Genomic DNA, 57,671 nt, shown 5'->3' on the forward strand with positions numbered 1-57,671 from the left:
TTGTTAGCAAATGAAGTCTTAGAACTTTTAAGTCAAGAAATTTCAAAAAATGAGATGGAAAACTACATATCTCAAATTAAATTCAATGAAAAATTATCAAATAATGAAACTGCTATTTTTACAGCACCAAACGAACTTATGGCTAAATTTATACAAACTAGATATGCTTCTAAGATCGCTCATCTTTTTGAGATAAAAACAGGAAATAAACCAAATATAAGCATCACTACTCAAAAAAATAGACTATCTATCAAAACAAAAGACGTAGATGTAAAACAGATCAGAACTCAAAGTTCGCTTTTAAATCCAAGCTATACTTTTGAAAACTTCGTCGTAGGCGACTCAAATCAATTCGCATATATTAGTTCAAAACAAGTAGCAGCAAATCCAGGTCTTGTTTATAATCCACTTTTTATATACGGCTCAACCGGACTTGGTAAAACTCACCTTTTACAATCCATCGGAAATTACTGCTTAGAACACGGAAAAACAGTTATATGCGTAACTAGCGAACAATTTATGAGCGATTTTATGAGAAACGTTGAAAATAGAACTATGAATAAATTTAAAGAAAAATATCGTAGTTGTGATGTTTTGCTTATAGACGATATCCAGTTTTTTCATAAGTCAGAAAAAACACAAGAGGAGTTTTTTCATACTTTCAATGAAATTCACGCCAAAAAAGGTCAGATAGTTATGACTTCAGATAAACCGCCAAAAATGCTAAAAGGTTTTGAAGAAAGATTAAAAAGTCGTTTTGAATGGGGACTTATGGCTGATATCACGCCACCTGAGCTTGATACTAAAATACGCATTATAAAAGCAAAATGTGAGTTTGATGGTATAAATTTAAGCAGTGATATAACAGAATACATAGCTACAAATATGGGTGACAATATCCGCGAGATAGAAAGTGCTATCATAAACATAAATGCATTTGCAAATATTATGCGTCAAGAAATAACTCTTGAATTTGCTAAAAACGTTATTAAAGATCAGATAAAAGAGAAAAAAGAAAATATAAGCCTTGAAAATATCATAGATTGTGTAAGCAAAGAGATGAATATAAAACCAAGCGATATAAAAAGTAAAAGTCGTACAAAAGGCATAGTAGAAGCTAGAAGAATTTGTATATATTTAGCAAAATCTCTTACTCCAAACTCAATGCCTCAACTAGCATCGCATTTTGGATTAAAAGACCATAGCGCAGTTAGTCATAACATAAAAAAAATAAATGAGATAATCAATAACGATGAATATTTTAAAGCAAGAGTCGAAGAGCTAAAAAATAAGATAACTTCAAAGGAATAATGTGAAAATCTGTGAAAATATAAAAAAAGTTTTTCAACCATAAAATATCAAATTTAAAGGCGTTTGATGTTGGTTTTCACAAAATCAACATACTAACTAAATAAAAAAATATAATTTAAATTTAAAAGGCAAAAAAATGAAAGTTTTAATCAAAAAAAATGTCCTTGAATCAATAGTAACAAACACAAATCCTTACCTAGAAAAAAAAGACCTTAGTTCCATAACTTCGCATATTTTCATATCTGCAAAAGATGGAATTTTAAGTATAAAAGCAACAGATCACGAAATAGGTCTAGCTTATAAAGTAAAAAATGCTGTAATAAATGATGAAGGAAAAGCTACTGCAAATGGAAAAAAACTTCTTGATATAATCAAAAGTCTAAAAGACGGCGATATAATGCTAGAAACTATACAAAATCACCTTTATATAAAACAAAATAATTCAAAATATAGACTACCTATGCAAAAAGCAGAAGATTTTCCATCATTTCCAAATTTAGAAAATAAAAAGAAATTTGATATAAACGCAGGACTATTAAGTAAAAGCTTAAGAAAAATATCAAATTCAATCGAAGCAGTAAATTCAAAAATAGAACTAACCGGAGCTTTAATAGACGTAAAAAAAGAATATATAAATTTAGTCGGAACAGATACTAAAAGACTTAGTATCTACAAGCTAGAAACAAACTCTGATAATGAAAACTCAAATATAATAATACCAAAAAAAGCTATAACTGAAATTCAAAAACTATTTTTTGAAAATATAGAAATTTACTATGATGAAAATATACTTATAGCCGTTTCACAAAACTTTGAGTTCTTCACAAAACTAATAAATGGAAAATATCCTGACTATAATAGAGTTGTTCCTAATGAAACAAAACAAAATTTAATCCTAAATAGAGAAAAAATGATAGAAGGTATAAAAACTATATCTATGCTATCAGAATACATAAAAATAACTTTTAACGCTGAAAATATAAGCTTTGAAAGTATAAATGAAGACAATAGCGAAGCAAAAACTCTGATAGAATACAAAAATAATATATCTGAAGAGATAGTAATTGGTATGAAAAATAGATTTATGTTAGACTTTTTAACAAGTATAGAAGATAGCGAATTTTCTCTTGGATATAATGATTCAGGACTACCTTTTATATTAAGATCAGGTGATTTAAAAACTATTATAATGCCGGTAAATATATAAGGAATGAAATGGAAAATTTAGAAAATAAAGATTATGGTGCTGGAAATATTAAGGTTTTAAAAGGACTAGAAGCTGTAAGAAAACGCCCTGGAATGTATATAGGCGATACAAATATAAATGGTCTTCATCATATGATCTATGAAGTAGTAGATAACTCTATAGATGAAGCTATGGCAGGATATTGTGATACTATCGATATTGAACTTACAAATGAAGGCTCAGCTATAATTACAGATAATGGTAGGGGAATTCCAGTTGATATTCACCCTACAGAGAAAATTTCAGCTGCGACAGTCGTTTTAACTGTACTTCACGCTGGGGGTAAATTTGATAAAGATACATATAAGGTCTCAGGCGGACTTCACGGAGTTGGTGTATCAGTTGTAAATGCCCTATCTAAAAAATTAGTTTTAAATATAAAAAGAGATGGCAAACTTCATAGGCAAGAATTTGCTAAAGGCATACCACAAACCGATCTAGAAGTTATCAAAACTACTAATAAAACAGGAACTAGCGTTGAGTTTTGGCCTGATGATACTATCTTTGAAATAACTAAATTTGATAGAGAAATTTTAGCTAAAAGATTTAAAGAATTAGCCTATCTAAATCCAAAAATTACCATAAATTTTAAAGATCAAAGAGACGGCTTTAATGAAACTTACCACTTTGATGGCGGACTTGAGAGCTTTGTAACTGATATGAATAAAAGCAATCCAGTAAGCAAAGCTGTGAGCTTTAGTGGTGGCGAAGATGATGTTATAGTTGATTTTGCCCTACTTTATAATGAAACATATAGTGAAAATTTACTAAGCTTTGTAAATAATATAAAAACTCCTGATGGTGGAACTCACGAAGCAGGTTTTAGAGCTGGACTTACTAGAGCCATTACAAATTACATAGCAGCAAACGCCGCAGCTCGTGAAAAAGACACGAAAATAACTGGAGATGATATAAGAGAAGGTCTTATTGCAGTAGTTAGCGTAAAAGTTCCAGAACCTCAGTTTGAAGGACAAACTAAAGGAAAACTAGGTTCAAGTTATGTAAAACCTATCGTTCAAAAGATGACTTTTGAAGTACTTTGTAAATATTTTGAAGAAAATCCTATCGAAGCAAAAGCTATTATGAATAAAGCTCTTTTGGCAGCTCGTGGTAGAGAAGCAGCCAAAAAAGCAAGAGATTTAACACGAAAAAAAGATAATTTAAATAGTGTTGGAACACTTCCTGGTAAGTTAGCTGATTGTCAAAGCAAAGACCCAAGCGAGAGTGAAATTTACCTTGTTGAGGGTGATTCTGCTGGAGGTTCTGCAAAACAAGGTCGCGATAGAGCATTTCAAGCGATACTTCCACTTCGTGGTAAAATTTTAAATGTAGAAAAAAGTAGGCTTGATAAAATCCTAAAATCTGAAGAGATAAAAAATATGATAACCGCATTTGGTTGTGGTATAGGTGATGAGTTTGATGCTAGTAAATTAAGATATCATAAAATCATCATTATGACCGATGCTGATGTAGATGGAAGTCATATTCAGACTCTGCTTCTTACATTTTTCTTTAGATTTCTTACGCCAATTATTGAAAATGGATATGTTTATCTAGCTCAACCACCACTTTATAGATATAAAAAAGGTAAAAAAGAAATTTATCTAAAAGATGAAAAAGCTTTAAATGAATTCCTTATAGAAACAGGTATCGAAGGAGAGAGTTTTGAAGGTGTCGGAAATAAAGATTTGATCGATTATCTAAAGATAATAGCGGCTTATAGAAGCATACTTATTGAACTTAAAAAACGCTTTAATGTCCTAATTGCCATAAGATATATGATAGAAAATCCAGATATTATAGCAAAAGATTATAATGAACTTTTTGGAGTTATCAAGAAAAAGCTTGAAGATGAAGGATTTAATATCTTAAATTCATACGTTAATGAAGATGAGATAAGGGTTTATGTACAGACTGAAAACGGACTTGAAGAACTTATTATAAATGATAATCTTTTTGCAAATCCTCTTTATGAAGAAGCCGTTCATATCTTTACAAAAATGAAAGAGCGTGAGATAGATCTAAAAAGAGATCCAGTAGAATTGCTTGAAGAGATAGAAAAAAATGGTAAAAAAGGCGCTTATATACAACGCTATAAAGGTCTTGGAGAGATGAATCCAAGCCAACTTTGGGATACGACTATGAATCCAGAAAATAGACGTTTGTTAAAAATCGACGTAAAAGATATGGAAGCTGCAAGTGGAGTTTTTGAGCTATTTATGGGTGATGAAGTCGAACCTAGACGTGAATATATCCAAACACACGCAAAAGATGTAAAGCATCTGGACGTTTGATGCTTTATAGCCAAACAAAGGAGCGAAGCAATCGCTTTGCTCTTGCACTTCGTATAGCTATTCCATTTATCTTCGTACTATTTTTTTGGGGTTATACTTTTTTAAAGATTGATCTATTTGCTAAACAAGATCTTGTATTATTTTTAGCACTTACTTTAGCCTATGTTTATTACACTTTTTTTATGATATATCAAGGTTTTAACTCAAGCTTTATAGACCAAAATACTAAAACATTCACAAAAGAAAAGATAAAAGATATAATTCAAAAAAGTATAAAAAAACAAGAAAACAGAAATATCGTGATGATAGGCATAAAAAATTTAAATGAGATAAATCAAAGATATGGTTTTGAGAATTTAGATCAAATTTTAAGGCTTTTTGTCATTGAATTAGAGTATTTTTTAAAGAAAAAAAATCTATATAATATTCCTATAGGAAAGTATTTTGATGGTTATTTTTTGATGCTTTTAGATTCTAAAGAGAGCTCTCTTAGTCATATATTAAAAGAATTTGAGCTTTATATATCTAAAAAAGGCATAAACAATATAGAGATAAACATGGTTTTTAGTATGTTGCCAAATAGTTATGACCTAAATTTAAATAGTACGATTTCAGCACTTTTTTATAAGATATTAGATGATGAAAATAGCAAAAAAATCGATATAAATGATTATGAAAAGATGATTTATGATGCCATACAAAACAGAAATTTTATTTTAAAGTTTCAAACTATAAAAGATAATAAATTTGATAAAGATATGATATATCTTATACAAAAACTTAAATTTAATTCTCAAAATATACCAAAATACAAACTCACAAAAATTATAAATCAAATGGGTTATGAGATAAAATATGATCTTGAAATTATAAAATTATTGTTTGAAGATCTAAATTTCAATAAGATAAAGCATAAACTTTTTATAGAAATTTCGCCCGTTAGTATAAGAAATCACGAGTTTATGACTAAATTCTTTAAATTAGTAAGAGATAAAAATATAGATCCAAATAAGATTGTATTTGAGTTTTTTGAAGAGAGTTATTTTAAACAGATAAATAAATTTAAAGAGATATTAAACGAATACAAAAAACAGGGCTTTTGCTTTGCTTTATCTCATTTTGGTGGTCAAAATTCCAGCTTAGAATATCTAAAATATTTAGAAGTTGATTATATAATCTACGATATGGAATTTAGTAAAAATCTAAATGATTCTAAATTTGAAAAGATATTACAAAGCATAGAAATATTATCAAAAAATCTTGGTATAAAAACTATAATAAGATTTATCGATAAAGATGAAATTTACGATAAAGTAAAAAAGAGCGGTATAGATTTTTTACAAGGATTTTGTATAGATAAACCAAAAAATACTTTAGGAGAAATTCAGTGAAATATGGTGAAAAAATAATAAATGAATTTGATATAGAAAAAGATCTTGAAATTTGGCCAAACTCTAGTAAAAACGACTATGCTATACGCATAACTTTACCTGAGTTCGTGTGCTTTTGTCCGCGCTCGGGATATCCTGATTTTGCGACTATATACTTAACTTACGTGCCGCGTGACTTTGTAGTCGAACTAAAAGCGATAAAACTCTATATAAATAGCTTTTTAAACCGCCATATAAGCCACGAAGCAAGTATAAATGAGATCTATGATACTTTAGATAAAAAGTTAAATCCAAAGTATTTACGCGTTGTGGGTGACTTTAATCCGCGTGGAAACGTGCATACGGTTATAGAACTAGATTCAAATTTAGTTCGCAAAGAAAAATTTGACGTAAGTTCTATCACTTTAGAAACTACTCGCAAATTTTAAGGCTCAAAAATGATAAACGCTAAACTCATCGATCATATCTTTAAAGCTGCTTCGATTTCACGTTGGAATGACTATCCAAAAATGGTAAATTTAGTCGAGCTTGACAAACAAGCACATAAATTTATAATAGCTTATTTTATCGCAAAACTCGAGCCTGAGATTGATATGAACTATATCATAGAAGGCTGTGTTTTTGAGTTTTTAAGTCGTGTAGTAGTGACTGACATACGCCCTGATGTGTTTCATCAGATCCAAAAATCCAAAAATAAAGAAATACAAAGCTGGATTTTAACTAAACTTGAAAATATGGTTGAAGATATCGACGATGGTAATTTTTTTGAAAGGTTTAAAGCTTATCAAGACGATAAAACTCATCAAAAAGAGCGTCTTATCTTAAAAGCGGCTAGCTATATAGCGACAAAATGGGAGTTTAGTATAGTTTATCAAACTAGCAAGTTTTTAAGTGATATAGAAGAGTTAAAACAAAAAGTTGATGAGGAACTAGAAGATTACTATGAACTTATAGGAGTTCGTAAGATCGCTATGAATCAAAAACTAGCTCGTATTATAGATCTAAGCGGACGTCTTCGCTTCCAAAAGCGTTGGGCACAAACTCAGCGCATTCCTGAGACTGCGGTATTAGGACATATGCTAGTTGTGGCGATATTTGCTTATTTTTATAGCTTAAAAGTAGGGGCTTGTCCAAAACGACTTGAAAATAACTTTTATTGCGCTTTGTTTCACGACTTACCAGAAAGCCTTACGCGTGACATCATAAGTCCAGTAAAATATGGTATAAGCGGACTAAATGAGATAATAAGCGAATATGAGATGAGGCTTATAGATGAGCGAATTTTACCTTTTGTTCCTGAGAGTTTTAGAGACGAGTTTAGTTATATTTTAGGTGTTAGAAAAGAAGATGGTGTTTTTAAAAAAGATGAATTTGAAAATCGTATAAAAAAAACCATTCCAGTGCATTTTGAAGGCAGTATGAGTAGTGTAAATGATAATGAGTTTAATGCTATAGATGGTAAAGCTCTAAAATACTGCGACAATCTAGCCGCTTATGTAGAAGCGGGAATTTCCATAAGTTATGGTGTAAAAAGCAAGGATTTAGTCAGCGGATTTAGCAATATACAAGCTAAATTTGATAAAAATCCAAAGATAGAAAGCGTCGATTTTAGCAAAATTTGTGCTGAGATTATAGAGTATTTTGATATAAAACTTTAAAAACCCTTCCCCAGATGACTGCGGCACACACTAAGAAAAAGTGCTCTGCTATGTTCCCATCCTGAAGCGGTTCTTTTTAAAAGCATTGCACAGGTCTAAGGAAAGGCGAAAAGGATTATATCTAAATCATACTTAAATTAGGATTATTTTATGAACGTTAAATTTCATTTGCTATCGGTTTTTAGGGAACTTTTTATCCCGCATCATAGATCTTTAGAGTTTCGAGCGAAGATATTTGCTGCGATGATATGTGCCAAAAAAAATATATCTGATAGCGATTTTGAAGATATAAAAGATATCGCGAACGAAATTTATCCAAATGATGTGAAAAGGATAGGCGTCTTGACGCAAACTGTAAAAGAGTATGTAAATAAAGTAAAAGTTCTTAATTTTTTAAATTTAGACAACCTTTTACAAGACATAGATGATGAACTAAAAAACATAAAACGCTACGCTAAAAAGATAGATTTTGCTCATCTTAGACGTCTTATGTTAGATAGTAGCGAAGAAGACGCACTCATACAACAAAGAGTTTATGAATATTTTTTAGAAGAAGTTAAAAGATATAGTTGATAAAATTTAGCTTTTTCTTACCACTTATAGCTCTTAGAGTGGTGGAATTTAATGTTTTATGTAGATAAATTTACTACTAATCATATCTTATAAAATAGTATAAATTTAGTTTTTGTATATTTAAATAGACATTTTTAAATAGACATTTTGCAAAAATTATCTTATGCTAAAGCATATTTATATCTTGAAAAAAAGTGGGTTGAGCTTTTTTAAATTTTTAAAAGATTATTTACTCTATTTGTTATGTCAGTATTAATCCATACCAACATAACAAATTTATTTTTTCATATTTATCGCTTTTTGTATCATCTGATCACTTGTAGTGATAGACTTCGCACTTGCATCGTAAGCTTTTTGCATAATTATAAGATCAGTCAAAGACGTGCCTAGATCGACATTTGACATCTCAAGTGATCTATTTTGTATCTTTGCTCCATATATCACTTCGCCGTTTTTATCTGTAAAAAATATCGGTCTGCCTGAATTTGAAGTCGCAGAGTAAGCATTTTCGCCTACTTTGCTTAGTCCTTGGTCATTTTGAAAATGATAAAGTGCCACTTTAGCTACAGAACTCATCTTTCCATTGTCAAATACAGCTATTATTTCGCCGTTATCGTTCATACTATATTCTTTTAAAATTCCCTCAGCAAAGCCATCTTTTATAACATTTGTCATCACAGACTTATTTGCACTTGTTACTAAGCCATCATAACCAGAGTTTGGCGTACCTTCGGTATAAAAACTACCAAAATTTAGTTTTACACCGCCTATTTCGTTAATTGTACTTGAAACTAGAGCACCTTTGTTATTGTAAGTAAGTGCGCCTGTAGAAGTGCTTAAAACTTCGTTTTTAGGTGATTTCATCGTAGCAGTTACGTTCCAGATAGTTTGATCTGCATTTTGTGGAATTTGTTTTTCATACTCTAGTTTTATAATATTTTTTGTGCCATCTGCGTTATATACGTCTGTAGTTGAGCTAAATTTATTTGGGACTTCTTGTTTTACAATAGCTTCTGCAGCAATGGTCAGCTCTTCGTCCAAATTTAGCTTACTGACGTCATAGTTTTTTATCTCAAATTTGCCGTCTTTGTCGGCTGTAGCTCTTGCTGTAACTTGTTTTCCATCAATGTCTGTTATCTTTATAGTTACTTCTTGATTTTCATTTATGCTTAACACTTCTGGAGTATCTTTTAAATCGCCTTTTAAAGAGATAGTTTTTGCATCTTTATCTAGCATTTCTGTAGTAGAATTTGCAGTTATATTTAAATCCCCATCTAAATTTAAGTCTTTTACATCGATATTATTTAGGCTAAATTTACCATCCTTATCGGTTTTTGTATCTACTTCTAAAACCTTGCCGTTTTTATCTGTGATTTTTAAATTTACGGTTTGATTTTCGCCGATATCCATTTTGTGTTCAGCTACGTTTAAATCCCCATTTATGTTTAGTCTTTGAGCTGCTTTATCTAAAGTTTGATTTATCTGATCGTTGGTTAAATTTAACTCTTCTTTTGTTGTTGGATTTATATTTAAATTTAGTTTTACATTGTCTTTTATAAGACTAGAATCCAAATTTCCTTTTAGTTTAACTTCAGTTGTAGCAGTAGCTGGTATAAAAAGTATGTTTGGTAGATGTATTTTTGTCTGTGCATCGACTGCTCCAAGATTGATAGAGTTTCCAGTCTCAACCGTAAATGCTTCGCCGTTTGTTCCTGCTCCTAGTTTATCTTGTGCGTTTTGACTAAGACCTATAGGCGATAAATTTGCCATTGTACCTTGTAAGTATCTACCGCTAGAATCTACCATATCTCCATTTGAGTCTATTATGAAATCGCCGTTTCTAGTAAAATACAGCTCATTGCCCACGCTTACGCCAAAAAATCCATCTCCTTCGATAGCCATATCAAACACTTTATCAGTGCTAGTTATATTACCTTGAGAGAATTGCAAGGAAGTTGCCATACTAGTCGAGCCAAGTCCTATTTGAGAGGTTACTGGAGTAGAGCCTTGCGCAAGAGTCTGATAAAATATGCTTTTAAACTCAGGTGTGCTTGACTTAAAGCCGACATTATTTACGTTTGATATGTTATTTGCAACTACATCGATACCAAATCCTTGAGATTTTACCCCACTGATACCGTTGTAAAATCCTATCATCATGAGTTTGTATCCTCACTACTACTTTCACCACTATTTGATGCTGTAGTCTTTTTAACAGGTTCTGTAAATTCAGATATTTTGTCTATGGAAATATACTCGCCTGCTATTTTTACTTGAGCTACACCATCTACAAATTTAACTGCTTCAACAGGGTATGAGCCGATGATTGCTTCTTGTTTTTGGTCATTTTTATCTGTATAGCTTGCTTTTATTACATACTCTCCAGCTGATGTTTGCAAACCATTATCATCAGTGCCGTCCCAAGTAAAGCTATTTGTACCTTTGTTTAACTCATTAAATGGTATATTTTTTATCAAATCTCCTGTTGAATTGTAAATCCCGATATTACCAAATTTCGCATCACTTCCAAAGTTTATTTTAAAATCCACTCTACTAGTAGCCGTATCTTTTGATATAGCATTTGAGAGATTTGCTATTTTGCCAAGTGCGCTCATAGCAGTCATCGAAAGACTACCTTGCATCTGCTCGGTGAGTTGTTTCATAACTTTATTTGTATTTTCTTGCATTTCAAGAGTTGCTAACTGACTGGTTTGTTCAAGCATCTTTGCACTATCCATAGTTTCGGTTGGATCTTGATATTGAAGTTCTGTAAGAAGAAGCTTCATAAAGGCATCTTTATCAAGGGTTGAGTTTGGGTTTGTCCCTGTACCTGCTACGCCATTTTCTTTTTCAGCAGTTTTGTCTGCTGCCCATTTGTCTGTCGTAAATGTCGGAGTTGTAGTGTTATTTACTGAACTGATTGCCATTTTAAATCCTTTAATGCTTTGTTGATTTTATCTAAGCAAATTTTATTCCACTTAAATATAGCGTGGCAAGACAAGCTCTAGAACGACTTTTTCTTCATCGCTATTTTGCTCATCAAAGTTTTGGTCATAATTTTTAAATTTGCCACGATCGTTTTGATTTCCGCTCTGTCTTTGGTCGCTAAAATTCATAGAAAGTTCGGTAAAACCCATATTTACAAGGCTATTTTTAAATTCAGCTTGATTTTGTATAAAAAGCTGCATAGTTTGGTTGTTTGAGTTGAAATTTATATGAAGATTATTTCCACGATTTATCATAGTTACTTCGACTTCGCCGAGATTTCCTGGATTTAAAGTCATATGAAATCTTGTAACTGGTGGCTTGTATTCATTTATCTTTTCTTGTAAATCACTTGCAAATGTCTCAAAAGTCTGTTTTATCTGAATATTTTTGGCCTGCATTTTTGCATTTGCGATGATATCTTTAACAAGGCTATTTTGGTTGGAATTCGTATTTGACTCGCCTGAATTGCTCTCATTTGCGCTAGTTTCTAAGCTCGTGTCTTTTAGTAAGTCTTGCAAAGAGATGCTGTTTTTATTATCAAATTTACTATTTTGCGTCTCATTTACTTGCTCTTTTATAGCTTTTTTTGTTAAATTTGCAAGGTATTCATCTATGCTAGGATCAGTTTTATGTTTTGTAGTAGGCTCTTTTATATTTGTTGTATTTGTAGTTTGTGTTTTTATCTCATTTTTTATATCGTTATTAGATTCAGCCATTTTATTAGTTAGCTTGTTATCTTTATCTATAGTGGTAGATACAGCTTTTGAAAGTGTTTTATCGCCATCTATTTTTGCTAAGGATACATCGCTTTGTTTGTTTGTTTGTTTTAAATTTAAAGATTTTTCATCTTTTAAAATAGTTTCTTTAGGGGTAACGCTTTGAAGCAGTTTATTTAAATTTATAGTTTCATCTTTTTTTGTAGTTTGTTCTAAAACGTTTTGTACTTTTTTCTTTGTTACCTGGTCTAAAATAACTTCTTGAAAGTCAAAAAAACCGCTTTGTGCAAGTCCTTTAAACTGCTCTTTTAGTGTTGCTACGTCTTCTTTTGTGATTTTTATATTGCTAAGATTAAGATCAAATTTTTTACTTAAATTTATAAGGTCTTGTAAATTTTTTGCACCTTTTATCTCATTTACGTTTTTTTCTGTTGATAAAAGTTTGGCTAGGTTATTTGAAAGTGTTGGAAAACTACTCAACTTTTCGCCACCATTCAAAGACTCTAAAAGCCCTAAAAGCTGGATAAAATCGGCATTTTCTAAAAGAGTTTTGGTGTCGCTTACATCTAGCTTTGTGCTATTTGTATTAGATGTTTTTTGACTTGAGATTATCTTTTTTGTATCTTTTTCGCTGATATTTTTATTTACGCTATCTAAAACAAATGATAGAAAATCTCCACCTTCGTCGCTTCCTCCACTTAGAGTATCTGTTTTTTTAACTTGCGCTGTAGGCTGAGATACGTTATTTAATAATGAATTTAGACTTTCCATAAAGTATCCTAAAAATATTTTTGAGATATATATGCAAAAATTATTCCAAAATCTATATTTTTAAATTTTTTTAAGTTTAAGCCTATTTAGGCTTAAAAATACGATTAATTATGGAAAAACAGATCTAGGCGTGGAGATGATTTGAGATATTACAAAGTATGATAAGCTAGATACAAAGTATATATGGAGACGTTAAATTTACAAGGTAATAAAAATATAATTTAGTTTTTAATTATTCAAGATGCTTTTTTGCATCTTGATCTAAAATCTCATCTATCATTAAAGACATCGCTTTTGGTATCACGCTACCGTGAGTTTCATTTTCAAACATTTTAAATTTGACCCAGCAACCACTTTGTAAGCCTATCCGATCGGCTAAATTCTTTGCATTTATAGTATGAATTTTGCCTCTTTGTCTTTCTAAACTGCCAATTGTGATGTAAATTTCAGGGCAACTTTTTAAAGTGATATTTTGCGGTAAAAAAGAACCATCGCCCCACCATAAAGACGGCGAAGCAATGAAATAATAATGAAACGTATCGCTTGACTTAAGCAAAGCATTTAATGCAAATAACGCTCCAAAAGAATGGCCAAAAATAGCGCGTTTTGGAGAACTTACGTTATAGCTTTTTTCTATAGAAGGTATGATGCTAGTTTTTACAAATTCCAAAAATATGTCTGCATTTCCGCCTTTACTAAACTCTTCTTTGGTTACTTTTGGCGTGTAGTCCTTAGTCCTTTTTAAAGTATCAAAAGCCAAATCGCTATCATATCCTATAGCAACGATCAATAAATTTGAAGCTTTATCTATAAAACTATCTGCATATAAATTTAAAAGAGTAGGAAAAAACGCATTGCCATCAAGAGTATATATGACTGTTAATTCGCTTGTTTGGCGCTTAGTTTTTGCGGTAAAAACCTTATATCTTGTACTGTTATTTTCAAAATAAAACGGACTATGTATTTCAAAAATCTCATACGCTTTACTGCTGATCTTTGGTATTTCATTTGATGGTTTTGCAAGTAAATTTATACACAAAAAAGCGCCAAGCAACAATATAAAAGTTTTCATGCAAGTAACCTTGATAAAAAAGGGTAATTTATAAAGATAAAACTAGAATAAATGGTGGCTCTAACAGGACTTGAACCTGTGACCCCCACCATGTCAAGGTGATGCTCTACCAACTGAGCTATAGAACCAAAGGGGGATATTATACAATCTTATCACTTAAATTTGGGTAAAAACCCAAATTTAAATCAAATTCGCCTTTACTATCATAGCATATATGATTATAAACATAATTATAGTAGGCACTTCATTATACATTCTAAAGAATTTGCCACTTTTTTTACAGCGATTTTCTTTAAATTGTTTTAGATAATATCCTAAACTAAAATGATAAGCTATCAAAATAACAACGCAAAGTAGTTTGATATGAAAATATCCAGCTTTCATAAGCTCAGGCTTAGCAAACACAAGTATAGCAAGTCCGCTAAGAAGCGTAACTCCCATAGCTATCCAGCCTATACCATTATAAAGTTTGCTTTCTTGGATTTTTACCACATCGACAAATCCATGATTTTGTATGTGTTCTGCGTGATAAACATAAAGTCTTGGCTGATAAAAAAGCATAGCCATCCACGATATAAAAGCTACGTAATGCAACCATTTAATCCATAAATAAGCTTCATAGCTCATTTTGTAACTCCTCAATAAAATTTTTCGTTAGTATAACATACAAAAATTTAAATTTCTCTAGACTAGCCTAAAATAGACGCTTTTCGCCTTTCAAACTCATCTTTGCTTATCGCGCCACTTTGGTATAAATCATATAATTTCTCTATATTTTTAAGATTTTGAGTCTGGCTAAGGGATTTTTCAAGATTGTTTATATCATTTACTTCATAAACCATTTTAGAAGTTAAAAATATATCTACTAGCCACCAAATTCCCCAAATAGCAAGAAAAAGATAACCTACTAAAAATATAGCTGTGAAACTTCCGACCCAAAAAAGTAAAAGCTGTAAAATTCCGCTCAAAAATTTACCACAATAAATTCTATGAGCACCAAAACCGCCTAAGAAAAACCAAAGCGCATACGCTATATAGATATTTCTAGTCACTATTTTTTCCTATATAAAAAACTTTGTATCAAAATGATAACTATAGCTAGATCGATCATCATATCTGCGAAGTTAAATACGGCAAAATTAAACCATTTATGCCAAAATATATAATCCACAACTCCGCCATGAACGAAACGATCAAGTATATTTGAGCAGCCACCGCCAAGCAAAAGCCCAAACGCGGCACTATGAGATCTCAAAAGCTCTTTTTGACCAAAAAGATAGCCTAAAAGAACGGCGATAAGAGCTAGTTGGATATATTTTAAATTTTCACCCAAAAACGAAAACATAGAAAAAGCAACGCCTTTATTATAGACCAAAATCAGATCTATAAATTCGCTTTTATATCTAAACCCGTTTAAAAATATCCATTTTATGATCTGATCAACAGCAAAAACAGCAGCAAAATACGATAGAAATTTAAAAACCACTCTACTCATTTAATGCTTTTGTAAAGAATTTTTCAACTTCGGACATTTTTTTAGCTACCAACGCCTCATCACGTCCTTCAAGCAAAAGCCTTATAACGTTTTCTGTACCAGAATATCTAAATAGTGTTCTTATTCCTATTTTTTTGAGTTCATCTTCGAGTTCTTTAAGACCTTTGATGCTATCAAGAGGTTTTTTATCTGCTACTTTTAAATTTAAAAGCTTTTGTGGATATGGTTTTATAACATCAAATATCTCACTTGCTTTTTTGCTTTTTGCAAGCAAACAAGCACTAACTTGAAGCGCTGAAACAAGCCCGTCGCCAGTCTTTGAAAAATCACTAAATATAATATGACCGCTCTGTTCGCCGCCAAAATTTATACCATTTTCTTTCATCATCTCAAGAACAAATTTATCGCCCACGTTTGAGCGAAGTAGTTTGATTTTATGTTTTACTAGATAGTCATCAAGCGCAGCATTACTCATCACAGTAGTTACTATCTCTTTTTTATCAAGCATCTTATTTTCATCAAGATAAGTTGCTAAAATACCAAGTAGAGCGTCGCCATCAACGACCCTGCCATTTTCATCTACGACTACTAGTCTATCAGCATCGCCATCAAAAGCAAAACCGATATCTGCTCTTAAATGTTTAACCTCTTTAGCCAAATTCTCAGGATGTAAAGCACCGCAATTTAAATTTATATTTCCGCCGTTTGGCTCATCATTTAGCACGATTATCTCAGCACCTAGCTCGCTAAATACCGTAGGAGCGACTTTATAAACAGCGCCGTTTGCCACGTCCAAAACAACTCGCAAACCTTTTAAGGTAAGCTTAGCTGGAAATGAGTTTTTGATATGAACTATGTATCTGCCGATCACATCATCGATCCTTTTTGACTGACCGATCTCAAGTCCTGTTTTTTGGTTTGCATTTATCATTTCATCATTATAAAATATATCTTCTATCGCTTTTTCAGCCTCAACATTTAGTTTGTTTCCAAAACTATCAAAAAATTTGATGCCATTATCATCAAACGGATTGTGACTCGCACTTATCATTATGCCAGCATCGCATCTCATATCTTCGGTTAAAAACGCTATTGCAGGAGTTGGCATAGGTCCTATTTGTATCACATTATATCCTACAGCAGTTAGTCCAGCGACGATAGAAGTTTCTATCATATAGCCACTTTTTCTAGTATCTTTTCCGACTAATATCTTATTTGTAATTGAGTTTTTACGAAAATAAATTCCAGCAGCCATAGCTAGACGCATCGCAGTCATCGCATTTAGCTTTTCTCCGGCTCTGCCTCTAACTCCATCAGTTCCAAAAAGCTTCATAATTTTGCCTTCTTTTGATTTTTAATGTTAAAATTTAAAACGCATTTTAGCAAAAAGATTTTAAATTTGATACATATAAACATTTAAAATTTAAAAGAAAAGATTTGATGATTAAATTTGACTTAAATTCAGATTTATTTAATTATCTTTAGGGTATAATCACCGACTAAAATTATGAAAAAGGTAAGTTATGGCAAACCACAAATCTGCTGAAAAAAGAGCAAGACAAACTATAAAAAGAACTGAGAGAAATAGATTTTACCGCACAAGACTTAAAAATTTAACCAAAGCGGTAAGAGTTGCAGTAGCAAAGGGCGACAAAGACGCTGCTCTACTTCTTTTAAAAGATGTAAATAAAAACTTCCACAGCTTTGTAAGCAAAGGATTTCTTAAAAAAGAAACCGCTTCTAGAAAAGTTAGTCGCTTAGCAAAGTTAGTAAATACATTAGCTGCATAATTTAAATTTAAATGTTAGCTGACAAACTACGTCCCTTTTTAGATCGCTACGATGAGCTAGATACTCTGCTTAGCGATCCATCAGTCATAAATGATATATCTCGTATGACTAAACTCTCAAAAGAGCAAAGAAACTTAGAACCTATAAAAGACGCCACCGATAGATACTTAAATATCTTAAACTCTATAGAAGAAAATAAAACTCTACTTGAAGATCTAGAACTAGGCGAACTTGCTAAAGATGAATTAAAAGCGCTAGAAACAGAGCTTCCAAAGCTAGAAGAAGAGATAAAGCTTTTGCTTCTTCCAAAAGATCCAAATGATGAGAAAAATATCTTTTTAGAACTACGCGCTGGTACCGGCGGCGATGAGGCGGCTTTGTTTGTAGGAGACTTAGCTACTGCTTATATGAGATATACTGAGGAGCGTGGCTACAAATACGAAATAGTAAGTTCAAGCGAGGGAAGTGCGGGTGGATATAAGGAGCTTATCTTACTTATAAAAGGTGAAGGTGCTTATTCAAGACTTAAGTATGAAGGCGGAACACACAGAGTTCAAAGAGTGCCTGAAACTGAAAGTCAAGGTAGAGTGCATACTTCAGCTATCACAGTGGCGATTATGCCTGAAATTGAAGATAGCGAGATAGATATAAACCCAAACGATCTTAAAATAGACGTTATGAGAAGCTCAGGTCATGGCGGACAGTCAGTAAATACCACAGATAGCGCAGTGCGTGTAACTCACATACCAACAGGCTTAGTCGTCGTAAATCAAGATGGTAAAAGCCAACACAAAAACAAAGACGCTGCTATAAAAGTCCTAAAAGCTAGGCTTTATGATATGCAAGAAAATGAACGTAGAGAAAAAGAGAGCAAAGAGCGAAAAGATCAAGTAGGAACAGGCGATAGAAGTGGTCGTATCCGCACATACAACTACCCGCAAAACCGCATCAGTGATCACCGCATCAATCTCACTCTTTATAGGCTAGATGCTATAATGGCAGCAGGACTTTTTGATGAGATCATAGATCCACTCATCGCCCACTACCAAGCAGAAGCCATAGCAAACGCCGGACTATAGCCGGTAGCAAATAGCTTATTTTATCTATTTGAATTTTGACTTGCGACTTTTAAATAATCATAAATATAACTTTTATATGATTTTGTGAGATTTTTATCTTTGCAAGTCTCAACCGCTCCACAAAGCTTTCTCATCGCGTAGATCGCTTCAAAATATTTGTTTGGCTTGATTTGCATAAGCTCTAAAAGCACAGAAGTATTTAGTCCAAGCTCACTTAACTCAGTAGTCGCGAGTTTTTGTATCTCCTCACTACCTTTTGTATAAAAACCGGTTATAAAAAATGGATTTTTATGCGGTAAAAGCAAGTCGTTTTCTTTTAGCCCCAAGATCCCATGATGATCCCCAAAATATGCAAAGACATAAGGTTTATTCGTATTTTTCATAAATTTATCAAAGTCCAAAGTCGCATCACTAAGATCTATCTGTCTTTTATAATAATCACTAAGAGCCAAAGCCTGATCTTTAGGATAAAACTTATCAAGCCCATACTCTACCTTACTCGCTCTGTCATAAGGCACATGTTCATCAATAGTAGTGGCATAGAGATAAATAGCGGCTCTTTATCTCTATGCTTGTCGTAAATTTCCTTTACATACTCACCTAGCTTTTTAGAAAATATCTTCTCTTATATGAGTCTCCATTTTTAAATTCTTTACCGCACTCAAGATCGTATGGGTGAAAATATTTATCAACTCCTAGATCCTTATATGCGTTATAAACGTTAAAATATTTTGGCATCAATGGATTTAGCGAAATGACGTAGTATCCATGCTCTTTTAACATTTTAGGTAGTGAATGACTCAAATGCTCTGTTACATTGTAAAATACGGTAGATGAATTTACCCCAAAATCATTTACGCTAAGCCCTGTTAAAATCTCAAATTCGCTCTTAAAAGTCCCCCCCCCCCAAAGGTATGAACTCTAGCTAGTGATTTAAATTTAAAATCATCTCCTTTAAACATATCTACTTGCTTTAGATCGCCTTTATAGTACGCAGTGGATTCTTGCAAAAAAAGAACTAAATTTGGCTTTAAATTTGATACTTTATAAGGATGCTCATTTTATCTTCAAAATATGGATAAGAATCATCAAAATACGGCGCTTGATAGCTCATATTTACTAAAGACATCGCGAGATTCATATTTATCTCTTTGGCTTCTGGAAATGTTTTTAGCCAATTTTCCATAATAAATTTTTGGCGTATTAAAATATAGTTACTAAAGATCAAAGTCCAAAAATAGAGATAATTCTAAATTTAATACTTACTCTTTTTGTGTCACGATATGCAAATATACCAAAAAGTAGCACCAAAATATATAGCAAAATTATAAATATAAGCTCTTTATACTCAGGTATTCAGTTTTCAGTGTCGAAAAATAGTAAAAAATCAGACAAAAACATAGGTTTTTTATAGTAATGATAAGTTAAATTTGATATATAATAAACGCATACAAGCAAGGTACTAGCAAAATTTACGCTCCTTAGCCATTGCCCGCTTAGTGCAAATATCGCTAAAAATAGTATTCCAAACTGCAAAGCAGTAAAAATAATCGCCACTGGAGTGACTTTAAACCTAGCGATCAAAACCATTGCAAATACAAAAAACGCGAAAGTCAAAACATACGAAACATACTTCATCAATCCCACCCCCCCCTTTTTTTTTAATTTTTATTTAAGAAGCAATAACAAAATATATTCATAAATAGCTAAGATTATACTAAATTTAGGATTTAAAGTTTCTAAAATAGCTTAATTTTTTCTAAATATTGCAATAAATGCTATAATATCCATCTTTTAAAACTAAAAAAGGATAAATATGACTAAAGAAGCCGTGTTTGTATATGTCCAAAAAAAGTATGGTACGACACCTGATTATCCTTGGGAAAGATACCCAAAATACGCTGTTTTAAGGCATTTGAAAAATAAAAAATGGTATGGAGTTTTTCTTTGCATACCAAGAAACAAGCTAGGATTAAACGGAGATGATATGGTCGATATTTTAAATTTAAAGTGTGAAAAAGATATGGCTATTTTGTTAAAAGATGACAAAACTATATTTCAAGCGTACCATATGAACAAAAAGAACTGGATATCGATCTTACTTGAAGAAGCGAACGAAGAGATGGTCTTAGATCTCATCGCTCAGAGTTATGAGCTAACTCTTTAACTATTTTATTAAGTTTGAGATATTTTTAAATTTAGTATGCTCGGCACTTTTTATCATCTCAAAGGCTATCATTTCAGCAGATTTTATCTTTGCTTCTTTTAAATTTAAAAAAGCAAGTTCTTTATTTCTTTCGTTTCTACTACCCACGCACTCATCAATGAGCGTTACGCCAAAGCCATTTTGAATGAGATCTAAAGCCGTTTGATATACGCAGATATGAGCTTCAACGCCGATTAAAATCACGCTTTTAAACCCTGAAATTTCATCTTTTATAGCGTTAAAGGCTGAAAATTCTAATTTCTCAAATATCTTAGAGTTTATCAAATTTGCTATATTGCTATCAGTCTCGCCAAGACCTTTTTTATACTGCTCAGTAGCGATTATTTTTAGCCCTAATTCATTTGCTATTTTTAGAAATTTCACGCTATTAGCCACCAAATTTTTATCACTCATCACGCTTAAAAGCTTAGTTTGCATATCGATAACTACAACCACACTATCCATAATCTCTCCTTATAAATCTATATCGATCCCCACAGGGCAGTGATCACTACCCTCGATGCTACCTAGTATAAAAGCATCTTTTAGCCTATCTTTTAAATTTGAGCTGATGAAAAAATAATCAATCCGCCAACCCACATTTTTAGCCCTTGCGTTAAATCTATAGCTCCACCACGAGTATGCGTCCTCTTTATCGCCATTTATAAACCTAAAACTATCTATAAATCCAGCTTCTAAAACCCTATCTATCCACTCCCTTTCACACGGCAAAAATCCGCTTGTTTTGGCATTAGCTTTTGGATTTTTTAGATCGATTTCTTTATGAGCCGTATTTACATCACCACAAAATATCACCCCTTTACCCTCACTAACCAAACTCTTGATATAAGCTAGAAATTTATCATAAAAATCCATCTTATACGCTAGTCTATCATCACCTTGCTGACCATTTGGGAAATATATATTAAAAAGATGGATATTATCAAATCTATGCTCCAAAACTCTGCCCTCATCATCATCAAAAAACTGCGATTTTAGATTTTGTGTTTTTAAATTTGATAAACTCATCACACCCGAATATCCCGCTCTTTTGGCTGAATTTACAGATATATTTTCAAATCCTAGATTATAAATTTCAGCTGGGATTTTATCCTCGCTTGCCTTAATCTCTTGTAAAGCCAAAAAATCTGGTCTATACTCACCAAGCCACGAAAATCCATCTTTATTTACAACAGCCCTAAGTCCATTGACATTCCACGAAATCAATCTCAAATTTAATCCTTTTTTAGCCCCATTATAATTCAAAATTTAAAATATTTTTTAATTATTAACCATATCTTTACCATTGTATTACTATTTTGATTTATAATCCGCAATTTTATATCAAAGGAAATTATAGTGAGCTCAAATAAATTTATCCTATGTTTTGCCCTATTTATCACAGCGTTAAATTATAAATTTTTTGCTTTTGCGTTCTCAAGCGTGGATTTTAGCAATAATGCAGTCCTTTTGCTCACCTTGCCGGTGCTATTTTTCTCTCTTATAGTTTTTATTTTTAGTCTGCTATTTTTGCCCTATATCACAAAGGCTTTAGCGATATTTTTAACCATCGTTGGCGTTGTTGGGGCGTATTTTATGAATGCCTACTCAGTCATCATAGATAGCGAAATGATAAGAAACGCAGTCCAAACAGACATAAAAGAGGTTCAAGATCTATTAAATTTAAATATGATATTTTGGATAATCTTAGCTGCTGTAGCTATATTTTTTATAATTAAAGTAAAAATAACCAAAACAAATATGCTAAAAGCCTTAAAATATAGAAGTTTGCTTTGTATTACTTCGCTCATACTTTTTGGCGTGATTTTTGCTAGTTTAAGCAAAGACTATATTCCATTTTTTAGAAATCACAATCAAATAAGATTTTACACAACCCCATTTTATCCTTTATACTCGGCAAATAAATATATAAAATCTCTAGCGCCAAAGGCTGAATTTAAAGCTATAGGGCTTGATGCAAAACAGACAAAAGAGCAAAAAAAGCTATTTGTCTTTGTAGCTGGAGAGACTGCTAGGGCTGCAAACTACTCATTAAATGGTTATGAAACGCATGAGACAAATCCATACTCAAGGGAAAATGGGCTTTTGAGCTTTTCTAAATTTAGCTCTTGTGGAACATCAACTGCCATAAGTTTGCCTTGTATGTTTTCAAATTTAAATAGAGATAATTTCTCCACTGATATCGCCAAAAATAGCGGAAATTTACTAGATGTCTTAGAGACTGCTGGGATAAAAGTAAGCTGGATAGGAAATAACTCTGGATATTGCAAAGGTGTCTGCGCTCGTTTAAAAGATACAAAAGATTTTGGTGGCGATAGCTATGATGGCGTTATGCTTGAAGAGATACAAAACAGGATTCAAAATGCCAAAGAGAGTAGCTTTATAGTAATCCATCTCCAAGGTAGCCACGGACCAACATACTTTAAAAGATACCCAAAAGAATTTGCTAAATTCAGCCCGACTTGCGACACGGCTACGCTTAAAAACTGCACTTATGAAGAGATAGTAAATACCTATAATAATACAATTTTATACACAGATTATATAGTAAATCAAATAGTAGATATGCTAGAAAAGAGCGATATGCAAACCGGATTATTCTATGTTAGCGACCATGGCGAAAGCCTTGGAGAAAACGGAATTTACCTTCATGGCGCCCCATATTTCTTAGCACCAGATTTCCAAACCAAAGTCCCAGCACTGCTATGGCTAGAAGATAAAAATCAGTTAGCAAATTTAAAAAATTTAAAAGACAATAGCTTTTCGCATGATAATATTTTTCACACTATGCTAGGATTTTTTGGTATCCAAACAAGCGTCTATGATAAAAACTTAGATATATTGCAAAAAGGATAACAAAGGTGAGAAATCAGCCAAAATATAACTTTTTTAAAAATACCTCATACGCCTTAGAAGGGCTAAAAGATATCTATGAAAATGAAAAGAGCTTTAAGATAGAGCTAGCCATCATCTTACCGCTTTTAGTGGTGCAGGTATTTTTAAATTTAAGCCTAGAAGAGCATTTGATATTAGTCATTTCTTTATTTGGTATAATCATAACCGAGTGCATAAACTCAGGTATCGAAAGATGCGTGGATCTAGCTTGTAAAGAGCAGAATCTACTTGCGAAAAAAGCCAAAGACGCAGGCGCTGCAGCAGTGTTTTTGAGTATAACAGTAGCTAGTTTAGTATGGATAATTGTTATCTTAAAACTGATATTTTAAATGGAATTTTCAAAAAGCTTATCGGCGACAAAAAAGTTCAGATTTTGGAATTTTTAGCCGATAACTGCGATGAAGATGGATTTTTTAAATTTAATATCAATGAAATTTGCGAGCTTCTAAATACGAGCAAACCAACTGTGATAGCTACTTTTAAGTTGTTAGAAGATAAAAAGATCCTATACAAGATAAAAAACGGACTTTATAAGCTCAATCTAAAAGATGAGTTATCAAGATCTTAAAGCCTATCAAAATAAGTATAACTCCACCAAGAATCAAGGCTTTGCTCTCTAGCTTATCGCCTAGTATTTTGCCTATGTAGCTACCTAACACACAAAGCAAAAAGCAAACCACGCCGATAACTAAAACACTAAAAGCTATATCAGTATCAGTAAAGCTAAATGTCACACCTACAGCTAACGCATCTATACTAGTCGCAAATGCGCCTAAGATAAGCATTCTTAGAGTTAAATTTAAGGTGCATTCTTCAGATACGTTTCTACTTTCTTTTATCATTTTTATACCTAAAAATAGCAGTATTACAAAGGCTATATAATGATCTATCGCAGATATAAACTTAACAAAGCTAAGCCCTAAAAAATAGCCTATAGCAGGCATTAGAGCCCCAGCTAATCCAAATATAAAAGACATTTTTATAATAGAGCTAAATTTGATATTAAAACACTTAGCGCCGTTTGCCATACTGATCGCTACGCTATCCATCGCTAAAGCTATAGCCAAAAAGAGAAGTTCCATAAAATTCCTTAAAAAAGCAGTAATTATATCTTAAAAAACTTTATGCTAATATTATGCTTTTTTAATAAACGACTAAAATGAAACTTCTCTAAATTTAGATATTTTAGCCGTAAAAAGGTGAGTTTAAGTGAGAAAAAATGTCATAGCCGAGCTACTTTTGGTATTTGTAGCATTGTCGTGGGGAAGTACGTTTTTACCAGTTGCCGAAGCGATAAAAAGCGTAAATGTATTTAGTTTTTTATTTTGGCGATTTTTACTAGCAACCATCCTTATGTTCATACTCACCATAAAATTAGCTAAATTTGATAAAAAATCTATGCTTTATGGCTCACTTCTTGGTTTTTTCTTATTTTGTGGTTTTGCATTTCAAACATACGCTTTAAAATTCGCATACACCTCAACAGTGGCTTTCATCACCGGATTAAACGTCGTTTTAGTGCCGTTTTTAATGCTGATATTTTTCAAAGAGCGGGTAAATAAATTTGCATTTGGAGGCGCTATCATAGCCGTATTTGGACTTTATTTTCTAAGCGGGAGTGGTGGAATTTCACCTGAAATAGGCGAGATATTAGCTATTATATGTGCTTTTGCTTACGCTCTTCACATCGCATTTACAGGAGTTTTGACACCAAAGTGCAATATCTTCGCACTTGTTTGCTTTCAGTTTTTAGCAGTAAGCGTTCTTAGTTTTTTTGGCGCAGTATTTTTTGAGAGCGGTGCTTATGAGTTTAGCATAATAGGTGGTTTAGAAGCAAATTTAAGTGAAAATTTTATAGTAGCAGTCTTGGTTTGCGCACTATTTGCTACCGTATTTGCGTTTTTTATTCAAAGCTGGGCACAAATTTATACAACTCCTACAAAAACAGCTCTCATTTTTACGCTTGAACCAGTTAGCGCAGGTATTATAGGCTACTTTTTTGCAAATGAAATTTTAAGCACCTTACAGCTTATCGGTACTATAATGATACTTTTTGGAGTTCTATTTAGTGAGATAGGATCAAATTTGATCAGTCTAAAAGATAGCTTTTTAAAGCTATCTAAATAGCTTTTTAAACCTTGAAAATAACAAAGTAGCAAAAAATGTCGCAGTCGCTACTAAGATAATGCTAGCCCCACCGCTTAGGTTGAAACTAAAGCTTAACCAAAGTCCTAATATAGTAAATAAAGCAGAAAGAATAGATGCTAAAATCATCATCACGTATAAATTTGGACTAAATTTCTCAGCTATATAAGGCGGTATAGTAAGAAGTGCTATTACTAGTATAAGCCCCACAACTCTTATAGTAGCCACAACACAAAGCGCCATTAAAGTTATCATCAAATAGTATAAAAACGTCACTTTAACGCCCCTAAGCTTTGCAAACTCACTATCAAAACTCATAGCGCAAATTTGTGGATAAAGAGTAACGATAAAGAGTAAAAATAAAACATCTAAAATACCCATAAACCACAGATCGCTATTTGGTACAGCTAGTATAGAGCCAAAAAGATAGCTCATCAAATCCACATTATATCCAGGCGAAAGATCGGTAAAAACGATACCGATCGCCATACCAAAAGCCCATAAAGCGCCTATGATGCTATCGGTGCGATCTCTATTTTTAAGGCTTATAAATGCAATAAGCATTCCGAGCATCAAAGCAAAAATAGTCGCACCAAACAAAGGCGCAAACCCTAGAAAAAAAGCTATACCAATACCGCCATAAGCCCCATGAGCAATGCCTCCTGCTATAAAAGTCATTTTGTTTATGACAGTAAGTGAGCCGATGATTCCACAAGCAATGCTAACTAAAACTCCAGCCATAAGTGCATTTTGCATAAAAGAAAAGCTCAAAGCATCAAGCATTTCTCTCTCCTTTTTTACAACCACACTCGCCAAGCAGTAGCTCAACATCGCAAAAATGGCTATGTTCGCTAGTTAGATGATTTATGAAATTTGGTCTATTTTTAGTGTTGATATTATGAAGAAATAGCTCTTTATTTACGTAAGCGGCCTTGTTTGCAAAGTTTATCGCCATATTTATATCGTGACTTATCATAATAATCCCTATACCATTTTTATTAAGATTTTTTAAGGTATTGTAGATATCTACTTGTCCGCGTGAGTCTATACTAGCTGTTGGTTCATCAAGCATTACCACACTTGCATTAGCACAAAGTGCTCTTGCTATATAAACTCTTTGTCTTTGACCGCCGCTTAGATCTTTTATATCTCTTTTATAAAAATCTTGCATTGAGACTTTTTTTAGTGCATCAAGGGCTAACTCTTTATCTCTTTTAGAGTAAAAACAAAAGCTACTACTTTTACAGCGTCCCATCAAAACAACCTCTAAAACACTCATCGGAAATAATCTATTAACCGGTATATTTTGCGGAACATAACTGGTAAATTTAGAAATTTCACTTTGCGAAATTCCGCTAAATTTAATAGTCCCAATTTCAGGCTTTAAAAGTCCAACCATAAGCTTTAAAAGTGTGCTTTTTCCACCGCCATTAGGCCCTATAATACTCAAAAAGTCCTTTGAGTCATAAGATAAATTAATATCTTTTAAAACATAGCAATCATCATATCTAAAACTAAGATTATCAATCTCTATCTTCATAACACAGATCCTTAACGCACTCAAAAATGCCACGCCAAAACTATAACACTAAAAATCTTCATCTAAAAAGATTGCCTAAATGCTTCAGCAGTTTTTTTCATACTAAAAAGCCAATCTTTAGGAAGTTGATCTATCTCTACGACCTTAGCACGGACTTCATTTGCGATTAAATTTGCTGATTTTTTCGAAAACTGCGGCGCTACAAATATCACTTTTACGCCCTCTTCTTTAGCCTCATTTATGAGATTAGCAAGATCTGCTGGTTTTGGCTCTTTTCCTTCTATCTCTATAGCTATCTGCTCTAAACCATAACGCTTTGCAAAATACCCCCAAGACGGATGATATACAATAAATTTCTTATTTTTTAAATTTGAAAACTCACTTCTTATCGTAGCATCTAGTTCATCTAAAATTTGCAAGAATTTAGCTAAATTTTTACTATAGATCTCGGCGTTTTGCGGATACTGAGCTTTTAGGGCATTAAATATATTTTGCGCCATAGTTTTTACCAAAATAGGATCTAGCCAGATATGAGGATCGCCCTTGCTATCTTCATGATCAGATTCGCTAGATTCGTGATTGTGAGAGTGCTCCATCTTTTCAAGCTTGATACCATAAGCCGTATCTATGATCTTTAAATTCGCAAAACTTTTTGTAAATTTAGGTATCCAAACTCTTTCATACTCCACTCCTACTGCAAAAAATAGATCGCTTTTCTCGATCATTTTCATCTGATTTGGACGTGGCTCATAAGTGTGAGGATCAGCGCCACTAGGAGTCATAACGCCAACTTCTAAAGTATCTCCTGCTATCTGTTCTACAAAATATTTAACAGGAAGAATACTTGCAGTAACTATCCCTTTAGCATAAAAGGGCATAAAACTAAGACATAAAATAGTTATGATCTTTTTCATAATTCACCTTTAAATTTTAAGTATCAGTGCGGAATTATATCAAGTGCAACTTAGTTGCAACTTAATATTTTGACAGAAAAACCGAGTTTTAATTTTTCAAATTTAATTAAATTTATGTTATCATTGCTAAAAATTTGGATAAAAGATTATGGATGGAACCTCTTTTTTAAAAGAACAAGGCATAGCAAGCACTCCACTTAGGATCAGCATTATCGAGATATTGCAAAATGCCTCTAAGCCTATCAGTTATGACGAATTTTTAGTAAAAATAAAAGCAAATAAAACGACTATTTATAGAAATTTAGATCTGCTTTTAAGTAAAAATTTGATTATAAAAAGCGAGATAGAACACAAAAGTTTTTATGAACTCTCTGGTCACGCAAAAGCTTATTTCGTATGCGAAACTTGTCATAAGATGGAAGAGATAGAAGTGCCGATCTTGCCTGGGAAAAATATCAAAAGTGCTGTGATAAAAGGCGTTTGTGAAAACTGCAAATAAAAACAAACTAGAAGTGTTTTGATTTTAAAGCTTTTTTATATATAATATTAAATCATTTTTAAAGGCAGATACTTTGCAAAATATTTGGGATAAAAAGTCTAAAACATATCCGAAGTTTAATAACACAAAAAGCGCATTTCAGATAGAATTTTTTGATATAGCTTTTCTTACAATGTCTCCGGCTTTAAAAAATGAAACTGATATGAATGTGTTGGTATTTTGATGAAGTATATTTTAGCTTTGCTTTTATCTTTTGGTTTTTTACTTGCGGACGCAAAAAGCACTCTGTTTTCGCCACTTTTAAAGCCTTTAGACTATGATAGACAAAAAGCATTGCTAGGAAAAGAACTTTTTAATGATAAAAGAATAGGCGTAGATAAAAAGATCTCTTGTAGGTCGTGCCATAATACATATAAAACAGCAAATATAAAAATGGATAAAAATGGCTTAAATCCACCTCTTATATTAAATTCATACCTAAATTACATACACTCATTTGATGGCAAAATCACCGATTTAAAACATAGAATCGATCTATGCTTCACATCTGAAGAAGAGCTAAAGACAGAGGTTATAATAAAACAGATAAAAAGAAATCCGGCATATATTTTAAAATTTGATGAGCTATACAAAGACGGCGTAACATATGAAAATGCTATTGATGCGATAATAGAGTTCTTAAAAGCAACCGTTACGCCTAATAGTAAATTTGATAAATTTATCGCAGGTGATGAAAACGCTTTATCGCAAGACGAAAAAGACGGATTTGACCTATTTATGAGAACTGGATGCGTAAATTGTCATAATGGAGTAAATCTAGGCGGAAACATCGTTAGCCTTCTTGGCTATGAGGGCAAACCTCTTAAGGTTCCATCTTTAAGAAACGTCTCATTACGCTCTGTTTATCTACATAATGGCACTTTAAATGATCTTTTATCGACTATAGAATTTATGAACGAACGTATGAATTTAAAAAACCTTACTCAAAAAGATTATGAATTATTATATAAATTTTTACTCGCCTTAACAGGAGAATTTCCGGAGATTTTGTATGAATAAAAAAAACATTCCAAGCGGGCTAATTTTGTTTTTGATAATACTTTTATCAACATTTTGTATGTATAGTATGTATTTAAGTGTCAATACATTTCAAAAAAGCAATTACTGGAAAACACAAATATTTAAGATAGGTGAGATAAATAAAGAGATAGATATCTGGCTAGGAAGACAGATATCTATAGTAAGCTATGATCAGATAAATGAGCAAACTGCTGAGATATTACGTATTATAAGCGATATGGAGATGTCTGAAAACTTTGATAAATTTACATTCGAAGTAAAAAACGAGCAGATATTTCAAGCCTTTAAAAAAGCATTTCAAAAAAAACAGGCCATAGTGCAAAGATATCAAGTATTAAAAACAAATAGCGACAATGCCTTTCTTTATCTAAACAACAACCTTGCTTATACTTCAAATTTATATATAAGCAACAAGGTATATTCAGAGGTCATACAAGGTAAAATCGGCTTAAACAACCATATATCTACTACCAAACAAAAGATTAAAGCCGTATTAGGAAATATAACAGATCAAAAAAGCCTTGATTATTTATTTTTCAAAAAAGCAGAAATAGTGGTAGATAATATATATGAATTTGATAAACTAGATAAAGAAAATAAAGAGCTACTTATAAATCAAAAACTTAACGAACTAAGGGTTTGTATAAATGAGTATTTTAAAAACAATATAAAAAGCATTTTAGCACCATTTATACTGCTATTTTTATTGGCTATTGCTTTATCCATTAGAGCAATCTATCTAAGCACAAAAAACAATAAAAACAAAGCTATGTTATCTTATATGGAAAATTTAATTCAAAACTCTATGAACTCTATCATAACTATAGATAAAGTCGGCAAGATATTATCCGTAAATAAAGCCTTTGAATCCACAAGCGGATATAGCAAAAAAGAGATAATAGGAAAACCGATCTATATCTTAAAAACAAATATGAATGGCGACAACATCTACGATAATCTGCTAAGAGATATAAACAATAATCAAATTTGGTCGCACGATGATTTTATAAGCAAAACAAAAAATGGCGTTATTATATATGAAAAGGTCATAGCCTTGCCTATATTTAATGAATACTACGAAATAAGTGGCGCCGCCATTCTTAAAAAAGATATCACAAAAGAAAGGCTAGTTGCAAGAGAGCTAAATTTCAAAACACAAGAGATCAGAAATAGCCTACTTATAGATAAACTCACAGGGCTTAAAAACAACATGGCCATTATGGAAAAAATCGATAGAAAGAAATTTGGTAAGATTATCTATATAAACCTAAATAACTTTACAAATATTAGATTTTTCTATAAAAACTCAATAATAGAACTCATACTCATAGCAGTAGCTCAAACATTAAAACTTTGTATAGATACATATAGGATAAAAGGCGCAGCATATAGGCTAGGGGGTGATGAGTTTTGCGTATGGTATGAAGGGGAAAATTTAGAGCAAGATATAAAACATATCGTGCAATACTTCAGTGCTAAAAATATAGAGATAGTCGCAGACCATGAAAAGGAGATCTTGCCAAGCATAAACATAACTATAGGCGTAAGTTTAGCTCAAGATACGAAAAATACAAATAGACTGACCCAAGCCATACTAGCTCAACGCGAAGCTAAAGCAAACGACTCTCAAGTCGCGTATTATAAAGACAATAACTCTATAGAGCAACGCTATCATACAAACCAGCTAGTCTCTAGAATGATACAATACGCGCTAAACCAAAACAAAGTTATAGTAGAGTGTCAAGGGATATTTGATATACAAAATTTCTCTACTCCAAAAATCGCATCTTATGAAATCTTGATCAGGATATTAGACGAAGAAAATAAAATTCACTATCCAGGAGAGTTTTTAGAAGTCGCCAAACATACTTCGCTTTATATAGCACTGACAAAAGAGGTCATAAACAAAACTTTCGAACTATTAGACACATTTACAGATAAAAGATTTTCGATAAATTTATCAAGTATAGATATGGTAAATGAGGGCGTTAAAAAGCTCTTTATTGAGAAGTTAAAAGCTTGTTCAAATCCAAACCACTTAACAGTAGAAATTCTAGAAAGTGAAGGAATAGATGACTACGATCAAGTAAATCCATTTATCAAAACTATCAAAGATCACGGATGTAAGTTAGCTATCGATGACTTTGGAAGTGGATATTCAAACTATTATCGTATGTTAGAGCTAAACATTGACTACTTAAAGATAGATGGTTCTATCATCAAAAAACTTCCAACTGACGAAAATGCAAGAAGCGTAGTGCAAACTATCGTTGATTTTGCTTATCGTCAAGGATATGATATTGTGGCCGAATTTGTCTCTACAGAGGAAATTTTAACTCAGGTTAAAAGTTATAATATAAAATACGCTCAAGGCTTTTTACTAGGTAAGCCTACCCCCCCCCATATATTAAATAAGGAATAAGACTTTGCATAATATAATAAACGGCGCGGTTAAATTTATGGAAGAGGACTTTTTAGAACATAAAGAACTATTTGAGAGTTTAGGAAACAAACAGTCTCCACACACTCTTTTTGTAGGTTGTTCAGATTCTAGAGTTGTGCCAAATTTGATAACAAACACACTGCCTGGCGAACTTTTTGTTGTAAGAAATATAGGAAATATAGTACCACATTACCGGATCAGCGAAGAGTTTTTAGCAACAACTTCAGCTATAGAATACGCTATAAACATCTTAAAAATCAAAAATATAATCATCTGCGGACATAGTAATTGTGGCGGTTGCGCATCTTTATACGAAGATGAAAAAAAGCTAAATTTAACTCCTGCGGTAAAAAGATGGCTAGATCTGATATCTGATATCAAAGATGAGGTTTTAAAATATAAAAATTTAGATAATGCAAAAAGAGCGTGGATAACAGAACGATTAAATGTTATAAATTCAATTGAAAATTTAAAAACATTTCCTTTTGTAAAGGATCTAATAAAGAGTGGAGATTTAAAGGTTTATGGTTGGCACTATGTTATAGAAACAGGCGAACTATATGATTATTGCGATGATTCAAAAAGCTTTAGACTGCTTGAAAAGAGAATAGACTATGATAAAATTTATAACGAAATTTTTACTGATTTTTAGTATATCTGTTTTTGCAAACGAGATCAAAGACGAGCAAAGCTTACCGCAAGTAGTAACGCAGATAATAAACATCAATCATCAAATTTTGCTCATCAAAGATCAAAATAGAGATAAAAATCAAACCGCAACTTCTGATCTATCGCCTATAAATGCAAAAAAATACAAGCTACTTGAGAGCATAGCAGTGTTTATCACAAACTACACAGCGCAAGATAACGATCAGTTCAAAAAAGACAAAGTCGCTATAGACAAAAAAGTAAAATTATATGAAAATAACACAAACTCTGAGCGTTATATCACGGCTAAAATCGACTCACTAAGCCTTGAGTTAGATGAGTTTTTCTATCAGACTATTTTAAATTTAAGCACCGCATTTAGTAACAACGCCAAGCAAGATGCTATAAACTCTATCTTACAAGAAGGCATAATAAGCATCCAAACAGGCAGTTATCTTAATATTAAAAATTTCAAAGACGCACTTAGCGACGCATCTAAAAACACGTTCGAACAAGAGCTTATAAATTTAGATATCAAAAAAACAAGCTACGATGAAATTTTAGCCTATTTAAAAGACCACTCAGATTTGCTTGCTAGCAACTTTTTATTTTCTAGCTTAAATTTAAATGATGTGATAAGCTATATAAACAGACAAATTCCTATCGATACAAAGGTTTTTAATCCGGGTAAATTTACACTGATAGTTTTGATTTTTCTATTTTTCTTTTCTATAAGAGTAAAACTCTCAAAGATAGTTTTTGTGTTGCTTACAGCTTTTTTATCAAAGGACAAAAAAGCACATAGAGATATACAAGAGCAGTTTATACTAGTCATCAAAAAGCCTATGGGGATATTTCTAAGTGCGTATGCTATAGACGTTTGTTTGAGTATATTTTACTATCCAAGCCCGGTGCCTATAAGATTTGCGAACTTTTTTGTTATAGCCTATATCATACTTGTCTCATGGCTACTTATAGGCATACTTGATGGCTATGGAATGATGATCTTAAGCAAAATAGCACAAAAAAGCGGTAAAAAAGAAGTTATAAATTTAATCATCAAGATCTTGTATTTTATAGTTATCGTCATCACGATACTACTCATTTTAAGTAGGCTTGGCTTTGATATCAGCACGATCATCGCATCTTTAGGAATTGGCGGTCTTGCAGTAGCACTTGCTACAAAAGACATCATAGCAAATTTCTTTGCTTCGATCTTGCTACTTTTTGATAACTCTTTTTCTCAAGGCGACTGGATAGTTTGTGCAGGAGTTGAGGGAACAGTTGTTGAAATAGGGCTTAGGAAAACGACTATAAGGACATTTGATAACTCTTTAGTCTTTATACCAAACTCAAAAATAATGAGTGAAAACGTCAAAAACTGGAACAGAAGAAAAGTAGGACGTCAGATAAAAATGAGCATAGGGCTTACATACTCTACTACACCAGACCAACTAAAAGAGTGTATAACCGAGATAAAAACTATGCTTCAAAATCATCCTGGTATCGCAAAAAGTGGCGAAGATAGCGCACTAAATTCAAGCGATTTTAGGCTAAAATATAGACAAAATATGGTTTCTGTAGATGATCTAGCAGGATATAAAAGCAACCTTTTTGTGGTTCTTGACGAGTTTGGCGACAACTCTATAAATATACTTATATACTGCTTTAGCAAAACAGTCGTTTGGGGCGAATTCTTAGAAACAAAACAAGATGTTATGCTAAAAATAATGGATATTTTAAGCAAATATGAAACAGAGTTTGCATTCCCATCTCAAAGCATATATATTGAAAAATTACCGAAAATTGAGTATGATATAGCAAATTCAAAGGAGACAAAAGATGCGTGATGAATTTGATGAAATGAACGATGAAGAGTTAGAAGATTTTGATGAGCAAGATGACGCTCCAAAAAACTATAACTATTTATATGATGAAAACGACTACTTATACGACGATGACGGCGACGAAGAGAGCTATGAGTATTAGCTTACTATAATAGGCGGACGTCGCCTATTTAAAACAGACCAAAATAAGATTTTTTAAAATATAAATTTAAAATATTTCCAAAACGCTTATATAAATACAGCTCATTAGCATCAAACGAGCTCTATCTTAGCGATAAAAGCTTCATCTAAAAAAGCACAACAAATTTAGCAATAAGTAGCTCTTTTGCTAGCTCAAATTTAATCTAATAATCACAGCTACAAATTCTATAAAGTATGGCTCATCATAGTATAGATGGTAGCAAAGGAACTGATTTTAATAAAGCAGAGATTTACAAATTTATTTAATAGACTAGATAGTTTTTAGACGCCACCAAAAAGGATAAAATCACAACAATAAAAGCTAAAGAATTTAGCTTTTATATCAGATTAGCAGTATATTTTTTTTAAATTTTCTAGCTTAGAGCTTACATTTAAAAGCAACATATCAGCTATCACCAACCTAGCCATAGCAGTTGCTACCACGCTTCCGCGAATTCCTATACAAGGGTCATGGCGTCCTCTTAAAGCGCATATCACCTCATCGCCACTAACATTTAAAGTCGCCTGATCCATAAAAATGCTCGGCGTCGGCTTAAAATAGCTTTTTATGATGATATCCTCGCCATTTGAAATTCCGCCCAAAATTCCTCCGGCGTGATTTGACTTAAAGCCATTTTTATCCATAAGATCATTATTTGAAGAGCCGTTTGCTTTTGACGCTTCTATACCATCGCCGATCTCTACTGCTTTTACGCCATTTATCCCCATAAATGCACCTGCAAGAGCAGCATCTAGCTTATCATATAATACTTCTCCAAGCCCTACTGGAACGCCACTTATCACACTTAAAATAGTCGCACCTACGCTATCTCCGCTATTTTTAGCATTAAGTATGATCTCTTTCCAAGCCTCATCTTTGTTTTTGTCTAAGCAAAATATTTTGCTTGTTTTAGCAAATTCAAAATCAATCTCTTTAGCATTATCCAAGCCCACGCCAAATACACCGCTTTTTACGCTTATACCAAATTCATTTAACATCATTGAAGCCATCGCGCCAGCAGCTACTCGCGCCGCAGTCTCTCTAGCGCTACTTCTACCGCCACCTCTATGGTCGCGAATACCAAATTTATGGTAATACGTAAAGTCTGCGTGACCTGGGCGAAAAAGCTCTTTTATATTATCATAGTCTTTTGAGTGCTGATTTGAGTTTTTTATCATAAAACCTATAGGATGACCTGTACTAAAGCCACCAAATACACCGCTTAAAATCTCTACTTTATCATCTTCTTTTCTATTTGTTGCGTATTTTCCACCCGGTTTTCTCTTATCTAGTTCGCTTTGAAGATACTCTTCATCGATTCTTACTCCAGCAGGCATTCCATCTAGTATCCCGCCGATAGCTACTCCATGACTCTCTCCAAACGTACTTAGCCTAAGCCTTTTTCCAAAAGTATTCATTGCTCAATTCCTTGTAAAACTTTAAGAGCAGCACTTTGCTCGGCCTCTTTTTTACTTGAACCAAAACTTCTTGCAAGTTCTTTACCATCTAGATACACAGCCATTTCAAAGACTTTTTTATGATCAGGCCCACTTGAGCTTACTAGCTCGTATTTTGGAGTAACCCCAAATCTAGCTTGAGTAATCTCTTGAAGTGCGGTTTTATAGTCTTTACCCAAACTCTTTAGATCGATATTTTTATACTCTTTTTCTAGAAGTTTTGTAAATATCTCTTTTACTTTTTCAAGCCCACTCTCAAGGTATATCGCCCCCATAAGAGCTTCTAGAGCATCGCTAAGTAGGCTTGGTTTGTTTCTGCCGTTATTGTTTTCTTCAGCTGTTGAGAGATACAAAAACTCGCCTAAGTTTATGTTGCTACTTAGCTTTGCAAAGCTTTTTTCATTTACTAAAGCGGCTCTAAGCTTACTTAAATTCCCCTCATCAGTATGATTAAATTTAAAAAATAGATACTCTCCTACTATGAGATCCAAAACAGCATCACCCAAAAACTCAAGGCGTTCATTATTACAACTAGTTTTCATACTTTTGTGAGTTAGAGCTTCTTTTAAAAGCTCTTTATTTTTAAATTTATAACCTACTAAATTTTCTAGCCTTTTTAGCTTATCCATTTTGTACCTTTATCGCTTCGTTTCTTGCTAGAGTGTCGCACTCTTCGTTTTGCGGATGACCATTGTGAGCTTTTACCCAGTGAGCACTTACTTTATGGCGTTCTAAAAGTTCTAAAAGCTCCTTCCAAATAGCACTATTTTTTACGTTTTTAAACCCCTTTTTTACCCAACTAGGAAGCCATAAATTTATACCATTTGCCACATACGAACTATCTGTATAAAGCAAAACTTCGCAAGGCTCTTTAAGCGCTTTTAGACCTTCTATGACTGCTATGAGCTCCATTTGATTGTTTGTTGTATTTGCTTTGCCGCCACTTGCTGATTTTTTAGCTTCCCCATACTCAAGTATATATGCCCAGCCTCCACTTCCAGGATTTCCAAGGCAACTTCCATCGCTAAAAAGGCATACTGTTTTCAATCTCATCCTTTGAAATTTGAGTAAGGATCTTGCAACTTCCTAGTCTCACACAATTTGGGCAACGATAAAAAAAGATAGGATAGCTAGTCTTACACTGCGAACAAAAATAACTAAAACTAAGAGTTGCATTTATCCCGTTATCTTTTGCCGCTTTAAAAAGAGATAAATTAAAATCTTCGATTTCTATCTCGTCTTTTATTAAATTTAAGCTCTTAAAAAACTGCCTAAACTCACTATCTTGTAAATTTACCGGTTCTTTTAGCCTAAACATTAGATCTTTGCAGATATCAAGTTTTGGAAAAACACTAAGCGAACTAAGCGGTTCGCCGTTTTTTATGAACTGCTCTAAAGCCATACGTTTAAGCGGTTCAAAATCATCGCTAAGCTCTAAAAATCCCTTTATCTTTGCATCGAATTTCATAGGCTCGTCTCTTAATATAAGTGCTTTTGTATAGGCTATTTCAGCTTTGTCTATCACCCCTTGTTCGTCTAACGCATCAAGCGCTTCAAGGCAGTTTTTATACATTCTAAGTTTTTCATAACAAACGCTTAAATACCTAAGAGCCTCATCGTTTCTAGCTCTTAGTTTTATCGCCTCTAAAAACATATCGCTTGCTCGTTTTAAAAAACCGGCTTTTATATAAATTTTACCCAGACTAGTTAGCAAAAACTCACGCTCTTTTTTGTCTTTTGATTTTTCAAGCGCGACTAAATATACGCTTATGGCTTTGTCAAAATCTCCACTTTTAGCAAATGTAAGAGCCAAAACGCTAAGTGAGTTTATATCGATATCAAGATCTAAAAGCATATTTTTGTGCTTTTGGCTAAGACCGCTAGAGTTTTCAAATTTTTTGACAAATTTTTCTATACTGCGATTTTCATCTTTTACGCCCCAAATTCCCAAAGCATAACTTGATATAGCGACTAAAAGAACTGCAGCAAAAAGAACAATTAGCCCAAAAATAGGATCACGATATTCTATAAAAAAGAAATCCAAATGCTAAACCTAATAATCAAATTTAAAGACCATTATAGCAAATTCAAGGTATAATCTCGCTTATGATAAAATCAAGTAGTATAGAATATCATCTTTTTTTAAAAATATATTAAGAAATAAATAAAATAAAAAAACACTGATTGCAAATTTGATCAAATCAATTAAATTTAAATCAATAAGGAGATTTTTATGTTCCTAAACAAAAATATCATTTTATTGCTTTTAGGGCAAGGTTTTAGTGGCGCTGTTGTCTCTTTGCTAACTTTTAGTAGTGGATTAGCTGGAAAGTGGCTACTTGATGGTATTTTGTATGCTAAGGATTGTTTGCATTTTTATAATAGCAGTTTTGCCTCTCTTCCTATCTCTGCTACGCTTTGCGGGGCATTTATAGCTGTATTTTTTTCATCAAATTTAATGCAAAAATTTGGTAGAAAAAAGGTCTTTTTATATGCTTCTTTGATTGGTTGTTTGGGCGCTGGTTTTGCTATGTTTTCACTAGTGTCTGGGCTATTTTATCTATTTTGTTTTGCGACTTTTTTGCTCGGATTTTTTACCGCACTCAATCAATTTTATAGATTTTTAGCTAATGAAGCTCTAAATTTAGCTACGCAAAATGACAAAAACAGAGCTACAGCCTTTGTCGTAGCAGGCGGGATAATGGGTGGTATTTTAGGACCAAATTTAGCAAACATCGGCACTTTGATATTTGATACACCTTTTGTTGGCTCATTTTTATTTGCGCTTTTGCTTTGTGCTATAAATTTTGCTATTACTCTGCCATTAACGCTTACTTCACCAAATACTAAAAAACCATCTCAAAAAGTCCCTTTACTAACTTGCTTAAAAGAGCCAAATTTTATTCTTGCTACGCTAGCTTGCGCTTTTGGATTTGCATTTATGACGCTCATTATGAACGCAGCACCGCTTGCGATGAGTGAATATAAATTTAGCTATGACGAAGCTAAAAGTGTGCTTGTGTGGCACTTCATAGCTATGTATGCACCAAGCTTATTTTTAGCGTTTTTTATGAAAAATTTAAGTCCGTTTAGGCTTATTTTACTTGGGATTTTGTTCTATTTGATTGCTGTTTTGGTAGCACTTTTTAGCGTGAGTTTTTGGGGATTTTGGGTGAGTTTAGTGCTTGTTGGTATCGGCTGGGCGTTTAGTTTTAATGGCGGAACATTTATGCTAAATGCCATAAACTCAGAGTATAAACTACGCTTACAAGGTCTAAATGCTATTAGCATTTTTGGAGCAAATTTACTAGCAAGTTCTAGCGTAGGATTTGTGCTAGCAAATGGTGGTTGGGAAGTGCTAAATTTGATTTCTTTTGGATTTATAGTGATATTTTTATCTATTATTTTCGGACTTAAAAAGATATGAGTTATAAATATGAGTTAAATTAAAGTAAATAGTTGGTATAATCCCCTTTATGATAGAACCAAGTAGTATAGAAAATTTAAAAGCCATAATAGATATAAGCGATGTCATAAGTAGCTACATACCGCTGAAAAAATCAGGTGGAAACTTTGTGTGCGTATGTCCATTTCACAACGATAAAAACCCATCAATGAGCATAAGCCCTAGCAAAGGAATATTTCACTGTTTTGCTTGTAAAGCAGGTGGTGATGCTATCAAATTTATAATGGACTATGAGAAACTTAGCTATATAGAAGCGGTTGAAAAACTTGCAAATATGTATAACTTTACCCTGACTTATACGAAAGCACAAAACAGCCATAAAATAGATAAAAAAGTACTTGAAAATCTAAATTTACACTATAAAAGCCTACTTTACAAAAATCAGGAGGCATTAAACTATCTATATAATCGCGGTATAAATGACGCTATGATAGAGATCTGGGAGCTAGGCTGGGCTAGTGAGAATCAAAACACGCTAAATTTACTTCAAAATGAAAATATAGACAAGGAAACAGCCTTGCAAACAGGTGCGATAAAACAAAACGAACACGGAATTTATGCAAGTTTTATTAACCGCATAACTTTTCCTATCTACAATCATCTTGGAAATTTAGTCGGATTTGGCGGTCGCACGATATCGGGTAACCCTGCAAAATATGTAAATTCGCCCCAAAGCCAGATCTTTGACAAATCCAGACTTCTATACGGATATGATAAGGCTAAAAATGAAATTTATAAAAAAGGCGAGATGATTATCTGCGAAGGCTATATGGACTGCATAATGCTACATAAAGCAGGGATAAATAACGCCGTAGCCGTCTTAGGAGTAGCCTTAACAGACAAGCATATACCGCTACTAAAAAGAGGCGATATAAAGGTTGTTCTTAGCTTTGATAGTGATGATGCAGGCAGAAGCGCAGCATTTAAAAGTGCTAGACTACTTGCACTAAATGAGATAGATGGACGCGTAGTTCTCATAAGCGGCGAAAAAGATCCAGCCGATATGATAGTAAGTGGCAAAGCTAATGAGCTAAAAACTATGCTTAGTGGTGGAGTTGAGCTTGGAGAGTTTTACATAAGAGAGCTGATATCAAGCAAAAAACCACAAACCCCATTAGAAATCAGCCATACACTTGAAGCAGTGCAAGAATTCACAAAAAATTTAAAAGAAGTTGTAGCAAACTCATACATACCGCTAGTTGCGACTATGCTTAGCTTAGATCCTTCTAGCTTTAGCTTAAGCGCCAAAGGATACCGCAAAACTACACCAAATTTAGCAAATTCTTTAAAGTCACAACCTAAAAAAGATCTACTTGAACTTGAAATTTTAAAAAATATGCTGATAAATCCACAAATCTTACAAATAGTAAAAAACGAATGCGACGAAAGTATGTTTATGACGCACAAAGAGACTTATAAGGCTGTAGTTGGCTCACAAAATCCAAATAATCCTTATATCAGAGAGCTAAATTTACAAGGCGATTTAGAGGTATATAAAGACTTTGAGCCTTTAAAACAAGCTATAAAAATTCTAAAAACAAATTTCTGCGATAAAGCTATAAAAACAATCGCAAATTCAAATTCACAAGACAAATTTGAACAGATAAAAAAACTTCAAAATATAAAAAAACAACTCAAAGGAATGTAATGGAGAAAAAATGTCTAGCTCTATTTAGCGGAGGTCTTGATAGTATGCTTGCAATAAAGCTTATGAGCCTTCAAGGCATAGAAGTTCATGCGTTAAATATCGATATTGGATTTGGTGGTGATCCAAATAAAATAGAAACTATGACCAAAAGAGCTGCCATGGCAGGAGCGAGCTTTGAGAGCGTAAATGTCAGGAGTCGCTACTTACAAGAAGTACTTTTTAATCCAAAATTTGGCTATGGAAAACAATTTAATCCTTGCATTGATTGCCATGGGTTTATGTTTAGGACAGCGATCTCTATGTTAAAAGATTACGGTGCAAGCTTTGTCATCAGTGGCGAAGTCATCGGTCAGCGTCCTATGAGCCAAAGAAACGATGCTATGGTTCATGTCAAAAATCTAGCCTTAGACACCGAAGATATCGTGCTTCGCCCACTTTGTGCTAAACTACTAAAACCAACAAAAGTTGAGCGCGAAGGCTTAGTAGATAGAGAAAAACTCTTAGCTTTAAATGGTAGAGGCAGAAATCCTCAACTCTCTCTTGCAAAAGAATTTGGTTTTGAAGACTACGAAACGCCTGGTGGAGGATGTTTATACACTATGGAAAGCTTCGCAAATCGCATAAGAGATTTTATAAAATTTGATAAAGATATGAGTGAAAACGACTTGCAAAGTCTGCGTTATGGTCGTCATTTGCGTCTGCTAGAAGGTGCAAAAATGATAATCGGACGCGATGAAAATGATAATGCTCATCTAGAAGCTTTAAATTTAGATAAGATGTATAGCATCAACTTTGATGATGTAGTAGGTGCTCATTCATTCATATCAAAAGATGCTTCAAAGAGAGATTTAGAGTTTGGTGCAAGACTTGCTATAACATACTGCAAAAGCGATCCATCACAAATTTACACCGCAAAAATAGGCGATTTGACCATAGACGTAAAACCTTTTGAAGACAAAAAGGTCGCTAGTGACTTCTTTATAAAATAATGTTTAAAAAAGTCTATATCGAGATAAGTGATATCTGCTCGTGTAAATGTAGCTTTTGTCCATCGCCAAACCAGCCAAAAAAAGGTGCGATGAGCTTAGAGCTTTTTGAGTATGTTTTAAAGCAGATCTCGCCATTTACAAAATGCGTTTGTCTGCATATTTTGGGCGATCCTTTGGAAGTAGTAAATTTAAAAGAGTATATAAATTTAGTAGCCAAATTTGATCTAAAGATCGATCTAGTAACGACTGGTAAAATGCTTTATAGACATAGTTTTGATATGCTTTTAGAGTCTCCAATACACCAAATTTCATTTTCTTTGAGTGCATTTTTGGATAAAAACAGCAAATTTAGAGATGATTATGTCTTAAATTTACTCGCATTTTGCAATGCAAGTTTAACAAAAAAAAGCGATACATTTATAAATTTACGCATCCAAAGCGACTTTTTACTTAAAAACGATATAAATTTACAAAAGCTCATAAATGCGTTTGAAGAGCATTTTAATATAAATTTAAATAGCGAGTTAAAACGTATAAAAGAGGACTTTGCAAAAGGTCTTTATCCTAAAAATACAAAAATTCGTCTTGCTAGAAAAATACTACTAAATTTAAAAGCATCATTTGAATGGAAAAGCTCAAACTCAAAAACCATTCAAAAAACCTGTTACGCACTAAAAGATCAGCTAGGAATTCTCAGTGACGCTTCTGTCGTGCCTTGTTGCATCGACTACGCAGCAAAGATAAATCTTGGCAATCTAAAAACCGCGGATCTAAGCCAAATTCTAAACTCAAAGCGTGCTATAAATATCAAAAATTCATTCGCAAAAGGTATTGCGATAGAAAAAACTTGTCAAAAATGTGGATATATAACAGGCGTTAGTTAAACGAAATTTGCTAAAATTTAAAAAAAATATTTAAAGGAAGAACTATGGAAAAGAACAACTTTATAGCAATCAGTCTTGTTATTTCAGCTATAATTCTAGCTTTTGGATTTAGCTCAATAATCAAAGACGAAAGAAGCGTAGTAGTCAAAGGACTAGCTCAAAAAGAGGTAAAAGCGGATCTTGCCTTGTGGCAAATGAGCTTTTCTTTAGGGGATAATGACCTTGCAAATCTTAAAAAAACTATAGAAGAAAAGACAAAGATAGCATCAAATTTCTTAAAAAAACAAGGTCTTGAGAGCAAAGATTTTAGCGTACAAGCTCCAACTATCACAGATAATTCTGTAAATCCGTATATGGACACGCAAAAGATCCGCTACACATACATAGCTAAAGTAAATTTGCTTATCAGAACAGACAAGATAGAACAAGCCAAAAAAGCTCAAAGCAACTCTTTAGAACTAGCAAGTGATGGTATAGCCGTGTCAAATGACTTTGACAATAAAATCACTTTTGAATTTACCAAGCTAAATGATATAAAACCAGAAATGATAGCCTTAGCCACTAAAAACGCCAGACTAGCCGCGCAGCAGTTTGCTAATGACTCAGGAAGTAAAGTTGGCGAGATCAAAAAAGCCACTCAAGGACTATTTAGCGTAGAAAACGCAGCCATAGGCTTAGAAGACATCAAAAGCATAAGAGTCGTTACTCAAGTAGAATACCAGCTAAGATAAATATTTTAGAAGCAAAATATAAATTTACTTCTAAAACATTTTGTTGTTTATTCAAATTTAAAATTAAATTTGAATAAATTTAGCATAAAGGATAAACTATCCATCACTATTAAATGCTAGATAGTTTAGTTAAACTTAGATCAAAACTACATAAAATACTTGCGAACCATGCACACCTAAAACTAGCTGAAGCTCAATATCGCTAGTCCTGCTAGGTCCTGAGATAAAAATAGTATTTGTCGGCAAACGCCCATCTTCGTTTTTGATCTTATTTAGCTGATCGCTTAATGAATACACAATGTCATCTTTGCTTAAAATCGCCACGCAAACTCTAGGTGTAAGGCTCAAAAGCCTTGGGTTATCACTTGAGCTTACGCAAGTTACGCCGTGAGATGAGACACCACCCCTAGCTTTAATGATACTGATATCATACTCAAAAATACGCTCTTTAAAGCTCTCTATCTCACTCTCAAAAGCAAATTTTTGCTCTATTTTTAAGTCGTTTGCTAGGTCTTTTAAAGAGACTGGATAGATGAGATTTTTAGCATTTTCATTTTTGATGATTTCGTTTATATCTTTGCTAAGATTTTCTTGGTTACTATTTATGATTATGGTTTTATTTGCTTCTGCTCTTTGTATAAACTCTCGCACCAAATCATCATCTATGTTTTTTATAAAGATACTTGGGTCTGGTGTGGCTTGATTATCTACGCTTCTTTTAAAGCCATTTTTTAATGCGTTTAAAATACTTTCTTTACTCATATATCACGCCTTTAAATTTGCTTATTTGTGAGTTTAAATCATTTTTTAAATTTGGCAATTCTTTATATTTTTGCCATGATTTTAAAATAGGTAAAAATTTGATTTTATGGATCATTTTATCTGCTTTTGAAGCGATACTTAGCATACCACGCCATTTTGATGGGCTTGTCGCAACCTTGCTATAGCCTAAAAACACTAGGCTTTGCATAAGTTTTCGTTTAGTTTTGGTTTTTAGCTTGCTAGTTTGTGGGTTATTTTTATCTCGGCGAAGTTTTCGTATGAGATCAGCTAGAGGGATTTCTACAGGGCAGACCTCAGAACAACGCCCACAAAGTGAGCAAAGCTCAGTGATATCAGAGTATTTATCCATGCCAAAAAGTTGTGGGCTAATTACCTCGCCAATTGGCCCTGGATAAACAGCGCGGTAGCTATGGCCACCGATTTTGTCATAAACAGGGCAAAAATTCATACAAGCCCCGCATCTTATGCAACGAAGTGCCTCACTAAACTCATCATGGGCTAGCATATCGCTTCTGCCATTATCTAAGAGTATGATATGGCACTCCTTTGGGCCATCAAGCTCACCTTGTTTTCTTGGGCCAGCAATGATATTATTGTAGTTTGAGATGAATTGACCAGTGGCACTTGGAGAGAGCAATGTATCAACTGTGGCGGCATCTTCTATAGTTTGAACTATTTTTTCTATTCCACATATTGCGATATGAATATCAGGCATAGTTGTGCTCATTCTGCCATTTCCCTCATTTTCAATGAGCCATATCGCCCCTTCATTTGCGATGGCAAAATTCACACCACTTAAACCCATTTTTAGCTTTTTAAATTCATCTCGCATTTTTGTCCTTGCGATTGCGTTTAATTTCTCAGGCTCACTCTCTTTTTTCACGCCCCATTTACTAGCAAATATCTCGCCTACTTCATAACGATTTTTATGAATCGCTGGAACAACTATATGAACTGGTGGCTCATCTAAAAGCTGTATAATCACCTCGCCTAAATCTGTCTCAAGCGGATTTAGCCCTCGTTCTTTTAGGTAGTGATTAAGATGGATTTCTTCACTTGCCATTGATTTACCTTTTAAAATGGTATCAATGTCATTTTCTTTCATGAGATTATAAACGCATTCGCATGCCTCTTTTGCATCTTTAGCAAAATGCAATATAAAGCCATTATTTTCGGCATTTTTGATGAATTCACTAGTAAGAGAGCTAAGGTTATTTAGGGCTTTTTGCTTTGCATTTTTGCCTTGTTCTCTTAGGGTTTGCCAGTTTGTGAAGTTACTAGCTATCAAATTTTTGCGATTTTTTTGCAAGGTATGCATGGCACTATCTAGATTTTGTCTCATTTGTTTATCGGCAATTTTTGTGACTATAATCTCAGAATGCTCACTCATCAAATACTCCTTTCATCTATGTTTTTTCCATCTAGTCTAGCTAGTAAAAAATCATATAAATGAACGCATTTTATATCTTTGGCATTTTTTTTCATCGTGCCATTGATATTTAAAAGACAGCCGCCATCGGCACTGATTAGGTATTTTACGCCTGTTTTTTCGATGTCTGCTATTTTTGCTAGTGCCATTTCATTTGAGATTTCAGGCTCTTTTACACTAAAAGTCCCACCAAACCCACAACACTCTTCTTCTCTTTCAAGCTCTATAAGCTCTACATTTGCTAATTTTCTAATCAAATTTTTATTAGATTCTATGCTTTTTGCCACCCTTAATGCATGACAATTTGAGTGCCAAGAAACCTTTATAGGCTCACCCTTATCAACTACTTGTAGATGTTTATCTAAAAACTGAGATATCTCCATACACCTAGATGCAAATTTGATAGCTTTTTGTTCATATAAATTGCCCTTAAAAAGCTCTACATAGTCATGCATCATCATACCAGCACAAGACCCAGATGCTATTAAAATAGGCTCATCGCCATCGCCAAATAGCTCCATATTATAAAGTGCGATTTTTTTAGTTTCTTCAAAATATCCGGTGTTATATGATGGCTGCCCACAACAGGTCTGGTCTTTTTTGTAAATCACCTCAGCACCGCATTTTTGCAAAAGTTCTATGGCACTTAAGACCATTTGATTCATGCTAACTTGCCCTAAGCAAGTGCTGTATAAATAAACTTTCATTTTTTCCTTTTTAAATTTGATAAATTTTTAAATAGTAGGAATTTTAGCAGTTTAAATCTAAAATTCCATTAACCAAATCAAATTTGTCAATCAAATTTGATAATCAAACTAGCGGTATCCAATCATACAAGAAATGAGCATAAATCCAAGTGATAGCACCACAAAATATGACAAATATTATAGAGTATTTCACAGTAAATCTAAATAAATCGCTCTCTTTTCCCACTAGCCCCACAGCAGCACAAGCTATGGCTATGCTTTGGGGACTAATCATCTTACCAACCACGCCACCAAATGTATTTGCTGCTAAAAATAAGGTATCAAGCCCTTCTTTTACAGCTGCCCCAGGAGAGCTCATTATGACCTTAGCAGCCTCTACTTGAAGTGAGCCAAAAAGTAAATTTGAGCTTGTATCAGAGCCTGTCAAAAACACCCCAAGCCAACCTATGATAGGGCTAAAAAACGCAAACGCATCGCCAGTTTGAGCTAGTGTTTGACCTAGAATTCTAGCTTGTCCGCTACTAGCTGCTATACTAGCATATGCCACAACTAGACCTATTGTAAAAACCGGGATTTTCATATCATTTAAAGTCTCACCAGCTGCACTCCAAAATGTTTTTGTATCAATCTTTTTTCTAATAAGAAGGATGAGAGCTGATATTAGACCGGCTATAAAAATCGCAGTTCCAGCGCTTTTTATCAGATCCAAATTCCATTTTGTAGCTATATTAGCATCTCCACCTGGAGCTATGCTAAATATGATATTTGTGTAGTGTAATATCCCGCCTTTTGCAAAAAGTGCTTTAAAGGCCGGAATTTGCCACGCTACAATGGCTACTATCAAGATCAAAAATGGCACCCACGCAAATAATAACTCCTTGCCATTTATCTGCTTTGTTTGTTCTATATCACTTCCATCTACTCTAAAGATATTTTTAGGTTTCCAAATTTTAAGAAATAAGGTAGTACAAATCAAAGAAAAAACGGCTGAGAGAATATCAGGAAGCTCTGAGCCTATGTAGTTTGAGCTGATAAATTGAGCTACCCCAAAGCTAATAGCAGCTACAAATACAGCTGGAAAAGTCTCTTTTACCCCTTTAAAGCCATCCATCAAAAATACTAAAAAAAATGGCACAAATATCGTAATAGGCAAAATCATACGACCAACCATAGCTGAGATCATATTTTGATCGGCATTTGATATATTTGCTACACTTTGAGCCATAGCAATGATAGGAATACCAACAGCACCCCACGCAACAGGCGCGGTATTTGCTATCAAGCAAAGCCCAGCAGCATAAAGAGGTCTAAGCCCAAGACCGACTAAAAGTGCAGCAGTTATCGCCACAGGGCCACCAAAGCCGATAGCACCTTCTAAAAATGAACCAAAGCAGAAAGCTATCAAGATAACTTGAATGCGATGATCTGGCGTGATGCTAATGACGCTATGCTTTAAGATAGCAAAATACCCACTTTTATCGCTTAATTTATACAAGAAAATGGCAGCGATAATAATCCACGCAATCGGCCACATGCCTTTTAAAAAACCCTCTAAAAACAGAGCAAAACTACGAGCTAAACTTATGTCATTGTAAAAAATGGCGATTATCGTCGATGCAAACACAGTCAAACCAGCTGCCAACCAACCTTGAAGTTTAAACCACACTAAAGATACGAAAAAAATGGCGATTGGAATAAGGCAAATAAAAAAGCCTATCCAAGAAACGCTTTGTTCTAGCATCAATTCTCCTTATAATTATTTTTATTATATATAATATCAGTAAAAGTCTAAAATTCAAAAAAATTATTATGAATAAAATAAAAAAATATTATTTTTGTTACAAAAATTCACACACAAATAAATTCTATTACCAAATTTATGCTTTATTTTAAAACAAAAAATTAAATTATTAAAATAAAGCAAATTTAAAGCTTAGTTTGATGAGTGAGTTTAATATCGTTTGTTTAAGATAAGTTTTAAGCCTAAATTAAATATTTAGGCTTAAAGTAAAAATTTCTTAGATTTGTTTAAATTAAATAAATAGCGAACACGCCACGCCAAATACGATTAGTGGGATATTAAAAAATATAAAAGTCGGCACACAAGTATCATAGATGTGGCTATGCTTACCATCGGCGTTTAGTCCCGAAGTCGGCCCTAAAGTACTATCGCTCGCAGGACTTCCTGCGTCTCCTAAGGCTGCAGCTATACCGACTAAAAGTATAGTAGCAGGAACACTAAATCCAAGGCTTACGCAAAGTGGCACGTAAATAGCTGCGATGATAGGGATAGTCCCAAAACTAGTTCCGATACCCATAGTTACAAGAAGTCCGATAACTAGCATTATAATAGCTCCACCAAGCTTACCACCGCCTATAGAACTCGCAAAATTTATAAGCTCATTTATGCCGCCAGTCTCTCGTATCACAGAGCCAAATCCAGCAGCCACAAGCATAATAAAAGCAATAAAAGCCATCATAGCAAGACCTTGTTCCATAACTTTATCCATCTTTTTATACTCTATACCGCCAAATATTATCATAACGATAAGCCCCAAAAGAGCTCCTAAAGGAAGAGAGCTACTCCAAATTTGGACGCCAAAAGCGATCACCGCACCGCCAAGCACTACCCACTCTTTTTGCCCCATATGAAGATCTTCTTTTTGTGCTACTTTTAGCTCTTTACTTTCTAAAGCACTTTGCATATAATCTCTAGGTTTTCTATAATAAAATAGAGCTAAAACTAAACCGATGAGCATAGCTACACCACCTATCCACATAACGCTACTTATATCGCCTATCTCTACGTTAATGCCGTTATTTCCAAGCTCTTTTTTAAGAATAGTATGAAACAAAAGACCAAAACCAACCGAAATACTTACATAAGGGGCTTGCAACCCAAAAGTAAGTGCGCACGCCACTGCCCTTCTATCTATCCTAAGTTTATTCATCAAAGCAAGTAAAGGCGGTATCAAAATCGGTATAAAAGCTATATGAACCGGTATGAGATTTTGTGAAAAACAGGCTATAAAAGCTATACTCAAAGAAAACCAAAAAACCTTTTTACTAATAAATTTACTAACGTAATGTATCAAGATAGGAGTTAAATTTGTCATACTGATAGCTGCAGCAAGCGTTCCAAGAAGTATGTAGCTAAGTGCGGTTTCTAAGTTGCCTTGCATTCCTGTTATGAGTAAATTCGTGGTTTCTACTAGACCTTTTCCAGCAAACATTCCAGCAGCCAAAGCCGAGATAAGTATGGCTAAAAAGACATTAAATCGCAGTAAGCACAAAACACACATAAGCAAAACACTAAGCACTACGGAATTTGTTAGTAACATTATCACCCTTTTTTTGTTTATATTTTATCTGCCATTTTACAAATATATAGCTTAAATTTAAGAATTATTTACTGCTATGATCTGCATAAGCCACTATGACGATGGTAACTAGCATGAAAGTCATACTAAATTTCTTAATATATACGTTATGAAATGAGACTGAGTGTAAGAATTTGAAATTTGCACACCACCTCTGCCATAGCATCTTTAAAGAGTTTTCGTTTATTTTTGATTTTAACAAGGCGTTTTTAGCCACGTCATCACGCCCACGAAGTGTTTAAGCTTAAGTGGTTTTTAAATTTATTAAGTTAAGTTTTTAGATATTTTTTATTGTAAATATTTAGATTAAGTAAAATTTGGATATAATCAGCCACTAAAATTTAAAACGCATGAGGAAAACATTTGGAAAAGATAAGAAATATTGCAGTTATCGCCCACGTTGATCATGGTAAAACCACAATGGTCGATGAACTCCTAAAACAATCAGGAACCTTTACCGAACATCAAGCAGTAGGTGAGAGGGTGATGGATAGCAATGATATTGAGCGTGAGCGTGGAATTACAATTCTTAGTAAAAATACAGCGATTCGTTATAAAGACCATAAAATAAACATTATAGATACTCCAGGACACGCCGATTTTGGTGGTGAAGTTGAGCGTGTTTTAAAGATGGTAGATGGGGTTTTACTTCTTGTAGATGCACAAGAAGGCGTTATGCCACAAACTAAATTTGTCGTAAAAAAAGCTCTTAGCTTAGGTCTTCGTCCGATAGTTGTTATAAACAAAATCGACAAACCAGCAGCAGATCCAGATAGGGTTATAAATGAAATTTTCGATCTATTCGTCGCACTTGACGCTACTGATGAGCAGCTAGAATTTCCTGTAGTTTATGCCGCTGCTAAAAATGGTTATGCAAAGCTTAAGCTTGATGATGAAAGCGTAGATATGAAGCCACTTTTTGAGACTATTTTAGCTCACGTTCCAGAGCCAAGCGGAAAAGACGACAATCCTCTTCAACTCCAAGTTTTCACTCTAGATTATGATAATTATGTAGGTAAAATCGGTATAGCTCGTATATTTAATGGTAAAATCAGTAAAAATCAAAGCGTAATGTTAGCTAAAGCTGATGGCACAAAAACCACCGGACGCATAAGCAAACTTATCGGATTTTTCGGACTTGATAGAATGGACATAAACGAAGCTAAAACTGGTGATATCGTGGCTATTGCAGGATTTGAGACGCTTGATGTTGGCGATAGTGTTGTTGATCCAAATAATCCTATGCCACTTGACCCACTCCATATCGAAGAGCCGACACTTAGTGTTGTATTTAGCGTAAATGACTCTCCACTTGCTGGAACAGAGGGCAAATTTGTAACTTCAAATAAACTTGATGAGCGTTTAGAGAGTGAGATGAAGACAAATATTGCTATGAAATATGAAAATATAGGTGAGGGTAAATTTAAAGTAAGTGGTCGTGGCGAATTACAGATCACAATTTTAGCTGAAAATATGCGTAGAGAGGGCTTTGAGTTCTGTCTTGGCAGACCTGAGGTGATTGTCAAAGAGATCAATGGGGTTAAGTGTGAGCCTTATGAGCTTTTAGTAATCGATGCGCCTGATGATTGTACTGGCGCCGTGATAGAAAAACTAGGCAAAAGAAAAGCTGAAATGGTGAGTATGAATCCAACAGGCGATGGTCAAACTAGGATCGAGTTTGAGATACCAGCGCGCGGGCTTATCGGCTTTAGAAGTCAGTTTTTAACTGACACCAAAGGCGAGGGCGTTATGAACCATAGCTTTTTGGAATTTCGCCCACTAAGCGGCTCAGTCGAACACAGAAGTAATGGTGCTTTAGTCAGTATGGAAAATGGCGTGGCGTTGGCATACTCACTATTTAACTTACAAGATCGTGGCGTCCTTTTTTGCGATCCACAAACTAAAGTTTATGTCGGTATGATAATAGGCGAACATAGCCGTCCAAATGACCTTGATGTCAATCCTATAAAAGGTAAAAATTTAACAAATGTTAGAGCTAGCGGAAGTGATGATGCTATCAAGCTAGTCCCACCACGCAAACATAGCTTAGAGCGTGCTTTAGAGTGGATAGAAGAAGACGAGCTTGTAGAAGTAACTCCTATAAATATTCGTATTCGCAAACGCTACCTTGATCCAACTATGAGAAAAAGAATGGCAAAATCTAAAGAATAATGAGCCTAAAAGAGCTAGAACTCACTAGAAAAAGGTTGAAAGCTAAGCTTTTGACCTTGATTTTCACTTCTGCATTTGCGGGTTTTATTGTTGCTGTTTTGCTATTTGCTTTTGATGTTTTTTTGGCTTTGATAGCTGGAGTTTTTACTACTTTATATATTTATTATCACTATAAATTTAAGATCACAAGCGACTTTGAAGCAGGACTAAAAGAGAGAGTTTTAGCAGAATTATTTGACTTTGATAAGCTAACATTACCGCTTGATAAAGTAGAGTTTTTACAAGATGAAAATGACAAAAACGCAGTTATAAACTATTATCCGCTTTTTGCGGTCAAATTTGATGAGTTTGAAGCTCTGTTTTATGATGTTTGTTTAGAAGATAAAATTACTAAAAATAGGCTATTTTACGGACTTTTTGTTAGTTCTAAATTTAAAAAGCATATCCAAAATGAACTTGATATATCAAATTTAAAAGAGACATTTGGCTGTGATGCCATAGTCAAAATATCAGACGATAAAGTTTTAGTATATATAAATCAAGGTCATGATAGCTTAGCGCTAAATTTAAAAACTCCGTTAGATGAAACCGGACTTGATATCACTAAATTTAAAAAAGAGATAAATGCGATTTTAGAGTTATTTAAAAGGTTATAAAACAAATTTTATATAGCTCATTGTTAAGACTGGCTATAGAATTTTATGTTTTTATCAAAGTGTTACTGCCCATTTCCAAAACGGCACGATCACGCATCTTACGCCTTCAAATGCGTTGTCTGCTTCATTTGCATTACTGATGATGCAAATTTTTTTAATACCTAAATTTTTAAAATGATCTATTTGTTTTTTAAATTTAAGAAAGATGAGTTCGGGCGGTAAAAATGGTTCTATTTTTATGGCTATGTTTTTTTGAGGTAGATAAAAGTCTATTTTATCATCAAAATAGATCTTGCTTTGTAGCTTTAAAAGCTCACAAAAGACCATATTTGCAACCGTTATTTTTGGATCTTTTTCGTAACTTAATACATTTTTTAAGCCAAAATCATAAAAATACACTCTTTTAAAACTGCTTTTTTCATCAAGATGTGGTACAAAGCATATCAAATTTATATCTTCAAATTCACGCACGGCTTCATAAATTTTGTCTTTGGAGATTTTAGTATGTGTTTTTAACTCTTTATATATTTTATAAGCATTGAAATTTTGATGAATTTGCAAGGCTAGTTTTGAAATCACAGATATCAAAAGCGGTTTAAAAACAGATCTGAGTTTTGTTTGCAAAAACTCAGTTATTTCAAAATCTTGCAAAAACGCTGTTTTTACCATGTTTCCACGTGCTAAAAAATGGCTAAAAAGCGTCCTTGCTTCGTAGTTTTTACCATAATTTGCGATAAACTCTTCATAATCAAATCCATTAATAAAAAAATCGCTAAACCCCTCAAGCTCTAAAGAGTTATAGCAAGTTGAAATAATGATATTTTCACATTTAAATTGTAATTTAAAGTCGTTTTTTACTCCATCTATTCCAAGTGCTTTTATGCCTTTTGTTTCTATAAAATCATTTAAATTTAGTAAGAAATTTAGTTCGTTTATTCTTGCATCATCTAAGTTTATATATAAAAATTCTCTGTCTTTGAAGTTTTGCAAATACTCTGTTAAAATCGTAGTTTTACCGCTATTTAAGCCACCTTTTAAAAGGATTTTGTTTCCGCTTGGTTTTAGTTTTCTATCTATAAATTTACCATTTTTAGGCGGATTTTCGTAAAAGTATTCTAAAATATCCATAGACAAACTCCAAATAAATTACTCCAAATTTAGCCTAAATTTAAGTAAAATCAAATAAATTTTTCTCCAAATTTTTCACACAAAAACTCTTTCTTGTCAAATCATTTGCGCCGTATTTAGCTAAAGCTTCAACGTGAGCCTTCACTCCATACCCTTTGTGTTTAGCGTAGCCAAAGCTTTGGTAAATCTTATCAAAGCTTCTCATCTGTCTATCGCGGCTGACTTTTGCGATGATACTTGCCGCGCTTACTTGAAGTATGCTAGCATCGGCTTTTATGATGGTTTTTATATTTTTGACACCATAATCGCAGTTTCCATCATAGATAAAATCGCACTCTTTAAAATGATTTTTGATAACCTTTAAAGCACGTCTTAAGCACTCGCTAAGCCCGATTTCGTCAATTATTGTATTTCTAAAATAAACCACTAGATAATCACTCATTTTTTCTAGTTTTAAAAAGATTTTTTCGCGCGCTTTTTCGCTCAGCTTTTTTGAGTCATTTAGCCCGATAGTTAAGAGCTCATCTATAAATTTAGGTTTAAAAACACATCCCGCAACAACTAATTCGCCAGCTAATGCACCTCGTCCAGCCTCATCTATACCGCAAATTTTAACCATTTTTTTACTTTTGCGATTTTCGTTTTTGATAGATCGAGCTTAAAAACGCAACTAAAATAAAGCCAAAGCCGATAGTTCCAGTCACTGCTTCGCTGATCTCGTGAAAAATATTTATAAACATAATGATAGCTAACGCCAAAATAGCGTAATGTGCGCCGTGTTCAAGATAGATAAAGCTCTCAAGCGTCTTTTTATGCACCATAAATAAAGTAAGGCTTCTAACAAACATAGCTCCTATGCCAAGACCTATCATAATGATAAAGATATTTTCACTCATCGCAAACGCTCCTATAACTCCATCAAAGCTAAAGCTAGCATCTAAAACTTCAAGATATAAAAATCCCATTATCCCACTTTTAACGCCATTAGCACTAAATATCTCATCAAAAAGCGATAATGCCATATAGAGTAAAATAGCCCCAAAATATGATAATGTGTAGCTAATATTTTGTGTGAGATACGTCATGATCATACCGACGCAAATAGCTATGAATAATGGCATATTATCTGTTTTAGTAAGGATATGGATAAGATAATTATCCTCTACTAGCTTTATCCACTTTATATCCTTTTTCTCGAAGAAAAATGATAAAAACACCATAAGCAAAAATGCTCCGCCAAAGATATAAATTTGATTTTTATTTGCTGCTAAAGCAGTATGATATGTATCAGGATCATTTAAGGCTAGTAAGAAAGTTTCCCACATACCAAGGCTTGCGGCCACTGAAACTATAAGCACTGGAAATAAAAATCTCATACCAAAAACAGCGATAGGTATGCCATAAAGTATAAATCTATCTTGCCAAATTTTACTCATTTTAGATAAAACTTTTGCATTGACAACAGCGTTATCAAAGCTAAGACTGATCTCTAAAATACCTAGTAAAAAGCAGATATAAACCGCCAAAAAACCACCTATTTGATATGCTATCCCAAGCCCTATCAAAGTAACGATAAATGATGAATAAAAGTATTTCATAAGCTCTCCAAAATGCGGTTATTATACCTAAATTTAGATGAAGCTTTTGCTTGTTTCATTAAAGCATTTGATTTTTGTAAGCAATTAATGATATTAGATATCATTAATTAAATAAATGTATAATACGGCAAAAGTTTATAGGGGTCATATGAAAGAACTACTTAAAATCACGCATCTAAGTAAAAAATTTGGAAATTTGACCGTGCTAGATGATCTGAGTTTATCTTTAAATGCTGGAGAAATTCTGACTGTTTTAGGACAAAGCGGCTGTGGAAAATCCACTTTGCTTAGGATAATAGCGAACATAGAAACGCCAACTTGCGGCGATATAGAGATATTTGGGGATATCGTTTGTAAAAACGGAGCTTGTATTAAGAGCCAAAAAGTCGCGATGATGTTTCAAAACTACGCTTTATTTCCTCATCTAAACGTTTCTCAAAATATCGCATTTGCACTGCATCAACTCCCAAAAAACGAGCGACAAAAAAGAGTTACTCAGCTACTAAATAAATTTCATATCGCAGAGCTAAAAGATAAAATGATAGATGAGATCAGCGGGGGACAGGCTCAAAGGGTGGCTTTTGCAAGGGCTGTTGCAAACAAAGAAAATCTTTTACTTCTTGATGAGCCTTTTGCAAATTTAGACGCACACTTAAAAAACGTGCTTAGAAATGAGCTAAAAATGATGATAAAGCAAAACGGCATAACTGCTATAATGGTAACTCACGATAAATTTGACGCATTTTTGCTCAGCGACAAGATAGCTCTCATCGATGGTGGAAAGATAGTGGCTTTTGGGACGCCAAAGGAGCTGTATTTTAAACCAAAAACCGAGAAGATCGCTAGATTTTTAGGCGATATAAACGTTATAGATAGGTCGTTAGCTAAAGTTTTGCCGACTAAATTTCAAAGCTGGCTAGAGACGAAAAACTTTATGTTTCGCCCAGAAGAGATTGTAGTTGGCGATGAGTTTGAAGCAAAGGTGACAAACTCACAGTTTCTGGGTGCAAATTATCATTTAGAGCTTGATTTTATGGGGATTAAATTTCATACATTTGTGAGTTCTACTTTGAATGTGAATGATAAATTTAAATTTAACTTAGCATGAGATTAGATTATTTTTGTGTGTTAAATTTGATAAATTTATCAGGAATTCGCTTGTATTTATAGTATAAAGTTTGTTTAACTTTGTATCTTGTATAATACGCTTCAATATTATTAATTTAATTAATTATAAAGATGACAAATGAACAAAATTTGCGTAATTGGTTTGGGGTATGTTGGGCTTCCATTAGCCCATGCTTTTTCATCAAAATATGAAGTAGTTGGTTTTGATGTGGCTAGTTGGCGTATAAATGAGCTAAAAAATGGGTATGATAGAACTCTAGAACTTTCAAAGGGGCAAGTAGAAGAAGCTATAAACAACAATATGAAATTTACTCTTGACATTGATGATATAAAAGATTGTAATATCTATATTGTGACGGTTCCTACTCCAATAGACAAAAATAAAAGACCAGATTTAACTCCTCTTATAAAAGCAAGCCAAACAGTAGGTAAAGTGCTAAATAAGGACGATATAGTAATATATGAATCTACAGTTTATCCAGGAGCTACAGAAGAAGTATGTGTTCCTATTTTAGAAGAGTATTCAAATTTGAAATTTAATATAGACTTCTTTTGTGGCTATAGTCCAGAAAGGATAAATCCGGGAGATAAAAAACATACAGTAACAAAAATACTTAAAGTAACATCTGGATCAACTCCGCAAATAGGTAAAAAAGTAGATGAACTTTATGCTTCTATAATTACTGCTGGTACTCATATGGCGCCTAATATC

At 33.3% G+C, this 57,671-nt stretch carries 61 protein-coding genes, 1 tRNA gene and 1 other RNA gene (1 of these 63 running past the window's edge); 30 read left to right on the forward strand and 33 right to left on the reverse strand.

All coding sequences use genetic code 11. The annotated features are described in order from the left end of the window. From dnaA to CHLWT_RS00030, 6 genes are all read left to right on the forward strand, one after another. Positions 1–1,311, forward strand: a complete 1,311-nt coding sequence (gene dnaA / locus CHLWT_RS00005) for a chromosomal replication initiator protein DnaA (RefSeq protein ID WP_063997405.1) — start codon at positions 1–3, stop codon at positions 1,309–1,311. A 136-nt stretch (positions 1,312–1,447) separates the two neighbouring features. After that, positions 1,448–2,518 carry a DNA polymerase III subunit beta gene (gene dnaN, locus CHLWT_RS00010; RefSeq protein WP_063997406.1) on the forward strand — a complete coding sequence of 357 codons (1,071 nt, stop codon included), beginning with the start codon at positions 1,448–1,450 and terminating at the stop codon, positions 2,516–2,518. An 8-nt stretch (positions 2,519–2,526) separates the two neighbouring features. Then, a complete protein-coding gene (gene gyrB, locus CHLWT_RS00015; RefSeq protein WP_112000077.1) occupies positions 2,527–4,851 on the forward strand; it encodes a DNA topoisomerase (ATP-hydrolyzing) subunit B in 2,325 nt (774 codons plus the stop codon). Further along, on the forward strand, positions 4,851–6,242 hold the full coding sequence (locus tag CHLWT_RS00020; RefSeq protein WP_111985335.1) for an EAL domain-containing protein: 1,392 nt from the start codon (positions 4,851–4,853) through the stop codon (positions 6,240–6,242). Before gyrB ends, CHLWT_RS00020 begins: the two co-directional genes overlap by 1 nt. Then, positions 6,239–6,670, forward strand: a complete 432-nt coding sequence (gene queF / locus CHLWT_RS00025) for a preQ(1) synthase (RefSeq protein WP_112000078.1) — start codon at positions 6,239–6,241, stop codon at positions 6,668–6,670. Before CHLWT_RS00020 ends, queF begins: the two co-directional genes overlap by 4 nt. Before the next feature lie 9 nt (positions 6,671–6,679). Continuing rightward, positions 6,680–7,900, forward strand: coding sequence for an HD domain-containing protein (locus CHLWT_RS00030; RefSeq protein WP_112000079.1), 1,221 nt, complete (start codon positions 6,680–6,682; stop codon positions 7,898–7,900). A 4-nt stretch (positions 7,901–7,904) separates the two neighbouring features. Here CHLWT_RS00030 and ffs read toward each other — a convergent pair. Continuing rightward, an RNA gene (gene ffs / locus CHLWT_RS00035) (signal recognition particle sRNA small type) lies at positions 7,905–8,002 on the reverse strand. Between the two features lie 48 nt (positions 8,003–8,050). Between ffs and CHLWT_RS00040 the strand changes: the two genes are divergently transcribed. Then, positions 8,051–8,473: a hypothetical protein gene (locus tag CHLWT_RS00040; RefSeq protein ID WP_111949241.1), complete on the forward strand. Its 423-nt coding sequence runs from the start codon at positions 8,051–8,053 to the stop codon at positions 8,471–8,473. A gap of 276 nt (positions 8,474–8,749) precedes the next feature. Here CHLWT_RS00040 and CHLWT_RS00045 read toward each other — a convergent pair whose 3' ends face one another. From CHLWT_RS00045 to glmM, 9 genes are all read right to left on the reverse strand, one after another. Continuing rightward, positions 8,750–10,633 carry a flagellar hook-basal body complex protein gene (locus CHLWT_RS00045; RefSeq protein ID WP_112000080.1) on the reverse strand — a complete coding sequence of 628 codons (1,884 nt, stop codon included), beginning with the start codon at positions 10,631–10,633 and terminating at the stop codon, positions 8,750–8,752. Beyond that, positions 10,630–11,400, reverse strand: coding sequence for a flagellar basal body rod modification protein (locus tag CHLWT_RS00050; RefSeq protein WP_112000081.1), 771 nt, complete (start codon positions 11,398–11,400; stop codon positions 10,630–10,632). The genes CHLWT_RS00045 and CHLWT_RS00050 overlap by 4 nt, the downstream gene beginning before the upstream one ends. A gap of 51 nt (positions 11,401–11,451) precedes the next feature. Continuing rightward, entirely contained in the window at positions 11,452–12,948 is a 1,497-nt protein-coding gene (locus CHLWT_RS00055) for a flagellar hook-length control protein FliK (RefSeq protein ID WP_112000082.1), read from the reverse strand. 232 nt (positions 12,949–13,180) lie between these two features. Further along, positions 13,181–14,020, reverse strand: coding sequence for an alpha/beta hydrolase (locus CHLWT_RS00060; protein WP_112000083.1), 840 nt, complete (start codon positions 14,018–14,020; stop codon positions 13,181–13,183). A gap of 52 nt (positions 14,021–14,072) precedes the next feature. Next, positions 14,073–14,148, reverse strand: a tRNA-Val gene (locus CHLWT_RS00065). Positions 14,149–14,200: 52 nt separating this feature from the next. Further along, positions 14,201–14,647, reverse strand: a complete 447-nt coding sequence (gene hemJ, locus CHLWT_RS00070) for a protoporphyrinogen oxidase HemJ (RefSeq protein ID WP_063997416.1) — start codon at positions 14,645–14,647, stop codon at positions 14,201–14,203. Between the two features lie 62 nt (positions 14,648–14,709). Further along, on the reverse strand, positions 14,710–15,072 hold the full coding sequence (locus tag CHLWT_RS00075) for an NINE protein (RefSeq protein WP_059432961.1): 363 nt from the start codon (positions 15,070–15,072) through the stop codon (positions 14,710–14,712). Then, entirely contained in the window at positions 15,072–15,515 is a 444-nt protein-coding gene (gene lspA, locus CHLWT_RS00080; RefSeq protein WP_059432960.1) for a signal peptidase II, read from the reverse strand. The genes CHLWT_RS00075 and lspA overlap by 1 nt, the downstream gene beginning before the upstream one ends. Further along, positions 15,508–16,848 carry a phosphoglucosamine mutase gene (gene glmM, locus CHLWT_RS00085; RefSeq protein ID WP_112000084.1) on the reverse strand — a complete coding sequence of 447 codons (1,341 nt, stop codon included), beginning with the start codon at positions 16,846–16,848 and terminating at the stop codon, positions 15,508–15,510. The genes lspA and glmM overlap by 8 nt, the downstream gene beginning before the upstream one ends. Before the next feature lie 190 nt (positions 16,849–17,038). On the opposite strand from glmM, the gene rpsT reads away from it, so the two are divergent. After that, positions 17,039–17,305: a 30S ribosomal protein S20 gene (gene rpsT / locus CHLWT_RS00090; RefSeq protein WP_063997419.1), complete on the forward strand. Its 267-nt coding sequence runs from the start codon at positions 17,039–17,041 to the stop codon at positions 17,303–17,305. A gap of 11 nt (positions 17,306–17,316) precedes the next feature. Next, positions 17,317–18,384, forward strand: a complete 1,068-nt coding sequence (gene prfA, locus CHLWT_RS00095) for a peptide chain release factor 1 (protein ID WP_063997420.1) — start codon at positions 17,317–17,319, stop codon at positions 18,382–18,384. 20 nt (positions 18,385–18,404) lie between these two features. Here the strand turns inward: prfA and CHLWT_RS00100 are convergent, their stop codons facing one another. The 5 genes from CHLWT_RS00100 to CHLWT_RS00120 all read right to left on the reverse strand — a co-directional run bounded on the left by CHLWT_RS00100 (position 18,405) and on the right by CHLWT_RS00120 (position 20,022). Beyond that, positions 18,405–18,902 (reverse strand): hypothetical protein, encoded by a 498-nt coding sequence (locus CHLWT_RS00100; RefSeq protein WP_170253191.1) that lies wholly within the window; start codon positions 18,900–18,902, stop codon positions 18,405–18,407. Between the two features lie 82 nt (positions 18,903–18,984). Then, on the reverse strand, positions 18,985–19,260 hold the full coding sequence (locus CHLWT_RS00105; protein ID WP_342354104.1) for an alkaline phosphatase family protein: 276 nt from the start codon (positions 19,258–19,260) through the stop codon (positions 18,985–18,987). Then, positions 19,254–19,394: a hypothetical protein gene (locus CHLWT_RS00110; RefSeq protein ID WP_176320843.1), complete on the reverse strand. Its 141-nt coding sequence runs from the start codon at positions 19,392–19,394 to the stop codon at positions 19,254–19,256. Before CHLWT_RS00110 ends, CHLWT_RS00105 begins: the two co-directional genes overlap by 7 nt. A gap of 20 nt (positions 19,395–19,414) precedes the next feature. Continuing rightward, the gene (locus CHLWT_RS00115) at positions 19,415–19,570 is read right to left on the reverse strand and encodes a hypothetical protein (protein ID WP_170253189.1); all 156 of its coding nucleotides are present in this window, start codon (positions 19,568–19,570) and stop codon (positions 19,415–19,417) included. Positions 19,571–19,740: 170 nt separating this feature from the next. Further along, the gene (locus CHLWT_RS00120; RefSeq protein WP_170253188.1) at positions 19,741–20,022 is read right to left on the reverse strand and encodes a hypothetical protein; all 282 of its coding nucleotides are present in this window, start codon (positions 20,020–20,022) and stop codon (positions 19,741–19,743) included. A 178-nt stretch (positions 20,023–20,200) separates the two neighbouring features. Here CHLWT_RS00120 and CHLWT_RS00125 point away from each other — a divergent pair, with 178 nt between their 5' ends. Then, the gene (locus tag CHLWT_RS00125) at positions 20,201–20,551 is read left to right on the forward strand and encodes an MmcQ/YjbR family DNA-binding protein (protein ID WP_112000814.1); all 351 of its coding nucleotides are present in this window, start codon (positions 20,201–20,203) and stop codon (positions 20,549–20,551) included. Here CHLWT_RS00125 and CHLWT_RS00130 read toward each other — a convergent pair whose 3' ends face one another. Both CHLWT_RS00130 and CHLWT_RS00135 read right to left on the reverse strand, forming a co-directional pair. Further along, positions 20,552–21,055: an isochorismatase family protein gene (locus CHLWT_RS00130; protein ID WP_112000813.1), complete on the reverse strand. Its 504-nt coding sequence runs from the start codon at positions 21,053–21,055 to the stop codon at positions 20,552–20,554. 9 nt (positions 21,056–21,064) lie between these two features. Beyond that, complete coding sequence (locus CHLWT_RS00135; RefSeq protein WP_112000812.1) at positions 21,065–21,823, reverse strand: exodeoxyribonuclease III; 759 nt, start codon at positions 21,821–21,823, stop codon at positions 21,065–21,067. A 126-nt stretch (positions 21,824–21,949) separates the two neighbouring features. Here CHLWT_RS00135 and CHLWT_RS00140 point away from each other — a divergent pair, with 126 nt between their 5' ends. The 3 genes from CHLWT_RS00140 to CHLWT_RS00150 are packed head-to-tail and all read left to right on the forward strand — an operon-like array spanning position 21,950 to position 24,074. Continuing rightward, positions 21,950–23,467 (forward strand): phosphoethanolamine transferase, encoded by a 1,518-nt coding sequence (locus CHLWT_RS00140; protein ID WP_244948778.1) that lies wholly within the window; start codon positions 21,950–21,952, stop codon positions 23,465–23,467. Between the two features lie 5 nt (positions 23,468–23,472). Continuing rightward, a complete protein-coding gene (locus CHLWT_RS00145) occupies positions 23,473–23,835 on the forward strand; it encodes a diacylglycerol kinase (protein WP_112000810.1) in 363 nt (120 codons plus the stop codon). Beyond that, entirely contained in the window at positions 23,802–24,074 is a 273-nt protein-coding gene (locus CHLWT_RS00150; RefSeq protein ID WP_111985320.1) for a replication/maintenance protein RepL, read from the forward strand. Before CHLWT_RS00145 ends, CHLWT_RS00150 begins: the two co-directional genes overlap by 34 nt. Here CHLWT_RS00150 and CHLWT_RS00155 read toward each other — a convergent pair. After that, positions 24,043–24,588 carry a manganese efflux pump MntP gene (locus CHLWT_RS00155; RefSeq protein WP_063997427.1) on the reverse strand — a complete coding sequence of 182 codons (546 nt, stop codon included), beginning with the start codon at positions 24,586–24,588 and terminating at the stop codon, positions 24,043–24,045. The two genes, CHLWT_RS00150 and CHLWT_RS00155, sit on opposite strands and share 32 nt — an antisense overlap. A 127-nt stretch (positions 24,589–24,715) precedes the next feature. Between CHLWT_RS00155 and CHLWT_RS00160 the strand changes: the two genes are divergently transcribed. Beyond that, positions 24,716–25,633 carry a DMT family transporter gene (locus CHLWT_RS00160; protein ID WP_112000809.1) on the forward strand — a complete coding sequence of 306 codons (918 nt, stop codon included), beginning with the start codon at positions 24,716–24,718 and terminating at the stop codon, positions 25,631–25,633. Here CHLWT_RS00160 and CHLWT_RS00165 read toward each other — a convergent pair. From CHLWT_RS00165 to CHLWT_RS00175, 3 genes are all read right to left on the reverse strand, one after another. Further along, positions 25,622–26,434: a metal ABC transporter permease gene (locus CHLWT_RS00165; protein ID WP_151062156.1), complete on the reverse strand. Its 813-nt coding sequence runs from the start codon at positions 26,432–26,434 to the stop codon at positions 25,622–25,624. The two genes, CHLWT_RS00160 and CHLWT_RS00165, sit on opposite strands and share 12 nt — an antisense overlap. Then, complete coding sequence (locus tag CHLWT_RS00170) at positions 26,427–27,191, reverse strand: metal ABC transporter ATP-binding protein (protein ID WP_112000805.1); 765 nt, start codon at positions 27,189–27,191, stop codon at positions 26,427–26,429. Before CHLWT_RS00170 ends, CHLWT_RS00165 begins: the two co-directional genes overlap by 8 nt. Positions 27,192–27,253: 62 nt before the next feature. Then, on the reverse strand, positions 27,254–28,105 hold the full coding sequence (locus CHLWT_RS00175) for a metal ABC transporter solute-binding protein, Zn/Mn family (RefSeq protein WP_112000806.1): 852 nt from the start codon (positions 28,103–28,105) through the stop codon (positions 27,254–27,256). 148 nt (positions 28,106–28,253) lie between these two features. On the opposite strand from CHLWT_RS00175, the gene CHLWT_RS00180 reads away from it, so the two are divergent. The 7 genes from CHLWT_RS00180 (at position 28,254) to CHLWT_RS00210 (ending at position 34,764) form a co-directional block, all read left to right on the forward strand. Next, the gene (locus CHLWT_RS00180; RefSeq protein ID WP_063997432.1) at positions 28,254–28,604 is read left to right on the forward strand and encodes a Fur family transcriptional regulator; all 351 of its coding nucleotides are present in this window, start codon (positions 28,254–28,256) and stop codon (positions 28,602–28,604) included. A 73-nt stretch (positions 28,605–28,677) separates the two neighbouring features. Beyond that, on the forward strand, positions 28,678–28,827 hold the full coding sequence (locus tag CHLWT_RS00185; protein ID WP_170253187.1) for a hypothetical protein: 150 nt from the start codon (positions 28,678–28,680) through the stop codon (positions 28,825–28,827). After that, positions 28,827–29,663, forward strand: coding sequence for a cytochrome-c peroxidase (locus tag CHLWT_RS00190; protein ID WP_112000807.1), 837 nt, complete (start codon positions 28,827–28,829; stop codon positions 29,661–29,663). Before CHLWT_RS00185 ends, CHLWT_RS00190 begins: the two co-directional genes overlap by 1 nt. After that, positions 29,656–32,106, forward strand: coding sequence for a GGDEF domain-containing phosphodiesterase (locus tag CHLWT_RS00195; RefSeq protein WP_170253186.1), 2,451 nt, complete (start codon positions 29,656–29,658; stop codon positions 32,104–32,106). Before CHLWT_RS00190 ends, CHLWT_RS00195 begins: the two co-directional genes overlap by 8 nt. 4 nt (positions 32,107–32,110) lie before the next feature. Continuing rightward, complete coding sequence (locus CHLWT_RS00200; RefSeq protein WP_151062155.1) at positions 32,111–32,779, forward strand: carbonic anhydrase; 669 nt, start codon at positions 32,111–32,113, stop codon at positions 32,777–32,779. Then, positions 32,742–34,625, forward strand: coding sequence for a mechanosensitive ion channel family protein (locus CHLWT_RS00205; RefSeq protein ID WP_112000254.1), 1,884 nt, complete (start codon positions 32,742–32,744; stop codon positions 34,623–34,625). The genes CHLWT_RS00200 and CHLWT_RS00205 overlap by 38 nt, the downstream gene beginning before the upstream one ends. Beyond that, the gene (locus CHLWT_RS00210; RefSeq protein ID WP_170253185.1) at positions 34,618–34,764 is read left to right on the forward strand and encodes a hypothetical protein; all 147 of its coding nucleotides are present in this window, start codon (positions 34,618–34,620) and stop codon (positions 34,762–34,764) included. The genes CHLWT_RS00205 and CHLWT_RS00210 overlap by 8 nt, the downstream gene beginning before the upstream one ends. Positions 34,765–35,150: 386 nt before the next feature. On the opposite strand, the gene aroC is transcribed toward CHLWT_RS00210, so the two are convergent. Genes aroC through CHLWT_RS00230 form a run of 4 tightly spaced genes read right to left on the reverse strand, consistent with a single transcriptional unit; the run spans position 35,151 to position 38,304 of the window. Beyond that, the gene (aroC, locus tag CHLWT_RS00215; RefSeq protein WP_112000255.1) at positions 35,151–36,221 is read right to left on the reverse strand and encodes a chorismate synthase; all 1,071 of its coding nucleotides are present in this window, start codon (positions 36,219–36,221) and stop codon (positions 35,151–35,153) included. Then, positions 36,218–36,889, reverse strand: a complete 672-nt coding sequence (gene rnc, locus CHLWT_RS00220; RefSeq protein ID WP_112000256.1) for a ribonuclease III — start codon at positions 36,887–36,889, stop codon at positions 36,218–36,220. The genes aroC and rnc overlap by 4 nt, the downstream gene beginning before the upstream one ends. Continuing rightward, a complete protein-coding gene (gene rnhA, locus CHLWT_RS00225; RefSeq protein ID WP_059432529.1) occupies positions 36,882–37,307 on the reverse strand; it encodes a ribonuclease HI in 426 nt (141 codons plus the stop codon). The genes rnc and rnhA overlap by 8 nt, the downstream gene beginning before the upstream one ends. Continuing rightward, entirely contained in the window at positions 37,285–38,304 is a 1,020-nt protein-coding gene (locus tag CHLWT_RS00230) for a tetratricopeptide repeat protein (RefSeq protein WP_112000257.1), read from the reverse strand. Before CHLWT_RS00230 ends, rnhA begins: the two co-directional genes overlap by 23 nt. Positions 38,305–38,493: 189 nt before the next feature. On the opposite strand from CHLWT_RS00230, the gene CHLWT_RS00235 reads away from it, so the two are divergent. The 5 genes from CHLWT_RS00235 to CHLWT_RS00255 are packed head-to-tail and all read left to right on the forward strand — an operon-like array spanning position 38,494 to position 43,978. Then, a complete protein-coding gene (locus CHLWT_RS00235; protein ID WP_112000258.1) occupies positions 38,494–39,687 on the forward strand; it encodes an MFS transporter in 1,194 nt (397 codons plus the stop codon). A 49-nt stretch (positions 39,688–39,736) separates the two neighbouring features. Next, entirely contained in the window at positions 39,737–41,374 is a 1,638-nt protein-coding gene (dnaG, locus tag CHLWT_RS00240) for a DNA primase (protein WP_112000259.1), read from the forward strand. Then, complete coding sequence (locus CHLWT_RS00245; RefSeq protein WP_112000260.1) at positions 41,374–42,363, forward strand: ATP-binding protein; 990 nt, start codon at positions 41,374–41,376, stop codon at positions 42,361–42,363. Before dnaG ends, CHLWT_RS00245 begins: the two co-directional genes overlap by 1 nt. Then, positions 42,363–43,247 carry a radical SAM/SPASM domain-containing protein gene (locus tag CHLWT_RS00250; RefSeq protein ID WP_112000261.1) on the forward strand — a complete coding sequence of 295 codons (885 nt, stop codon included), beginning with the start codon at positions 42,363–42,365 and terminating at the stop codon, positions 43,245–43,247. Before CHLWT_RS00245 ends, CHLWT_RS00250 begins: the two co-directional genes overlap by 1 nt. Positions 43,248–43,291: 44 nt before the next feature. Then, positions 43,292–43,978, forward strand: coding sequence for an SIMPL domain-containing protein (locus CHLWT_RS00255; RefSeq protein WP_111969018.1), 687 nt, complete (start codon positions 43,292–43,294; stop codon positions 43,976–43,978). A gap of 135 nt (positions 43,979–44,113) precedes the next feature. On the opposite strand, the gene CHLWT_RS00260 is transcribed toward CHLWT_RS00255, so the two are convergent. The 5 genes from CHLWT_RS00260 to CHLWT_RS00280 form a co-directional block, all read right to left on the reverse strand. Next, positions 44,114–44,740, reverse strand: a complete 627-nt coding sequence (locus CHLWT_RS00260; RefSeq protein WP_112000262.1) for a LutC/YkgG family protein — start codon at positions 44,738–44,740, stop codon at positions 44,114–44,116. Beyond that, a complete protein-coding gene (locus tag CHLWT_RS00265) occupies positions 44,733–46,151 on the reverse strand; it encodes a LutB/LldF family L-lactate oxidation iron-sulfur protein (RefSeq protein ID WP_112000263.1) in 1,419 nt (472 codons plus the stop codon). Before CHLWT_RS00265 ends, CHLWT_RS00260 begins: the two co-directional genes overlap by 8 nt. Next, on the reverse strand, positions 46,151–46,897 hold the full coding sequence (locus CHLWT_RS00270) for a (Fe-S)-binding protein (protein WP_063997444.1): 747 nt from the start codon (positions 46,895–46,897) through the stop codon (positions 46,151–46,153). The genes CHLWT_RS00265 and CHLWT_RS00270 overlap by 1 nt, the downstream gene beginning before the upstream one ends. Positions 46,898–47,000: 103 nt before the next feature. Further along, on the reverse strand, positions 47,001–48,638 hold the full coding sequence (locus tag CHLWT_RS00275) for an L-lactate permease (protein WP_112000264.1): 1,638 nt from the start codon (positions 48,636–48,638) through the stop codon (positions 47,001–47,003). A gap of 292 nt (positions 48,639–48,930) precedes the next feature. Continuing rightward, complete coding sequence (locus CHLWT_RS00280; protein ID WP_063997446.1) at positions 48,931–50,238, reverse strand: Na+/H+ antiporter family protein; 1,308 nt, start codon at positions 50,236–50,238, stop codon at positions 48,931–48,933. Positions 50,239–50,640: 402 nt separating this feature from the next. Between CHLWT_RS00280 and typA the strand changes: the two genes are divergently transcribed. Both typA and CHLWT_RS00290 read left to right on the forward strand, forming a co-directional pair. Beyond that, complete coding sequence (gene typA, locus CHLWT_RS00285) at positions 50,641–52,449, forward strand: translational GTPase TypA (RefSeq protein ID WP_112000265.1); 1,809 nt, start codon at positions 50,641–50,643, stop codon at positions 52,447–52,449. Continuing rightward, entirely contained in the window at positions 52,449–53,105 is a 657-nt protein-coding gene (locus CHLWT_RS00290) for a hypothetical protein (RefSeq protein ID WP_112000266.1), read from the forward strand. Before typA ends, CHLWT_RS00290 begins: the two co-directional genes overlap by 1 nt. A gap of 54 nt (positions 53,106–53,159) precedes the next feature. On the opposite strand, the gene CHLWT_RS00295 is transcribed toward CHLWT_RS00290, so the two are convergent. From CHLWT_RS00295 to CHLWT_RS00305, 3 genes are read right to left on the reverse strand one after another with little or no spacing between them, the layout of a single operon-like run. Beyond that, a complete protein-coding gene (locus CHLWT_RS00295; RefSeq protein ID WP_112000267.1) occupies positions 53,160–54,233 on the reverse strand; it encodes an ATP-binding protein in 1,074 nt (357 codons plus the stop codon). 40 nt (positions 54,234–54,273) lie between these two features. Further along, a complete protein-coding gene (locus CHLWT_RS00300; RefSeq protein ID WP_112000268.1) occupies positions 54,274–54,852 on the reverse strand; it encodes a ribonuclease HII in 579 nt (192 codons plus the stop codon). Between the two features lie 4 nt (positions 54,853–54,856). Beyond that, on the reverse strand, positions 54,857–55,831 hold the full coding sequence (locus tag CHLWT_RS00305) for a DUF475 domain-containing protein (RefSeq protein WP_112000269.1): 975 nt from the start codon (positions 55,829–55,831) through the stop codon (positions 54,857–54,859). Positions 55,832–55,979: 148 nt separating this feature from the next. Here CHLWT_RS00305 and CHLWT_RS00310 point away from each other — a divergent pair, with 148 nt between their 5' ends. Then, positions 55,980–56,939: an ABC transporter ATP-binding protein gene (locus CHLWT_RS00310; protein WP_111971344.1), complete on the forward strand. Its 960-nt coding sequence runs from the start codon at positions 55,980–55,982 to the stop codon at positions 56,937–56,939. A gap of 138 nt (positions 56,940–57,077) precedes the next feature. Continuing rightward, positions 57,078–57,671: the 5' portion of a nucleotide sugar dehydrogenase gene (locus CHLWT_RS00315; protein WP_112000270.1), read on the forward strand. The gene runs 651 nt beyond the window's last position; only the first 594 of its 1,245 coding nucleotides appear in the window; the start codon lies at positions 57,078–57,080; its stop codon lies off the right edge, out of view.

Source organism: Campylobacter hyointestinalis subsp. lawsonii (genome assembly GCF_013372165.1).
Lineage (GTDB): Bacteria > Campylobacterota > Campylobacteria > Campylobacterales > Campylobacteraceae > Campylobacter > Campylobacter lawsonii.

What these genes read in the sequence shown, in the direction of transcription:
- dnaN (WP_063997406.1), top strand. Translation starts at nt 1,448, where the DNA reads ATGAAAGTTTTAATCAAAAAAAATGTCCTTGAATCAATAGTAACAAAC.
- gyrB (WP_112000077.1), top strand. Translation starts at nt 2,527, where the DNA reads ATGGAAAATTTAGAAAATAAAGATTATGGTGCTGGAAATATTAAGGTT.
- CHLWT_RS00020 (WP_111985335.1), top strand. Translation starts at nt 4,851, where the DNA reads ATGCTTTATAGCCAAACAAAGGAGCGAAGCAATCGCTTTGCTCTTGCA.
- CHLWT_RS00030 (WP_112000079.1), top strand. Translation starts at nt 6,680, where the DNA reads ATGATAAACGCTAAACTCATCGATCATATCTTTAAAGCTGCTTCGATT.
- CHLWT_RS00040 (WP_111949241.1), top strand. Translation starts at nt 8,051, where the DNA reads ATGAACGTTAAATTTCATTTGCTATCGGTTTTTAGGGAACTTTTTATC.
- CHLWT_RS00045 (WP_112000080.1), bottom strand. Translation starts at nt 10,633, where the DNA reads ATGATGATAGGATTTTACAACGGTATCAGTGGGGTAAAATCTCAAGGA.
- CHLWT_RS00050 (WP_112000081.1), bottom strand. Translation starts at nt 11,400, where the DNA reads ATGGCAATCAGTTCAGTAAATAACACTACAACTCCGACATTTACGACA.
- CHLWT_RS00055 (WP_112000082.1), bottom strand. Translation starts at nt 12,948, where the DNA reads ATGGAAAGTCTAAATTCATTATTAAATAACGTATCTCAGCCTACAGCG.
- CHLWT_RS00060 (WP_112000083.1), bottom strand. Translation starts at nt 14,020, where the DNA reads ATGAAAACTTTTATATTGTTGCTTGGCGCTTTTTTGTGTATAAATTTA.
- hemJ (WP_063997416.1), bottom strand. Translation starts at nt 14,647, where the DNA reads ATGAGCTATGAAGCTTATTTATGGATTAAATGGTTGCATTACGTAGCT.
- lspA (WP_059432960.1), bottom strand. Translation starts at nt 15,515, where the DNA reads ATGAGTAGAGTGGTTTTTAAATTTCTATCGTATTTTGCTGCTGTTTTT.
- glmM (WP_112000084.1), bottom strand. Translation starts at nt 16,848, where the DNA reads ATGAAGCTTTTTGGAACTGATGGAGTTAGAGGCAGAGCCGGAGAAAAG.
- rpsT (WP_063997419.1), top strand. Translation starts at nt 17,039, where the DNA reads ATGGCAAACCACAAATCTGCTGAAAAAAGAGCAAGACAAACTATAAAA.
- prfA (WP_063997420.1), top strand. Translation starts at nt 17,317, where the DNA reads ATGTTAGCTGACAAACTACGTCCCTTTTTAGATCGCTACGATGAGCTA.
- CHLWT_RS00115 (WP_170253189.1), bottom strand. Translation starts at nt 19,570, where the DNA reads ATGGAAAATTGGCTAAAAACATTTCCAGAAGCCAAAGAGATAAATATG.
- CHLWT_RS00120 (WP_170253188.1), bottom strand. Translation starts at nt 20,022, where the DNA reads ATGAAGTATGTTTCGTATGTTTTGACTTTCGCGTTTTTTGTATTTGCA.
- CHLWT_RS00125 (WP_112000814.1), top strand. Translation starts at nt 20,201, where the DNA reads ATGACTAAAGAAGCCGTGTTTGTATATGTCCAAAAAAAGTATGGTACG.
- CHLWT_RS00130 (WP_112000813.1), bottom strand. Translation starts at nt 21,055, where the DNA reads ATGGATAGTGTGGTTGTAGTTATCGATATGCAAACTAAGCTTTTAAGC.
- CHLWT_RS00150 (WP_111985320.1), top strand. Translation starts at nt 23,802, where the DNA reads ATGGATAATTGTTATCTTAAAACTGATATTTTAAATGGAATTTTCAAA.
- CHLWT_RS00155 (WP_063997427.1), bottom strand. Translation starts at nt 24,588, where the DNA reads ATGGAACTTCTCTTTTTGGCTATAGCTTTAGCGATGGATAGCGTAGCG.
- CHLWT_RS00165 (WP_151062156.1), bottom strand. Translation starts at nt 26,434, where the DNA reads ATGCTTGATGCTTTGAGCTTTTCTTTTATGCAAAATGCACTTATGGCT.
- CHLWT_RS00170 (WP_112000805.1), bottom strand. Translation starts at nt 27,191, where the DNA reads ATGAAGATAGAGATTGATAATCTTAGTTTTAGATATGATGATTGCTAT.
- CHLWT_RS00175 (WP_112000806.1), bottom strand. Translation starts at nt 28,105, where the DNA reads ATGAAAAAGATCATAACTATTTTATGTCTTAGTTTTATGCCCTTTTAT.
- CHLWT_RS00180 (WP_063997432.1), top strand. Translation starts at nt 28,254, where the DNA reads ATGGATGGAACCTCTTTTTTAAAAGAACAAGGCATAGCAAGCACTCCA.
- CHLWT_RS00190 (WP_112000807.1), top strand. Translation starts at nt 28,827, where the DNA reads ATGAAGTATATTTTAGCTTTGCTTTTATCTTTTGGTTTTTTACTTGCG.
- CHLWT_RS00195 (WP_170253186.1), top strand. Translation starts at nt 29,656, where the DNA reads ATGAATAAAAAAAACATTCCAAGCGGGCTAATTTTGTTTTTGATAATA.
- CHLWT_RS00205 (WP_112000254.1), top strand. Translation starts at nt 32,742, where the DNA reads ATGATAAAATTTATAACGAAATTTTTACTGATTTTTAGTATATCTGTT.
- CHLWT_RS00210 (WP_170253185.1), top strand. Translation starts at nt 34,618, where the DNA reads ATGCGTGATGAATTTGATGAAATGAACGATGAAGAGTTAGAAGATTTT.
- aroC (WP_112000255.1), bottom strand. Translation starts at nt 36,221, where the DNA reads ATGAATACTTTTGGAAAAAGGCTTAGGCTAAGTACGTTTGGAGAGAGT.
- rnc (WP_112000256.1), bottom strand. Translation starts at nt 36,889, where the DNA reads ATGGATAAGCTAAAAAGGCTAGAAAATTTAGTAGGTTATAAATTTAAA.
- CHLWT_RS00235 (WP_112000258.1), top strand. Translation starts at nt 38,494, where the DNA reads ATGTTCCTAAACAAAAATATCATTTTATTGCTTTTAGGGCAAGGTTTT.
- dnaG (WP_112000259.1), top strand. Translation starts at nt 39,737, where the DNA reads ATGATAGAACCAAGTAGTATAGAAAATTTAAAAGCCATAATAGATATA.
- CHLWT_RS00245 (WP_112000260.1), top strand. Translation starts at nt 41,374, where the DNA reads ATGGAGAAAAAATGTCTAGCTCTATTTAGCGGAGGTCTTGATAGTATG.
- CHLWT_RS00250 (WP_112000261.1), top strand. Translation starts at nt 42,363, where the DNA reads ATGTTTAAAAAAGTCTATATCGAGATAAGTGATATCTGCTCGTGTAAA.
- CHLWT_RS00255 (WP_111969018.1), top strand. Translation starts at nt 43,292, where the DNA reads ATGGAAAAGAACAACTTTATAGCAATCAGTCTTGTTATTTCAGCTATA.
- CHLWT_RS00260 (WP_112000262.1), bottom strand. Translation starts at nt 44,740, where the DNA reads ATGAGTAAAGAAAGTATTTTAAACGCATTAAAAAATGGCTTTAAAAGA.
- CHLWT_RS00265 (WP_112000263.1), bottom strand. Translation starts at nt 46,151, where the DNA reads ATGAGTGAGCATTCTGAGATTATAGTCACAAAAATTGCCGATAAACAA.
- CHLWT_RS00270 (WP_063997444.1), bottom strand. Translation starts at nt 46,897, where the DNA reads ATGAAAGTTTATTTATACAGCACTTGCTTAGGGCAAGTTAGCATGAAT.
- CHLWT_RS00275 (WP_112000264.1), bottom strand. Translation starts at nt 48,638, where the DNA reads ATGCTAGAACAAAGCGTTTCTTGGATAGGCTTTTTTATTTGCCTTATT.
- CHLWT_RS00280 (WP_063997446.1), bottom strand. Translation starts at nt 50,238, where the DNA reads ATGTTACTAACAAATTCCGTAGTGCTTAGTGTTTTGCTTATGTGTGTT.
- CHLWT_RS00290 (WP_112000266.1), top strand. Translation starts at nt 52,449, where the DNA reads ATGAGCCTAAAAGAGCTAGAACTCACTAGAAAAAGGTTGAAAGCTAAG.
- CHLWT_RS00295 (WP_112000267.1), bottom strand. Translation starts at nt 54,233, where the DNA reads ATGGATATTTTAGAATACTTTTACGAAAATCCGCCTAAAAATGGTAAA.
- CHLWT_RS00300 (WP_112000268.1), bottom strand. Translation starts at nt 54,852, where the DNA reads ATGGTTAAAATTTGCGGTATAGATGAGGCTGGACGAGGTGCATTAGCT.
- CHLWT_RS00305 (WP_112000269.1), bottom strand. Translation starts at nt 55,831, where the DNA reads ATGAAATACTTTTATTCATCATTTATCGTTACTTTGATAGGGCTTGGG.
- CHLWT_RS00310 (WP_111971344.1), top strand. Translation starts at nt 55,980, where the DNA reads ATGAAAGAACTACTTAAAATCACGCATCTAAGTAAAAAATTTGGAAAT.